Source organism: Pseudomonas macauensis (assembly GCF_047902425.1).
GTDB lineage: Bacteria > Pseudomonadota > Gammaproteobacteria > Pseudomonadales > Pseudomonadaceae > Pseudomonas.
The window spans coordinates 5,965,344-6,023,014 of record NZ_CP138377.1; the positions used below are offsets into that span (position 1 = coordinate 5,965,344).

Below are 57,671 nucleotides of genomic sequence, written 5' to 3' on the forward strand. Positions count from 1 at the left end.
AAGGGGCTTTCCTGCACGAATCAGTATCCTGGGCGATGGGAGCGAAGCGGCATTATGCCCGGGATACAGCGCGCGGGATCAGCTCGCCCGCGCGGGGAAGAACCAGCCGGTGCTCCACCGCGTCAGCGGCCAGAGCGCCGCCAGGCAGAGGATGGCGGGCACCAGCACGATCGGCGGCGGATTGAGATAGTTACCGCTGTCCAGCACCAGGAACGCCAGAACAATCGAACAGAGCAGCACGCAGGCGCCCCACATCGTCAGCAGTACCAGCGAAGCGCCCAGGACCCGGCCGGCGGCAAAGCGCTCCACCTGCGCAGGCAACCGTGCCCTTGCCGCCAGCATGACCACCGCGAACGGCACCGCGCAGCCGATGAACTGGAAGAATGGCTGCCAGTAATCGCCCTCCCGGTAGAGCATCATCACACTGACCGCCAGGGATGACGCTGCCTTGTAGAGCACTGCGCTGAAGCACAGCCCGATACCCAGCGCCACCTGCCAGCCGGCCACGGGCGTGCGCAAACCCTTGGCGATGCGCTCCGAGCCGGAGCGAGCCAGGCACAGCACCAGCCACAAGGGCAGCAGGCAGGTCAGCAGCAGGTTCAGCAGGCCGCTGCCCTGCGTATACAGGAGCACCCAGAACTGACGGTTTTCCTGCTCCAGCGCCCAGCCGTAGTACGACGAGCCAAGGAAGCCCAGGCCGGCGTTGAGCGCCAGGCTGCACAGCAGGTAAAGCAGGATGTAACCCGCCAGCAGTGCGCCCATCGGACGGAAGCGCAGGATGCCGTGGCGCTCGCGCTGGCCATGCACCAGCAGCAGGACGGCAGCGCTGTAGATGAGCAAGCTGCCCACCGTGCTGGAGATCAGCATCGGCATGACGCGCTCTATCTGCTCGCGGAACTGCGCCCCGCTGTTGAACCACTGCCACCCCATGCTGAGGCCGAACAGGCAGAGGGTCGCGACGATCTGCGCAACGATGAAGGGATAGGGCTGGCGGGAAGCGGGCACCGGCACGGACTCTGACGAGGTCAGCTCGGCGTGCGGCGTGGCGAAGGGGTTATCGGTGTTCATGGGCGGCATCCTTGTCGAACCGCGCCGATTCCACCAGAAGCCTGCCGCCGTTGCCAAGCGGTTGCGTGCAGACAAAAAAAAGCCGCTGATAGCAGCGGCCTTGAGATAGACGTCGATTCGGAGCAATCACATATCAACGTCGGGAAGCTTGCCGGCGGTGAGGCCGGGAACGGCGCTCCTCGAAAGCAGCGCTGTTGGGTCAAGTATATTGACCGATCAGACAAGAATACAGGCCGCTGGCAGCGAAAGACTGTTACAGCATCTGTAATAGTCGCCTTCCAGCCGCAGGAAACACAGGCAAAAAAACGCCGCATGTCTTATGCGGCGCAAGGTGTTGAGAAGCCCGGCTCACGCACCGGGCCTCCCGGGGGAAGTGGCCGATCAGGAATCGGCGCGGCTGTCGGCAGCGGCCTTGGCAGTCTGCTCGGCGGACTGGGCCTGCTGCTGGGCAATGGCGGCTTCGTTGGCCTTGACCATCTTGTCGGTCATCAGGCGCGACTCTTCGGCGAAGCTCAGTTGGGTGAAGGACAGCGTGCAAACGGACAGCAGGGCAGCAACATAAAGCGAACGGGACATGATGAAGATCCTTTCTGAACACCCGGTTGGTCGGGGTTGGAGAAAGGTTACGGCGCAACAGTCGAGCGAAAAATAGCTAGCTAACCAACAAAGCATTGCCTAAAAAGCAACAATCGTCGGCGATCGTTCGAGAAGCCCGATATAGAGCATCCGTGGCGATCTGTCGCAGCCTGGCGGCGGCTCAGGCCCAGTTGACGGGATCGTTGAGCGCTGCTTCGTCTTCCTCGAAGACCTTGGGCAGCTCCGCCTTGAGGAACTCCACCCAGGTGCGGATCTTCGCATCGAGGAATCGCCGCGACGGGTACAGCGCGTAGATCTGCCGCACATGCAGGCTGTGCCGGGGCAGCACGCGCACCAGCGAACGCTTGCGCAGCGCGGGCGCGGCGACGTAGCTGGGCAGCAGGCAGATGCCCATGCCGGCGGCGGCGGCGCCGGTGAGCGCCTCGGCGACGTTGACCATGAAGGTGTCGCGCGGGCGGATCACGCTCGCCTCATTGCCTTCCTCGAAGGCCCAGCCCTCGGGGAAGGTCGGGTCCTGCAGGCGCAGGCACTGGTGCTGATGCAGGTCGGCGACGCTGGTCGGGGTGCCGCGCCGCTTGAGGTACTCGGGGCTGGCGCAGAGCACGCTGTAGATGGTGCCCAGGGTCTGGGCGACGAACTCGGAGTCGGGCAGCTCGCGGTCGCGGGTGATCACCACGTCCTGGCCTTCCTCGAGGATGTCCGGCTGGCGCTGGGCCAGGGTCAGCTCGATGTAGACCTCGGGGAAGGATTCGCAGTAGCGCGAGATCAGCGGGATCAGGTGCTGCTGGCCGAGGCCGGTGAGCGAGTGCACGCGCAGGCGGCCGCGCGGGTTGAGGTGCGCGCCGCTGGCTTCGGCCTCGGCTTCGTCGACGTCGGCGAGGATTTCCCGACAGCGCTGCAGGTAGCGCTCGCCGGTTTCGGTCAGCGCCAGGCGGCGGGTGGTGCGGTGCAGCAGGCGGGCTTCGAGCTGGGATTCGAGATCGGAGACGACGCGCGAGACCTGGGCTGTGGATAACCCCAGGGCGTTGGCGGCGGCGGTGAAGCTGCCGGCATCCACCACCCGGACGAAGGCCCGCATCGCGTGAAGTACGTCCATGGATTCCCCTTGCTCATCCAGCTTGTAGGAAACGAAGACAATTGTTGTCTTCGCCGCAAAACTGAATCGCAGTATAGGGTCGTTTTTTACCGATTGTTACCACGTATAGTGCCGGCCAAGTCGCTGCAGCAACGTTGGGCATACCAGGCTCATCGTACGGCCGCCGATACACCAATCGACGGCCATCTCCCCCGCGCATACCTGGCTGCAGCGACTGACTTTTTCTCCTCGGGCGGCCATCTGCGGATGGCCGCCCTTTTTCGTTTCTGCCGGGTGAGTTCGGCGCGAGGGCGGTCCCCTCACCCCTGCCCTCTCCCCCAGGAGAGGGGGCAGTTCGTGCCGGCTGACACCACTGCTTCATCCTTCGCCGGTCAGTCCCCTCTCCCTCTGGGAGAGGGTTAGGGTGAGGGCAGCCCGAAACACCGAAGTACAGTAGGGTTCGCGAGCAAGCTCGCTCCTACAGAAAAGCGCTCAGCGCGGCAGCGGGTAGAGGCGCTCGTCGAACTGATCCAGGCGCACGAATTCCAGCGGCTTGTCCTCGTCCAGATGCTGCAGGCGCTCCTGGTACTGGCGCAGGAAGTCCACGCGCGCGTCGTTGCTGATGTAGGGCACGTGCCAAGCGACGAAGGGCGGCAGCACGGTCATGCCGGTGTAGGCCAGGGTGCCGCGCAGGATCGGCCGCAGCATGTCTTCCAGCGGGCCGTGGATGGCGCCTTCGCCGAACATGTGGTCGCGCCCGCCGAGAGTCACGGTGACCAGCACCTTCTTGCCGGCCAGGCCGCCCTGGTCGTAGAAGCGCTTGCCGCCGTAGCAGATGCCCGAGACCAGCACACGGTCGAACCAGCCCTTGAGGATGGCCGGCGCGGAGAACCAGTAGATCGGGAAGTTGAAGATCACCAGGTCCGCCCAGAGCAGCTTGTCCAGCTCGGCCTGGATGTCGGCGGCGATGGTCTGGCTCTTGGCGCCTTCGCGCTGCTCCAGCGCGTAGACCAGGTACTCCGGGTTGGCGCGGGCGCCGAAGTCGGCGGCGCTGGCCACCGGATTCCAGTTCATCGCGTAGAGGTCGGAGACCTGCACATCATGGCCCTGGCCGCGCAGGGTTTCTTCAGCGAGCTTGTACAGCGCGGTGCTGAAGGATTGCGGTTCGTTGTGGGCGTGGACGATCAGTACGTTCATGTGGATTCCTGGCCAGAAAGTCGGTACCTGTGGGATCGGTGCGCTGGCTCGGCACCCTCTCCCCAGCCCTCTCCCTGAAGGGAGAGGGAGTGTTCGTGTTCATTCTTCAGCGCGAGCCCTCGCCGGTAGCACCGAAGCGCTCGTGCCCCTCGAAGGGAGCTGCAACTAGGCGGCGGGGCGAAGGCTTCCCCGGTCACCGGCCAACTCCCATCCATTCGAAAACTCCGGACGGCCCCCTCTCCCTTCAGGGAGAGGGGGCCTTCAGCCACTCAGAGTTGGATAGCCTTGAGCTCGACAAACTCGTGCAGGCCCTGCTCGCCCCATTCGCGGCCGTTGCCGGATTGCTTGTAGCCACCGAACGGCGCCCGGTAGTTGAACGCGCCGCCGTTGACGAAGCATTGGCCGGCGCGCATCTGCCGGGCGAGGCGCAGGCCATCTTCGCGGTCTCCCGCCCAGACGGCGCTGGACAGGCCGAACGGCGAATCGTTGGCGATGGCGATGGCCTCGGCCTCGTCGGCGTAGGGAATCAGGCACAGCACCGGGCCGAAGATTTCCTCGCGGGCGATGCGCATCTGGTTGTTCACGCCGGCGAAAATCGTCGGCTGCACGTAGTGACCGCGCTCCAGATGGGCCGGCCGCTCAGCACCGCCGCACACCAGCTGTGCGCCTTCTTCCTGGCCGACGCGGATGTAATCCAGCACGGTGCGGCGCTGGCCACCCGAGCACATCGGGCCGAGGAAGCTGTCGGCGTCCAGCGGGTCACCCATCTTCAGCGCGAGGGTTTCGGCGCGGGCGATCTCGACGGCCTCGGCATAGCGATGGGCCGGCAGCAGCATGCGGGTGAGCGCGGTGCACGTCTGCCCGGAGTTGATCATCACGTCCTGCACGCCATGACGCACGGCGGCGGCCAGGTCGGCATCGGCGGTGATCAGGAACGGCGACTTGCCGCCCAGCTCCAGGCACACGCGCTTGACCGTCGGCGCGGCGGCTTCGGAGACCTTTACACCGGCACCGGTGGAGCCGGTGAAGGAGACCATGTCCACGTCCGGATGCCGCGCCAGGGCTTCGCCGACCTTGGAGCCAGGGCCGCTGACCAGGTTGAATACGCCGGCCGGCAGGCCGATGGCGTGGACCATGTCGGCCAGCAGGAAGGCATGCAGCGGGGTGTCCTGGCTGGGCTTGACCACCACGGTGCAGCCCGCGGCCAGTGCCGGGGCGAGCTTGCCGATCAGCTGGTGCAGCGGGTAGTTCCAGGGATTGATGAAGGCGCAGACGCCCACCGCTTCCTTGACGATCAGCGAGTTGCCAACCTCGCGCACCTCGTCCATGTGCGCGGCCATGTCGGCGTAGCTTTCCAGGCCCTCGATCGGCCCGTCCACCTGCACCATGCGGCACCACTGCACCGGCATGCCCAGCTCGGCGGTGATCAGCGCGGCCATTTCGTCGGCGCGGTTCTTCAGTTGTTCGGCGAGGGCGCGGATGTAGCCGGCACGCACGTGGGACGGCGTCTGCGACCAGGCCGGGAAGGCACGGCGCGCGGCGTCCACCGCGCGGTTCACGTCGCCTTCGCCGCCCAGCGGGACGCGGCCAACGCATTCCTCGGTGGCCGGGTTCTGCACCTCGGCCAGCCCCTCGCCTTGCGGCGCCACCCAGGCGCCATCGATGTAGAGCTGGGTACGATCATGCATAGCGTTTTTCCTTGAGCAGTTCGGCAGCGCACAGGGCGATGCGGCGGCAGGCTTCGCGCAGCGGTTCGGCGCCGAGCACCAGCCCCAGGCGGATGTGCCCGGCGGCGCTGGGACCGAAGGCTTCGCCGGCCAGCACGGAAACGCCGTGGCGGTCCAGCAGCAGATCGGAGAATTCCTGGGCGGACAGGCCGGTGGCGCGGATATCCACCATCACGAACATGCCGCCGTCCGGGCGCAGGGCGCGCACGCCGACGCAGTCGGCCAGGCAGTCGATCACCAGGTCGCGGCGCTGGCGGTAGGCCTCACGCATCGCGTCCAGTTCCGGCAGCTGGGCTTCCAGGGCGGTGCAGGCGGCGTCCTGGATGAAGTCCGGCGAGCCGTAGAGCATGCACAGGGCGAGGTTTTCCAGATGGGCGCAGAGTTCCTTCGGACCCACGACCCAGCCCACGCGCCAGCCGGTCATGGCGTGGGATTTCGACAGGCTGTTGAGGGTCGCGGTGCGCTCGGCCATGCCCGGCAGGCTGGCGGGGCTGATGTGCTCGCCGTCGAACAGCAGTTCGCTGTAGACCTCGTCGGAAATCATCCACAGGTCATTTTTTACGCACAGCTCGGCCAGCTTCTCCCAGGTGACGCGCGGCAGGCTGGCGCCGGAGGGGTTGTGCGGGCTGTTGATGGCCAGGGCGCGGGTGCGCGGAGTGATCAGCGCGGCGACGTCCTCGGCCTGCACGCGGAAGCCGTGCTCGGAACGTACCGACACCGGGATGACCTTGGCGCCGCAGGCGCCGAACACCGCTTCGTAGGTGACGTACATCGGCTCGGCGACTATGACTTCATCGCCCGGATTGAGCACGCACTGCGCCACGGCATAGAGCGCGCACTGCGCGCCGGCCAGCACCACGACCTCATCGGCGGAGACGGCCTGGCCGCTGCGCTGGGTGTGGCGGCGGGCGATGGCTTCGCGCAGCGAGCGCTTGCCGCGCACGTCGGCGTAGTGGGTGTTGCCGGCCAGCAGGCTGTCGATGGCCGACTGCACGATGGGCACCGGAGTGTCGAAGTCCGGGTCGCCCACCGACAGCAGGAGGATGTCGTCGCCCTGCTCCATGCGCGCCAGGGCGCGGTAGTGGATGTCCCAGGCGGCGGCGCCGTCGCCGGCGATGCGTTGGGTGAAGTTGGAATAGCGCATGGGAATCTCCTTGGAACCTGCCGGCACGGGTGGCAACAGGCTCGAATGCTCAGTGACCACGCCGGAGCCTGCACGGCCCCGGCGAGTACGACGGACCTACTTGGCGCAGGCGTGTTTCAGCTCGATCAGGGTCACGCCCGGATGGGCGAAGCCGGCGCGCAGGTCGCGCTCCAGTTCGTCCAGGCTCTGCGGCTGGCGCATCTGGCAGCCGTAGGCGCGGCCGAGCAGGGCGAAGTCCGGGTTGCGCGGCAGGACGCCGATGGGCTCGATGTCCAGGCCGATCATGTCGTCGCGGATCTGCCCCAGCGCATCGTTGTTCCACAGCAGCACCACCAGCGGGCTGTCCAGCTCCTCGGTGGCGGTGGCCAGTTCCTGGGCGGTGTAGAGGAAGCCGCCGTCGCCCACCAGCACCAGGCCCGAACGCTCCGGTGCGCCGAACTTGGCGCCGATGCCGGCGGGCACGCCGTAGCCGAGGGTGCCGTAGCCGGTGGGGTGCAGCCAGCCGCGCGGGGCCTTGCTCGGGTAGAGGTAGTTGCCGCTGTAGGCCAGCTGGGTCATGTCGCTGGCGATGAAGGCGTTGTCCGGCAGGACCTTGGCGATGCGCTCCAGGATCGACTTGTGAATCAGTTGCAGCGGCGCGTGGCCGGCATCGATCTGCGCGCGCAGCTCGGCGATCCGCGACTGCGCCTTGGCGGCGTCACGGGTGGCGCTGGGCAGCGCGGCGAGCAGCGCTTCGGCGGTGGCCTTGGAGTCGCCCAGCAGCGCCACGGCGCTCGGGTAGAAGTCGTTGAACTTGCGCGAGTCGACATCGACGCGGATCACCTCGCCGGTGACCGGCAGGCGGTCGCGCCAGAAGTCGGTGTCGGCCATTTCGGTGCCGATGGCCAGGACCACGTCGGCCTCGGCGATCATGTCCCAACCGGCCTGGGTGCACAGGGTGGCGCCGGCGGACAGCGGCGCTTCCGGCGCCAGCAGGCCCTTGCCGGCGACGCTGGTGAACAGCGGCGCGGCCAGGCGCTCGCTCAGCGCGGCCAGGGCGTCGGCGGCGTGCAGCGCACCGCCGCCGGCGATGATCATCGGACGCTGGGCGGCCTTGAGTTTATCCACAGCCTGCTGGAGCGCATCGGCGCCGGGCTGGCCACGACCGGCGCGGCGGACGACTTCATGGGTCCAGTCGCGGGCGATGGGCGCGGCGAGCACGTCCAGCGGCACGGAGATGTGCACCGGGCGCGGGCGCTCGCTGTCGAACACGGCGTAGGCGCGGGCGATCAGTTCGGGCAGGTCTTCCGGGGTCAGCGCCACGGCGGAGAACGCGGTGATCGGCGCGGTCATGGCGCGCTGGTCCTGGGTCTCGTGCAGGCAGCCCCAGCCCTTGCCCAGGCTGGCGGTGTGGTTGACGCTGGAGATCACCAGCATCGGGATGGAGTCGGCGTAGGCCTGGCCGATGGCGGTGGCAGCGTTGGTCACGCCGGGGCCGGTGATGATGAAGGCCACGCCCGGCTTGCCGCTGACGCGCGCGTAGCCGTCGGCCATGAAGCCGGCGCCCTGTTCGTGACGGGTCAGCACGTGGCGGATGCCGCTGCCGGGCAGGCCACGGTACAGCTCCAGGGTGTGCACACCGGGAATGCCGAACACGGTGTCGACGCCGTAGTTGGCCAGCAGGCGGACCAGGGCCTGGCCGCCGGTGAGGGTTTTGTCGTTTTGCATGAACGATCTCCCGAATGGTTCTTCGGCGGATAACTGCGAGCGGTTATTCGCGCTACTCGTTGGGGCTCACGCCGAGTCTCCGGCGTGCGCCGCTTTTGCTCCCTCTCCCTTCAGGGAGAGGGCTGGGGAGAGGGGCTCTTGTCGGTGGCACCGAGTTCCGGGCCCACCACCCTCTCCCCCAGCCCCTCTCCCGCAAGCGGGAGAGGGGAGCGTTCGTGTTCTTCCTTCAGGTCCTGCTGCCGATCACCCGGCGGTGCGGATCAGCGCATCCACCGCCACGGCGCCTTCGGCGTCCGCCAGCAGTGGGTTCACATCCAGTTCCAGCAGGTTGTCCACGTGCTCGCAGGCGTAGTCGGCCACCGCACGGATGGCTTCCACCAGCGCCTCCAGGTTCACCGCCGGGCGGCCGCGGAAGCCGGTGAGCAGCGGCGCGCTGCGCAGGCTCAGCAGGGCATCGCGGATCGCCGCATCGGTGGTCGGCAGCAGCAGGCTGCGGCTGTCCTTGAGCAGCTCGACGAGAATCCCGCCGGCGCCCAGCACCAGCGCCAGGCCGAAGCCGTTCTCGCGCTTGATGCCGACGATCAGCTCGGCCAGCGGCGGGTTGGCCATGCTCTCCAGCAGCACCTGGTCGAAGGGCACGCCCGGCGCATGACGGGCGATGTTTTCGCGCATGTCGAACAGCGCGGCTTCCAGCGCCGCCTCGTTGCGCAGGTTGAGGGCCACGCCGCCGGCTTCGGTCTTGTGCGGCAACTGCGCGCTGACCACTTTCAGCGCCAGCGGGAAACCCACGTCGGCGGCCGCTTCGCGGGCCTGGGCCGGGGTGCTCAGCGCGGCGCGCGGCAGCGGCAGGCCGAAGGGCTTCAGCGCCTGCTTGGAATTCCATTCGTCCAGCAGGCGGCCTTCGCCGTCGATGGCCTGTGGGCAGAGCGGCACCAGTGCTGCCTCGCCACGGGCCAGCAGTGTTTCGCGGCGCTGACGGTAATGGGCGATACGACCCCAGGCGGCAAGACCGTCTTCCACACCTTGCAGCGCGGCGACACCGTGGGCGTGCAGCAGTTCGCGGGCATGCTTGGGCAGCAGCTCCGGCAGCGCGGAGGCGATGAAGCCGACCTTGCCGTGGCGCTCCAGCGCGGCGCAGTACAGCTCCAGCAGCAGGTCGCACTGCGGGCGCTCGCCGGTCTCTTCACCGGGGTAATCCAGCACCAGCAGGGCGGCATCGGCATCGGTCTGCAGCGCGCTGTCGAGCATGCGCTCCAGTGCCGGGCCGTCGCCCCAGATGGCGGTGGTGAAGTCCAGCGGGTTGGCGATGTTGGCGTAGTCCGGCAGCACCTGGGCCAGCTCCGCGCGCTGCGCGTCGACCAGCTTGGGCAGGGTCAGGCCGTTACGCTCGGAGTAGTCGGCGATCAGCCCGGCGTCGCCGCCGGAGCAGGCCAGCGCGGCCAGGCTCGGGCCGGCCGGCAGGTTGCCGCAGGCGGCAGCCTTGAGGGTTTCGATGAAGCTCACCGGACCGCTGACGCGGATCACCCCGAGGCGGTCGAACAGTGCGTCGTACAGCGCGTCGGAACCGGCCAGGGAGCTGGTGTGGCTGAGCGCGAGCTCGGCGCCGATCTCGGAAACGCCGGTCTTCAGGGCAATCACCGGGATGCCTTTCTGCAGCGCCTTGTAGGCGGCGCGGGCAAAGCCGGGGACGTTCTTCAGGCCTTCCAAGTGCAGGCCGATGGCGGTGACGCGCGGCTCGTCGAGCAGCACGTCCATCAGTTCGGCCACGCCCAGCTGCGCCTGATTGCCCACCGAGGCCATGTAGGCGATAGGCAGCGAGCGGTCGCTCATGGACAGGTTGTAGGCGAAGTTGCCGCTCTGGGTGAGCACGGCCACGCCCTTCTCCACCAGGTGCCCGCCGTGGGCCACCGGCCACAGCGCTGCGCCGTGCAGGTAATCGAGCAGGCCGTAGCAGTTGGGGCCGAGCAGGGCCATGTCGCCGGCGCTGGCGAGCAGGCGGCGCTGCAGCGCTTCGCCGTCGGCGCCGGTCTCGGCGAAACCGGAGGCGTAGCAGATGGCGCCGCCGGCGTCTTTCGCGGCCAGTTCGGCCACGGCCTGTACGGTCAGGTCGCGGTTGGTGGCGATGAACACCGCATCCGGGCCTTCGGGCAGCTCGGCGATGCTGCGCACGCAGGGCACGCCTTCGAGTTCGTCATATTGCGGGTTGACCAGCCACATCTGGCCGTCGAATCCACCTTCGGCGCAGCGCTTGAGCGCACGCGCCATGCTGCGGCCGCCGATGAAGGCCAGGTGCCGGGGCGCCAGCAGGCGCTGGAGGTTTTCTCTTTTCATGTCGGGTCTCGTACGGGCCTGCGCCCTCTCCCCCAACCCCTCTCCCTGAAGGGAGAGGGGAGCTTTCAGGGTCATCCTTCAGCGTCTGGTGCCAGCCCACGCGCCGAATCGCTCTTGCCCCCTCTCCCTTCAGGGAGAGGGCTGGGGAGAGGGGGTTTCAGCACAAGCCCGTCTTCCCCGAATAGCACCGAGAGTCAGCGCAGCAATGGCCGCAGCAGTTCGCGGGAAATGATGTGGCGCTGGATTTCCGAGGTGCCTTCCCAGATGCGCTCGATGCGCGCGTTACGCCAGATGCGCTCCACCGGGCCTTCGTCCATCAGGCCCATGCCGCCGAAGATCTGCACGGTCTCGTCGGCGACCTTGCCCAGCACTTCGCTGGCGAACAGCTTGGCCATGCCGGCCTCGCCGTCGGTCATGGTCCCGCGGTCCATCTTCCAGGCGGTGTGCAGGGTCATCAGTTCGGCGGCGCGGATCTGCGTGGCCATGTCGGCGAGCTTGAAGGAGATACCCTGGTAGCTGCCGATGGCCTGGCCGAACTGCTTGCGGTCGGCCGACCACTGCAGCGCCAGGTCCAGCGCGCGCTGGGCCTGGCCGACGCAGTTGGCGGCGACCATCACGCGGCCGGCGGTGAGCCAGGCGTTGGCTACTTCCCAGCCCTTGTCGACTTCGCCGAGGACCTTGGAGGCCGGCACGCGGCAGTCGTCGAAGAAGATTTCGTAGGTGTGGTAGCCCTTGTTGCTCACGCATTTCGGGCCGCGGCGCACGGTCATGCCCGGAGTGCCCTTGTCCACCAGGAAAGCGGTCACGGCGTTGCGCTTCTTGCCGTTGCGCTCGAAGGTGTCGGTCACCGCGAAGACGATGGCGAAGTCGGCGTGGCCGGCGTGGCTGATGAAGTGCTTGGAGCCGTTGATCACGAAGTCCTCGCCGTCACGCACGGCGCGGGTCTTGATCGAGTTGGCGTCGGAACCGGCGCCCGGCTCGGTGAGGGCGAAGCAATCGATCTTCTCGCCCTGCACCACCGGCAGCAGGTAGTCCTGGATCTGCTGGCCCTTGCAGGCCATGAGGATCTTCGAGGGACGCGCGACGAACACGTGCAGCGCCCAGGAGACCTTGGACAGCTCGCGCTCGACCAGCGCCTGGGACAGGTAGTCCAGGCCGCCGCCACCTACTTCCTCGGGCATGTTGAAGGCATAGAAGCCGGCCGCCAGGGCCTTGCCGCGAATCTGCGCGGCCAGCTCCGGGGACACCGCGTCGGCGCGGTCCACTTCTTCTTCGTACGGCAGCAGTTCTTTCTCGACGAAAGCCTTGACCGCCTCGACGAGCATTTCCTGTTCCTGGGTCAGTTGGAAATCCATCACATCACCTGCAGCCGTTAGCGGCCTTTGAATTGGGGGGAGCGTTTTTCGGCCACGGCGCGCAGCGCCTCGGCGGCATCTTCACTGCGACCACAGAGCAGGCCGGCGGCCTGTTCGGCCTCCAGTTGCTGCGCCAGGGTACGGGCGGCGCCGTCACGCATCAGGCGCTTGGTCTGGGCGAAGGCGAAGGTCGGACCGGCGGCCAGGCGGGCGGCGAATTCGCCGACCTGTTCCAGCAGCTGTTCATCGGCGACCACTTCGCTGACCAGGCCGGCGTTCAAGGCGCGCTCGGCGTTCCACAGTTCGTCGAGGAACAGCAGGCGCTTGGCCGCTTCGCTGCCGATCAGGCGCGGCAGGTGCCAGCTGGCGCCGGCGTCCGGGCAGTAGGCCATGCCGGTGTAGCCGGCCTTGAAGCGGGCGGAAGCGCCGACGACGCGGAAGTCGCAGCACAGGGTCAGGTCCATCCCGGCGCCGACGGCGGTGCCGTTGACGGCGGCGATGGTCGGCTTGTCCAGGCTGTACAGGCGGCGCATCAGGGCGTGGGCAGTTTCGGTCCAGCCGTAGGTTTCCAGCTCGCCGCGCGCCTCGGCCTCGGCCCATTCGGCGAGGTCGGCGCCCGCGCAGAAACTGCGACCCTGGCCAGTGAGCACGATGACACGCACCGCCGGGTCCGCCTCATGGGCGTCGAGCAGGGCGTGCAGGTTCTTGAGCGTCGGGATGTCCAGCGCGTTGCGCTGCTCGGGACGGTTCAGGGTGATCCAGGCGATGCCGTCCTGGACCCGGCTGAGCGGGGATGCTTGAGTCATGCGGCCCTCATTCTTGTAGACGATTGTGTTGAGGCGTTGGAGCCAATACTAAACAAGTGTTCAGTAAGGCGGCAATCCACCCGAATGGGGGGCTTGTAACGCCCTCGGCAGCGGCGGGAAGGCCGCGTGGTGCGGGGGCCGAGGGGTTTTACGGGGACTTGGCGGGCGGGCTTGTTACAACTTTGAACAATTGTTCAGCAAGAGATGGGACGGGTGGAGTACCTGTAGGAGCGAGCTTGCTCGCGAACGGACGTCCCGGCGACTCCGGAGCTGGGTAGGTTCGCGAGCAAGAACTAGGCGTCCCCCTCGGTCCTACGAAGAGCCCAAGACCAAGAGCCAAAGAAAAAGCCCCGCAATGCGGGGCTTTTCCGGTGCAGTCAGACTCAACCGATGCTCGGCACAGCCTCGTCGGCCAGCACCTGGCCGCGCTTGCGCTTGAGCGCGTAGTAGGCCAGGTAGCAGGCCGCCATGAAGCCGAAGCCCCAGTACAGCGACGGACGCTGGGTCGGGTCCAGGGCGAGGAACACGAACAGCGAGCAGCAGATCGCGATGCACGCCAGCGGGATCAGCGGGAACAGCGGCGCGGCATACTTCAGGTCGGCCACGGTGCCGCCCTTGGCCATGTGCTCGCGACGGAAGCGGTACTGGGCGTAGGCGATGACGATCCAGGTGACGGTGCCGGACATCCCGCTCACCGCCATCAGCACCATGAACAGGGTGTCGGCGGCGACGATGCTGGTCAGCAGCGACAGCAGGGCGAAGGCCAGGCTGATCAGCAGCGCGTAGAGCGGCACGCCACGGGCGCTGAGCTGGGACAGCTTGCGCGGCGCCATGCCGGTCTTGGACATGGCCCAGAGGATGCGGGTGGAGGCGTAGAGGCCGGAGTTACCCACGGACAGGATGGCGGTGAGGATCACGAAGTTCATCAGGTCGGCGGCGTAGGGAATGCCGACCATGTCGAACACCTGCACGAAGGGGCTTTCCATCAGGCCGGCCTGCTTCCACGGCACGATGCAGGACAGCACGACAATCGCCAGCACGTAGAAGATCAGCACGCGGAACACCACGTTGCGCACAGCGCGCGGGATGCTCTTTTCCGGCTGGTCGGTCTCACCGGCGGCGACGCCCATGATCTCGCAGCCCTGGAAGGCATAGACCACCGTCATCATCACCGCGAACACGGCGGACAGGCCGTTGGGGAACAGGCCGTCGCTGACCAGGTTGTGCAGCCCCGGCGCGGCGGTGCCATCGCTCAGCGGGATGGCGCCGAAGATCACCAGCAGGCCGACCACGATGAAGGCCAGGATGGCGGCGACCTTGATGCCCGAGAACCAGTACTCGGCCTCACCGAAGGCGCGGGTGGCCAGGGCGTTGAGGGAGAACAGCACGACCACGAAGAAGCCCGACCAGATCCAGATCGGTACCTCGGGGAACCAGCGGGTCATCAGCATGCCGGCGGCGGTGAATTCCAGGCCGACGGTGGAGGCCCAGCTCATCCAGTACACCCAGCCGATCATGAAGCCGGTGGCCGGACCGATGAAGCGCGTGGCGTGGGCCTGGAAGGAGCCGGAGACCGGCATCTGCACGGACAGCTCGCCGAGGCAGACCATCACCAGGTACATCAAGAGGCCCGCGACCAGGTAGGCGAGGATGGCGCCCATGGGGCCGCCGGAACCGATGGTGACGCCGGAGCCCATGAACAGGCCGGTGCCGATCACGCCGCCCAGGGACAGCATGAAGATGTGGCGGCTCTTGAGCGCGCGGGTGAGCTGGATCTTCTCTTGCGACTCAGACATGGCGCACCTCCACGGAACGGCGGGCGCGACTGAGCGGAACTCTACGTTGGATCATTATTGTTATCTCCAATCAATCAGAGGCCGTGGCTCGGGCACGGATGCCACCGGATTATTGGAAGGCGATGTAAGACGCCGTTGTTCGGGCGGATCGAAGTTGTAGGAAGTTGTAAGGATTTTGTGCGGGGCGCGTGGGGCGGGGGTTTCAGGCTTTTGATTTTCGTAGGAGCGAGCTTGCTCGCGAACAGATTCAGCCGGCGATGACGAGGTTGGGCGGGTTCGCGAGCAAGAACTAGGCGTCCCCCTCGGTCCTACAGGTGAGTGGAGTTCTCCGGCGATATCGGCACAAGGGCTTTCCCCTCACCCCAGCCCTCTCCCAGAGGGAGAGGGCTGGGGTGAGGGAGAGCAGGCAACGCAGAAATTAAGCCTGGGCACCCTTCAAAAGCTCAAACGCCAGAGCCCTCTCCCGCTCCAACCGCTCAGCCCAGTCACCGAGAGAATCCCCCGCCAACGCCACCTGCTCCAATTCCCCCAGGCCATCCCCCAGCCCACGCAACCCCATCGACCGACAGCTTCCCGCCAGCCGGTGCGCCAGGCTGGCCACCTCCACGGCATCCTCCTGGCGCAGCGCATCCAGCAGCAGCGGCCACTGCTCGTCGAGGAGTTTCCACAGGCTGGCGAGCAACTCGTTGAGCTTGTGCTCGCCAAGCAGGCGGCGGTGGGTATCCAGTACCTGGCGGTCCAACGGACCGTTATCCACAGCTGCAGGCAGCGGCGCCGCAGCCACGCCGGACAGCGCGCGGCGCAGGTCATCCAGGCGCAGCGGCTTGCCCAGTACGCCCTGCATCCCCGCTTCGAAGTAACGGCGGACCATCCCCGGCTGCACGCTGGCGGTGAAGGCGTGGATCGGCGTGGTGGCGTTGAGCCCGTTGGGCTGCTTGCGGATCGCCCGGCACAGGTCGAGACCGGTCATGCCCGGCAGGTGCATGTCCAGCAGGATCAGGTCGAAGGCTCGCTGGGCGGTGAGCGCGAGCGCCGGCTCCGCGTCGTCGGCGAGATAGACATGATGGCCGTCGCGCTCCAGCAACCCCTGGGCGACCTCGCGGTTGAGCGCGACGTCCTCCACCAGCAGCACCTCCAGCGCCAGCTTCGGCTCGTCCACCTGCGCAGCGCGCGGGACATCTCCCGGCGCCAGCACGATCTCGAACCAGAAGGTGCTGCCCTCGCCCTCCAGGCTTTCCACGCCGATCTCGCCGCCCATGGCCTCCACCAGGCGCTTGCTGATCGCCAGCCCCAGCCCGGTGCCGCCGTAGCGCCGCGCCACTTCGTCGTTGGCCTGGGTGAAGCGCTGGAAGATTTTCTCCTGCTGCTCGGCGGAGATGCCGATGCCATCGTCGATCACCGCAAAACGCAGGCGCTGCCCGGCCTCGCCGCGTTCCAGCAGCGTCACCTCCAGCAGCACCTCGCCGTCCTCGGTGAACTTCACCGCGTTGGCCAGCAGGTTGCTCAGCACCTGGCGCAGGAACTGTTCGGCGCCCCGGCAGGCGTCCTGCACCTGAGGGTCGACGCGCAGGCGAAGGCAGATGCCGTTGCCCTCGGCACGCGGCTCCAGCAGGGTCACCACGTCGTCCAGCAGGCGACGCAGAGAGAAGTCCACCGGCTCCGGCTGGCTGGCGCCGTCCTCCAGCTTGGCGAAGTGCAGCACCTCGTTGAGGATCGCCAGCAGCCCCTCGCCGGCGGTGGACAGCGCCTGCAGCCGGCGCCGGTCCTGCTCGCCCAGGGGCGCGGCGCGCAGCAGTTCGGCCATGCCGAGGATACCGTTGAGCGGCGTGCGGATTTCGTGGCTCATGGTGGCGAGGAAGCGGCTCTTGGCGCGGTTGGCCTCCTCCGCGTCCTCCTTGGCCCGGCGCAGGCTGGCGGTGCGCCGCTCGACCCGGCGTTGCAGCTCGTCGCGCTTGCTCTGCAGGGCGGCGCGGTCGGCCTCGCGGCGCCGCAGCTCCGCGCGCAGGGCGCGGCGCAGGTCGTCGAGGGCATCGGCGACGGTGTCGATCTCGTCCTCATGGCGACGTTTGTGCAGCGCCAGCTCGGTCTGCAGGTCGCCGCCGGTAAGGCCCCGGACGAAGTCGGCCATGGCGCGCAGGTGGCGGGTGACCAGGCTGTGGAACAGCCAGCTCAGCGCTACTGCCAGGCCGCAGAGGAACACGCCCATCCACAGCAGGTTGGTCAGGCCGCCGTGCAGCAGGCGGCGGTAGACCGCGCCGAGGTCGATGCTGATTTCCAGCTCGCCCAGGGCGCGGCGCTCGCCATCCGGCGGCTGGAAGGCCAGGGCATAGTGCTCGACGCGGAACGGGCCGTGCTTCACCTCGGCGTCCTGGGCCAGGTTGAAGTCGGCGCTGCGCAGGCGCACCTTGGCGATGTCGGGGAAGTCCGCCAGGCCGTGCAGCTGCACGTTGAGCTGCTCCTGGTTGAGGTCCCACAGGCTGCGTTCGAAACTGGCCAGGTAGCCGACGCGGATCAGCTCCAGGCGCGCATCGATGTCACGCATCTCGCGGCGGTATTCGAAGTACAACTGCACGGCGCTGGCCAGCACGGTGAAGCACAGGCTGAACAGCAACACCCGCAGCAGCAGGCGCCGCGCCAGGCCGCCGGGCAGCTTCAACGCGGCACCCCATCGCCGGCAAGCATGGCCCGGTAGCCACGTTCGCTGTCGTCGAGCCAGCGCGCCACGCTGCCGTCGTCCACGCGTTTCTTCAATGCCGCGTCGATCTCGTCCATCCGCGCGGCCAGCGGCGAATGGCGCGACACGGCGATGCGCAGGTAATCCACAGTGAGCGGACGAGGCAGCGCGGTGATGTCCTCGCCGCCGGCCAACTGCTCGACGAACAGGGTGCCGGTACGCCGCTCATGGGCAATGAAGTCGATGCGCTGGCGGATCAGCTTGCCGAAGTTCTGTCGGCTGTCGGAGACCCATTCGACGTTGCCGTGCTCGGCAACGAGGCGGTCGAACGCCGGCCCGTAGCTTTCGCCGAACAGCAGCCCACCCCGGTAATGGGCGAGGTCGCCCAGCTGGTCGAAGCGCACCGGCTTGCGACGGTTGTAGAAGATCGCCACTTCCTCGCGCAGCACCGGCACGCGGGAGAACACCAGGCCGCCGTCGCGCTGCGGCGTCTGGTAGGCCAGCACCACATCGACGCGGCCTTCGGCGGCGTCCAGCAGGCAGCGCTTCCAGTTGCCCAGCACCACGGTCTGCACCTCGTAGCCCAGCTCACCAAGCACGCTGCGCACGGTCTGCGGCGCCAGGCCGCGCACCTCATGGCCGTCGCTCCAGGAGATGGGCGGGTAGACGGGGTAGTCGCAGTAGCGGACTGGCTGCGCGGCGCTCACGATACCGCCCGCTGCCAACAACGGCAGGGCCAGGCACAGCAGGACCAGCCAGCGCATGGCTCAGGCGTCGACGGGCGTGGCGGTGAACAGGTAGCCGGCGCCGTGGATGGTGATGATCAGCTCGGGCTCGGCCGGGTCGTCGCGCAGCTTGCGGCGCAGGCGGCCGACCAGCACGTCGATGGAGCGGTCGTTGGGCAGCCATTCGCGGTTGCGGATCTGATCCATCAACTGATCGCGGCTCAGGGTGTGGCCGGTGTTGCGCAGGAACACGCAGAGCAGCTGGAACTCGCCGTGGGTCAGCGGGGTTTCGCTGCCGTCACGATCGATCAGGCGACGGCGGTCGGGGTCGAGCGTCCAGTGGGCGAAACGCTTGTGGTTCTGCCGCACCGGCTGGGTAACCGGGCCCTGGCGGGCGTGGCGCACGCGGCGGATCAGGTTCTTCGCGCGCGACACCAGTTCGCGCGGGTTGAGCGGTTTGATCACGTAGTCGTCGGCGCCGCATTCCAGGCCGACGATACGATCGATGTCGTCGTTGCGACCGGTGATCAGGATGATGCCGACCTCCGAGCGCACGCGCAGCTCACGGGTCAGGGTCAGGCCGTCCTTGCCGGGCAGGCGGATGTCGAGCATCACCAGGTCGATGGGCTGTTCGGCCTGCTCGGCCTCGGCCAGGTTCGCCTCGGCCTGTTCGGCAGTGCCCGCGCAGAGCACGTCGTAGCCTTCCTCGCCGAGGTAAGCCTGGAGGAGCTCGCGAACCACCGGATCGTCGTCGACGATCAGTACACGGGAAGTCATCGCAATACCCTGCTGACGCCACCGCTGTTTGCGGGGCAATTCTTGTTATTAGTCTAGAGAGGTCTGCAGGACCGGTCCTGCGGAGGCAGCAGGTTACCGGCCACTGAACAATCGATCAACAGGCCGCCGCCGCACGGCTGAAGCGCTGCCGGCCGCCGTGTTGCAGGCCATCCACCCAGGCTTCGCAGATCTGCGCGCCCTGCTCCGGGGTGAAGGTGTTGGGGTTCAGCCCGGACTCCAGCCACAGGCCGTCGAGCAGGGCGCTCAGGGCGATGGCGGCGAGGTCGGCATCGAAGTCGGACCAGCCCTGCTCCTTCGCCAGCTCATTCAACGTCTGCGCCAGCAGCGAGCGGTACTCGCCGTAGGAATGGTCGTGCGCCTTGTTGATTTCCTCGGCGGTCTTCACCGCGCCCCAGAACGCCAGCCAGGCATCCAGCAGCTGCGGATCGAGCAGCTCTGCGGAAAACGAGGCGCGGAAGAACGCCGACAGCCGCGCGCGCGCGTCAGGCGCCGCCTCGGCAATGGCCTCACGCAGCAGCTGCATCACCCGCCCGGTGACGGTCAGGTAGGCCTCGGCCACCAGTTCGTCCTTGCCCGAATAGTGGTGGTTGATCAGCCCCACCGAGACCCCGGCCTCGGCGCAGATCTTGCGGATCGACGCGCCCTGGAAGCCGTGGCGCTTCAGGCAGGCGAGCGTCGCCTCGATCAGCAACGCCTTGCGCTGTTCGGGCTCCAGTCGGGAAAAGCGGACTTCCTGGTTCATTCCTGTGATTCCGAGTGGGGTATGGGGAGAATTTGAACGATTGTTCGACAAGATGCCAGCCCCGGGGCTGCCGTCGTTTCGACACGGGTGCTGAAACAGTAACAGACCCTACCTACCCGTTCGGGGAATGGTCCGCCAACCGGGGGTGGCCGAGAGTGGCCCCATCAGCGAACACAACAACAACAGGTGGACTGACATGCAGAAAACCCTCGCTGCAGTATTGAGCGCGGCGCTGGCGACCTTGCCGGCGCTGGGCCACGGGGAAGAAAGCAGTAGCGCCAATACGCTGCGGCTGTACAACTGGTCCGACTATATCGGCGAACACACTATCGCCGACTTCGAGAAGGCCACCGGCATCAAGGTGGTCTACGACACCTTCGACTCCTACGAAACCGTGCAGGGCAAGCTGCTGCCCGGCCGCTCCGGCTACGACCTGGTGGTGCTCAACGCCGCCCTGGTGCCGCCGCTGCTGAAAGCCGGCGTGTTCCAGCCGCTGGACAAGTCCAAGCTGCCGAGCTGGAACAATCTCGATCCCGAGGTACTCAAGCACCTGGATCACTACGATCCGGGCGTGAAGTACTCGGCGCCCTATACCTGGGGCAGCAACGGCATCACCTACAACATCGACAAGATCAAGCAGCGCATGCCCGACGCGCCCATCGGCTCGCTGGCGATGCTGTTCGATCCGAAGATCGTGTCGAAATTCGCCGATTGCGGGGTGACCATCATCGACTCGCCCACCGACGTGATCCCGCTGGCCCTGGCCTACCTCAAGCGCGACCCCAACAGCGCCCTGCCCGAAGACCTGAAGGCCGCTCAGGACCTGCTGCAGTCGATCCGTCCGTACATCCGCAAGTTCGACTCCACCAGCTACCTCAACGGCCTGGCCAACGGCGACCAGTGCATGGCCATGACCTGGTCCGGCGACTACGCCACCGCCCAGGCTCGCGCCGACGAGGCCGGCGCCAAGGTGAAGCTGGGCTACTTCGTGCCCAAGGAAGGCTCGCTGATCTGGTTCGATGACTTCTACATCCCGGCCGATGCGCCGCATGTGGCCAACGCCCACAAGTTCATCGAGTACATGCTCCAGCCCAAGGTGGCCGCCGACGTCAGCGACTACATCCGCTACGCCTCGAGCAACGCCGCCGCCAAACCGATGCTCACCGCCGAAGTGCGCAACGACCCGGCGATCTATCCCGACGCCGAGACCCGCGCCCGGCTGTTCACCCAGAAGGTGCAGAACCCCAAGGCCACTCGCCTGATCACCCGCACCTGGGCTGCGGTGAAAACCGGAACCTGATCAGTCAGTCCCAAAGCCCCCTCTCCCCAGCCCTCTCCCTGAAGGGAGAGGGGGCAGCCCGCAGCAGGGTTCATGGAAGTCATCTTCCTGATGCCCCGCTGGCAGCGGGCCCGCAATGACCTTCGTAGTCACCGAGTACTCCGAACGGTCCCCTCTCCCTTCAGGGAGAGGGTCAGGGAGAGGGCAAGGACTCGCACGACGAACCGTAATTTCGAGGTACAGACGATGACCACCCCAACCCCAGCCTTCTTCGCCCAGTTCAACGACGAGCAGCTGGTCGCCGCCGACAAAGCCCACTACGTGCACGGCTACCACGTGTTCGACGATCACCGCGTCAACGGTGCGCTGAACATCGCCGCAGGCTCGGGCGCCTATATCTACGACACCAAGGGCAATCGCTACCTGGATGCCGTGGGCGGCATGTGGTGCACCAACATCGGCCTGGGCCGCACGGAAATGGCCGACGCCATCGCCGAGCAGGTGCGCCAGCTGGCCTACTCCAACCCCTTCTGCGACATGGCCAACGTCACCGCCATCCAGCTCTGCGAGAAGCTCGCGCAACTGGCGCCGGGCGATCTCGACCATGTGTTCCTCACCACCGGCGGCTCCACCGCCGTGGACACCGCCTACCGGCTGATCCAGTACTACCAGAACTGCCGCGGCAAGCGTGAGAAGAAGCACATCATCAGCCGGGTCAACGCCTACCACGGCTCGACCTTCCTCACCATGTCCCTGGGCGGCAAGGTCGCCGACCACCCGGCCGAGTTCGACTTCCTCAAGGACGTCATCCACCACATTTCCTGCCCGAACCCCTACCGCGCGCCGGAAGGGATGACCGAAGGCGACTTCCTCGAATTCCTGGTGAAGGAATTCGAAGACAAGATCCTCGAACTGGGCGCGGACAAGGTGGCGGCCTTCTTCGCCGAGCCAATCATGGGCTCGGGTGGCGTGATCATCCCGCCCAAGGGCTACCACAAGCGCATGTGGGAGGTGTGCCAGCAGTACGACGTGCTCTACGTCGCCGACGAAGTGGTGACCTCCTTCGGCCGCCTCGGCGCCTTCTTCGCCTCCGAGGACGTGTTCGGCATGCAGCCGGACATCATCACCACCGCCAAGGGCCTGACCTCCGGCTACCTGCCGCTGGGCGCGTGTATCTTCTCCGACCGCATCTGGAAGGTGATCGCCGAGGCCGACCAGGGCCGCTGCTTCGCCCATGGCTTCACCTACAGCGGACACCCGGTGAGCTGCGTGTCGGCGCTGAAGAACATCGAAATCATCGAGCGCGAGAACCTGCTGGAGCACGTGAAGGACGTCGGCGCCTACCTGGAGCAGCGTCTGCAGGAACTGGCCGGGCTGCCGCTGGTGGGCAGCGTGCGCTGCCAGAAGCTGATGGCCTGCGTCGAGTTCGTCGCCGACAAGCGCAGCAAGACGCTGTTCCCCGAGGAGCTGAACATCGGCGAGAAGATCCACCTGCGCGCCCAGGCCCGCGGCCTGCTGGTACGGCCGATCGTGCACCTGAACGTGATGTCGCCACCGCTGACCATCACCCGCGAGCAGGTCGACGAGATCGTCGACACCCTGCGCGAAGCGATCCTCGAAGCGGCTGAAGACCTCAAGCGCAGCGGTGATTACGCGGGGCACTGATGATTTTGCCTACATCCAGGCAGCCCTTTAGACTGCCGGGTATGAGCAAATCCCAGGCACTGAGCGAATCGTCCGATGCACCGGCCCTGCATGCCTGGCATGCGGGGCTGGCGCGCGCCATGGGCAGCGTGGGCGACGTGGCCTTCGTCGAGCGACTGGCCGAGGCGCTGGACTGCCTGGTGCCGGTGGAGTCGATGATGCTCGGCCTGGAGCAGCGCGGCCAGCCGCCGCAGCCGCTGTACCAGCGCGGCATCGCCCCGGCGCACCACGAGGCGCTGATCGATCGCTACTACGCGCGCGGCTACCTGCTCGATCCCTTCTGCCTGGCCATGGAAGACGGCCTCACCGAAGGCTTCTACCCACTGGCGGACATCGCCCCGGACGACTTCTTCGCCAGCGAGTACTACAAGACCTACTACCTGCGCTGCGGCTGCACCGAGGACTGCCACTTCATCGTCGACCTGGGCGAGGCACGCAAGGTTTCCCTGTGCCTGTACCAGGGCAACAGCGGCGCGCGCTTCACCGAAACCCAACTGGACCTGCTGGCCGGCGCCCTGCCACTGGTGCGCGAGCTGATCCGCCAGTTCGAGCGCAACGGCGGCCTCGACCTGCTGCTCGCCGGGCACGGTGCAGCCAGTACACAAGCGGCGCAGGCACCGCTGAACCGGCACATCCGCACCGCCTTCATGAATTTCGGCGCGGACCTCCTGACCGAGCGCGAACGGGAAATCGCCCACCTGCTGCTGCGCGGCCATTCGGTGAAGTCCAGCGCACGGGTGCTCGACATCTCCCCGGAAACGGTGCGCATGCACCGCAAGCACCTCTACACAAAGCTTGAGATCAACTCCCAGGCGGAGCTGTTCTCGCTGTTCATCGACTGGCTCACCGGCGGCGTCAGCGCGGCCTGAGGCAGCGGCTGGCGTAGGGCGTACAACCGTTCGCGGTTGTACGCCGTTTCACCGGGCCATCATCCACTTCACGGTCATGCTCGAAGCGCCCTGGAACCGCACTTCGGGTTCGAACGCGGAGTGGTCGGATACCAAGGCCAAACGGCGTATAACGCGGAGCGTCATACGCCCTACACCAGGGTTGGCGGCGTGGACATCGAGAACACATCGAACTCAGCCGATGCGGCGTCCGGCTCCAAAATCTGCCAACCTATTGTCTTTCCCGCTGTCTGATCCGTGCCCAAACCACCCGGAGAGCTCCCGATGCGCCGCTGGCTACCCGCCCTGCTACTGGCCACCACCCTGCCGTTGCACGCCGCCGAAACCAAGCCCACCTACGGCCCGGAGCTGGAGCGCTTCCAGTACGCCTTCCCGGTCGGTCACTACAGCTTTGCCTCCCAGGGCCATCACATGCACATGGCCTACATCGACGTGAAGCCCAAGAAGCAGCCCAACGGCCGCACCGTGGTGCTGCTGCACGGCAAGAACTTCTGCGCCGGCACCTGGGAATCCACCATCGCCGCGCTGAGCGACGCCGGTTACCGGGTGGTGGCGCCGGACCAGATCGGCTTCTGCAAATCCACCAAGCCCGAGCGCTACCAGTACAGCTTCCAGCAGTTGGCGACCAATACCCACGCCCTGCTGGAGCACCTGAAGATCGGCAAGGTCACCCTGCTGGGCCACTCCACCGGCGGCATGCTCGCCACCCGCTATGCGCTGATGTACCCGCAGCAGGTGGAGCAACTGGCGATGGTCAACCCCATCGGCCTGGAAGACTGGAAGGCCCTCGGCGTGCCCTACCGCACCCCGGACCAGTGGTACGAGCGCGAGCTGAAGACCAGCGCCGAGGGCATCCGCCAGTACGAGCAGGCGACCTACTACGCCGGCCAGTGGAAGCCGGAGTACGACAAGTGGGTGAACATGCTCGCCGGCCTGTTCAACGGCGCCGGGCACGAACGCGTGGCGTGGAACTCGGCGCTGCTCTACGACATGATCTTCACCCAGCCGGTGGTCTACGAGTTCGGCCAGTTGAAGATGCCGACCCTGCTGCTGATCGGCACCCGGGACAACACCGCCATCGGCAAGGACCTCGCGCCGGCCGAGCTGAAAGCCAGGCTGGGCAACTACGCCGAGCTGGGCAAGCAGACCGCCAAGGCGATCCCCAACGCCACGCTGGTGGAGTTCGACGACCTCGGCCATGCGCCGCAGATCCAGGACCCGAAGCGCTTCCACGAAGCGCTGCTCAAGGGGCTGGCCGACCTCAAGCATTGAGGCCGGCCGTTCGCCGCACGAGGGCAGCTCGCGGTTCCTGGAAACATCGGCGCTGAGGGTTTCCCCTCAGCCCAGCCCTGGCTGCGCGCCCCGCTTCAAAGGGAGAGGGAGCTATCCCTGCCGGCTGACGCGTCGGTTTCAGCTGGCACTGAACCAGTCCCCTCTCCCTTCAGGGAGAGGGTTAGGGAGAGGGAAATCCCCGGTACCGAGTCACAGAAGAAGACAGTTGCTCCTACAAAAGCCCGCGACATTGGGCTCCGGCACAAGCGCACACCACCAATAAAAACGCCGGCTCCCCTCGCGGCGAGCCGGCGTCGAGTGCCCCGAGCCCCGTCAGCCCAGGTTCTTGCCCAGCAGCGCGTGGTACAGCTCGCTGTCGCCGAGCACGCCCACTACGCGGTTCTGTTCCTGCAGCACCAGCTTGTGGCCGGTCTGGTAGCGGATCTGCAGCGCGTCGCGCATGCGGATGTTGACGTCCACCAGGGTGGGCTCGTGCTTGAGCTTCTCCACCGCATCGCCCGGCTGCCAGCGCTGCAGGTCGATGATGTTGCTGCCCTGGCGAGCGGCCTTGACCTGGTTGGTCTCGGTCAGGCCGATCCAGCAGTCGCGGCCCTGATCGAAGCACACCTCGTCGGCCTGGCGGCGGCACTGGTCCAGGCCACGCATCAGGCTGGACCCGCACAGCACGTTGAGCGGGTTGGTGTGAGCGACGAAGGTGCGCACGTAGTCGTCCGCCGGGCTGAGCACGATTTCCTCGGGCTTGCCGTGCTGGATGATGCGGCCATCCTTCATGATGGCGATGCGCGTGCCGATCTTCAGCGCCTCGTCCAGGTCGTGGCTGACGAAGACGATGGTCTTGTGCAGCTGGCGTTGCAGCACCAGCAGTTCATCCTGCAGCTGCTGGCGGATCAGCGGGTCCAGCGCGGAGAAGGGTTCGTCCATCAGCAGGATGTCGCCATCCATCGCCAGCGCACGGGCCAGGCCCACGCGCTGCTGCATGCCGCCGGAGAGCGAGTCCGGACGCTTGTCGCGCCATTGCGACAGGCCGACCAGTTCCAGCTTCTCGTCGATCACCTTCTTCCGCTCGTTGGCCGGGCGGCCCTGCATCTCCAGGCCGAAGCCGATGTTCTCGGCCACGGTCAGCCAGGGCATCAGAGCGAACTTCTGGAACACCATGGCGATGCGCTTGGTGCGCATGGTCTTGAGCGTTGCCGGCGAGCAGTTGGCAATATCCACCTGCTGGCCTTCGTGCTCGATCAGCAGCTTGCCGCGGCTGACCCGGTTTAGGCCGTTGATGCAGCGCAACAGGCTGGACTTGCCCGAGCCGGAGAGGCCCATCATCACGCAGATTTCGCCGCGGTTGACGTCGAGGTTGGCGTCCTCCACCCCCAGGACCTGCCCGGTGCGCTTGAGGATTTCCTCGCGGCCCATGCCCTGGTCGAGCAGCTTGATGGCTTCCTTGGTGTGGGTGCCGAAAATCACATCCACATGTTCGAATCGAATCGCCGACATAGTGCTTACCTCCCCCGCAGCGAACGTTGCTTGCACACCCGGTCGAGCAGGATGGCGAGCAGGACGATGGCCAGACCGGCCTCGAAGCCGAGGGAAATGTCCGCCGTGTTGAGCGCGTTGACCACGGGTTTACCCAGGCCGTCGGCACCCACCAGCGCGGCGATAACCACCATCGACAGCGACAACATGATGCATTGCGTGATCCCGGCGCCGATGCTGGGCATGGCGTGGGGCAGTTCGATACGGGTCAGCAGCTGCCAGCGCGAGCAACCGAAGGCCTTGCCGGCGTCCATCAGCTCCGCCGGCACGTCCTGGATACCCAGGCAGGTCAGGCGGATGGGCGCAGCGATGGCGAAGATCACAGTGGAAATCAGGCCCGGCACCACACCCAGGCCGAACAGGGTCAGGGTCGGGATCAGGTACACGAACGTGGGTACCGTCTGCATCAGGTCCAGCAAGGGCCGCAGGGCGGTGTAGAACCAGGGCTTGTGCGCCGCCAGGATGCCCAGCGGCACCCCGATGGCGATACACACGACCGTGGCGAAGATCACCTGCGCCAGGGTCTCCATGGTCTCCTGCCAGTACCCCAGGTTGAGGATCAGCAGCAGCGAGGCCAGCGCGAACGCCGCCAGCCCCCAGCTGCGCTGGATGTAGAACACCAGGATGACCATTAGCGCGATCAGGGCCAGCGGGTTGAACCAGAGCAGGCTGTTGGTGACAGCGTGAATCAGGAACTCAAGGGTGTCGGAAATCTTGTCGAAAAACGCGGCGCCATGCTGGGTGAGCCAATCGACGAAGGCGGCGATGTGTTCGCCCAGCGGGAGCTTGTGGTCAGTCAGAAACATAATGCGGGCCCATCAGAAGCTTGAGGAATCGGCCAACGGCAATTACTTCGGCACTTACTTCGCGAATGCCACCTTGGCTGCCGCCAAGGCCGGTTTGCCGTCACGGGTGGTCACGCCGGCGAGCCAGGCGTCGAGCAGTTCCGGATGGTCCTTCAACCAGGCTTTTGCCGCCTCTTCGGGCTTCTTGCCCCCGTTGAGCACGGCGTCCATGAGTTTGTTTTCCATCTCCAGGGTGAAGGTCAGGTTGGTCAGCAGCTTGCCGACGTTCGGGCACTCCTGGACATAACCCTTGCGGACGTTGGTGTAGATGGTCGCGCCGCCGTAGTTGGGACCGAACACGTCATCGCCGCCTTCGAGGTACTTCATCTTGAAGCGGGTGTTCATCGGATGCGGTTCCCAGCCCAGGAACACGATCCACTGGTTGCGGCGGTCGGCGCGTCCGACCTGCGAGAGCATGCCGGCCTCGCTGGACTCCACCAGCTTGAATTTGCCCAGGTTGAACTGGTTCTTGTCGAGCATGCCCTGGACCAGACGGTTGCCGTCGTTGCCCGGCTCGATGCCGTAGATCTTGCTGTCCAGCTTGTCGGCGAACTTGGAAATGTCGGCGAAGGACTTCAGGCCGCCGTCATAGGCCGCCTGGGTGACCGCCAGGGTGTACTTGGCGCCTTCGAGGTTGGCCCGCACGGTTTCCACGCTGCCGTTGTCGGCGTAGGGCTTGATGTCGTTGGCCATGCTCGGCATCCAGTTGCCGAGGAACACGTCCATGTCCTTGTTCGCCAGCGACTTGTAGGTCACCGGCACGGACAGCATGGTCACCTTGGTGGTGTAGCCAAGCGATTCGAGCACCTGGCGGGTGGTAGCCGTGGTCACGGTGATGTCGGTCCAGCCGACGTCGGAGAAGCGAACCGTGCCGCACGACTCAGGTTCAGCGGCCTGAACCGCCAGCGGCGCGCAAATGGACACAGCCAGCAGCAAAGACTTGCAACCTTTCATGGACGTACTCCTCTGCGGGGTGGGGCGCCGGCGCTTCCCGCAGTGGGCGCGGCGGACTCTTGTTTTATTGGTAGGGCCAGCGATTCAGGCCCTTTTCTTGTCATTTCGTAATCGATCATGGAACAGGAAAAATTCGCCGCATACCGGGTGCGTCGCAACCAGTGCAGGCGAAGTCGCATTCAGCACCAGGCATGTCGCATCCAATTCAAAGGCCCGGTCCAGGCGACCTGCGAGGGTCGTGATCAGTCCTTCGCGAGGGACTTCGAACCCTCTGCCGTACTGCCCGAAGCACTCGGTGCGACACCCTGCAGCCACATGTCCTGCACCTGCGGATTGGCCTTCAGCCAGCTCTTGGCGGCCTGCCGCGGATTGCGCCGCTCGTTGAGCACCGCATCCATCAGCTGGTTCTCCATCGCCAGGTCGAATTTCAGGTTCTTCAGCAGCCGCGCGACATTCGGGCACTCCTGAAGATAGCCTGCCCTGACGTTGGTGAAGACCGTGGCGCCGCCATAATTCGGCCCGAAGTAGGCATCGCCGCCGTCCAGGTACTTCATTTGAAGACGCGTATTCATCGGGTGAGGTTCCCAGCCGAGGAACACGATCGGCTGTTTCAGCGCCCCGGCGCGCTTCACGTAGGCCAGCATGTCCGCCTCGCTGGACTCCACCAGCTTGAAGTCGCCCAGGCCGAAGGCCTTCTCGTTGATCATCTTCTGGATCAGCTGGTTGCCGTCGTTGCCCGGCTCGATGCCGTAGATGCGCCCGCCCAGCTGCTCCTTGAACTTCGCGATGTCGGCGAAGCTCTTCAGCCCCGCCTCATAGGCGTACTGCGGCACCGCCAGGGTGTACTTGGCACCTTCGAGGTTGGCCCGCACGGTTTCCACCGTGCCCTTGTCGGCGTAAGGCTTGATGTCGCCCGCCATGCTCGGCATCCAGTTGCCGAGGAACACGTCGATCTTCTTCTCCGCCAGCGCCTTGTAGGTCTCGGGCACCGACAGGCGCACCACCTGGGTGCGGTAGCCCTGGTGGGCGAGCACCAGGCGGGTAACCGCCGTGGTGACGGTGATATCGGTCCAGCCCACGTCGGCGAAACGCACGACGGCACAGGATTCCGGCTCGGCAGAGCGGGCAACGCCCGGCAGTACCACGGATAACGCCAACAGCGACGACACAAGACTCTTCATGAGACCAGCCTCTGACTGCGGAGAAGGGGGCGCGCACGGTCCGATACCGTTCGTCGGGATCGGATCATGGGGCAAGGTGGATTCCCGCGCCTATCGACCAATCGACGTCCGGCCCCAGGATGTCGCGTCCAGGCATGACCTCGTCGTCGGCGGAACACCAGCGCCGGCGTTACCGTCGCCGCGCCTTGCGGCGAAGCGCTCACGGCGCTTTTGGATATGGCCGGGTCGGTGCCGGAAGGGGCTGCGCCAGCGCTTGGGTCGATGATGGCGGCGCAACGCGGGTACAAGGACGTGCCCCCGCCCCCACCCTCGCAGGATGCGCAGCCCGCTCGGAGTTCGGCATGGCAATCAGTGTGTTCGACCTGTTCAAGATCGGTATCGGCCCTTCCAGCTCGCATACCGTCGGCCCCATGCGCGCCGCCGCGCTGTTCGTCGGCGCCCTGGGCGAACGCCAGCTGCTCGAACGCACCCGCCGCGTGGAAGTCCGCCTGTACGGCTCGCTGTCGGCCACCGGCGTCGGCCACGGCACCGACCGTGCGACGATCATGGGCCTGATGGGCGAATGGCCCGACCGCATCGACCCACAGCAGATCGAGCCGCGCATGGCCGCGCTTCGGGAGAGCGGCGAACTGCTGCTGGCCGGCACCCATGCCGTGCCCTTCGACTGGGTGCGCGACATGCGCCTGCTCGACGAGAACCTGCCCTACCACCCCAACGCCATGCGCCTGACCGCGTTCGACAACGACGGCGAGCTGCACAGCGATACCTATTACTCCATCGGCGGCGGCTTCGTCGTCGACGAAGAGCAGGCCGCCTCCGGCAGCCTCGACACCGACAACACCGTCCTGCCCTACGACTTCTCCAGCGCCGCCGAACTGCTCACCCTGTGCCGCCGGCACAACCTGCGCGTGTCCGAGCTGATGATGGCCAACGAGCGCATGTGGCGCAGCGAAACCGACATCCGCGAAGGCCTGAAGGTCATCTGGCAGGCCATGCGCGACTGCGTGCACAACGGCCTCAACCACGAAGGCATCCTCCCCGGCGGGCTCAACGTACAGCGCCGCGCCAAGCGCCTGCACCGCAACCTGCTGGAAATCGGCAAGCCCAACGTCATCGGCTCGACCTTGAGCGCCATGGAATGGGTCAACCTCTTCGCCCTGGCGGTGAACGAGGAAAACGCCGCCGGCGGACGCATGGTCACCGCGCCCACCAACGGCGCGGCGGGGATCATCCCGGCGGTGCTGCACTACTATATGCGCTTCAACCCCGACGCCAGCGACAACGACATCACCGACTACTTCCTGGCCGCCGCCGCCGTCGGCATCCTGTGCAAGAAGAACGCCTCCATCTCCGGCGCCGAGGTCGGCTGCCAGGGTGAAGTGGGCTCGGCCTGCGCCATGGCCGCGGCGGGCCTCGCCGAAGTCCTCGGCGCCAGCCCCGAGCAGGTCGAGAACGCCGCCGAGATCGGCCTGGAACACAACCTCGGCCTGACCTGCGACCCGGTCGGCGGCCTGGTCCAGGTGCCCTGCATCGAGCGCAACGCCATCGCCGCGGTGAAGGCCATCAACGCCGCGCAAATGGCCCTGCGCGGTGACGGCCAACACTTCATCAGCCTCGACCAGGTGATCCGCACCATGCGCGATACCGGCGCCGACATGCACGACAAGTACAAGGAAACCTCGCGCGGCGGCCTGGCCGTCAGCAGCATCGAGTGCTGAGCCCAAAATCGACCACCCGGTCGTAAAAACGCCACATTCTGGCGCACCGGTACGCTCGTCCCGACCCACCCACGAGCGTTACCGTTTGGCGCAACGCACCGCCGGCAGCGTGACCGGCGAGTGCTACCGAAATCCCCAGCCCCCGCCCCATGCGTATTTGCGACCTGCAGCGCGTCGCAATCCGACCTGTCAAAAACGGCATATCCATGCCGTTTTCTTTTTTTATTGAACGCTCAATCAATGTAGGCATGGCATTTGCCTTGCTATACACAGAGGAACAGCCACGGGACCGCCGCAGGGCCGATTTCCCGAGCAGAAAACAAGCATAAGAAACGCCTCCCAAGAGGCGACTGTGACTAGCGTGAGGTGACTGAATGAACGCGTTCAACCCCGGAGTTCCCCCGCAAAACCGAGCTCCGCAGTCCATCGGCTTCCTGCTGTTGGACAACTTCACCCTGATCTCCCTGGCCTCGGCGGTGGAACCGCTACGCATGGCCAACCAGCTCTCCGGTCGCGAACTCTACCGCTGGCACACCCTGAGCCTCGACGGCCGCCAGGTCTGGGCCAGCGATGGCCTGCAGATCACCCCCGACGCCTCCTGCGACAGCGCCCCGCAGATGGACACCCTGATCGTGGTCGGCGGCGTCGGCATCCAGCGCAGCGTCACCCGCGAACATGTCACCTTCCTCCAGGCCCAGGCTCGCCACGGCCGCAAGCTGGGCGCCGTGTGCACCGGCAGCTGGGCCCTGGCCCGCGCCGGCCTGCTCGACGGCTACGACTGCAGCGTGCACTGGGAATGCCTGGCCGCCATGCAGGAAGCCTTCCCCCGCGTGGCCATGAGCACCCGCCTGTTCTCCATCGACCGCAACCGCTTCACCTCCTCCGGCGGCACCGCGCCGATGGACATGGTGCTGCACCTGATTGGCCGCGAGCATGGCCGCGAACTCTCCGCCGCCATCTCCGAGATGTTCATCTACGAACGCATCCGCAACGAACAGGACCACCAGCGCGTGCCGCTCAAGCACATGCTCGGCACCAACCAGCCGAAGCTGCAGGAAATCGTCGCGCTGATGGAAGCCAACCTCGAAGAGCCCATCGACCTCGACGAACTGGCCGTCTACGTCAACGTCTCGCGCCGCCAGCTCGAGCGCCTGTTCCAGAAGTACCTGCACTGCTCGCCGTCGCGCTACTACCTGAAGCTGCGCCTGATCCGCGCACGCCAGCTGCTCAAGCAGACTTCCATGTCGATCATCGAAGTCGCCTCGGTCTGCGGCTTCGTCTCCACCCCGCACTTCTCCAAGTGCTACCGCGAATACTTCGGCATTCCCCCGCGCGACGAACGCCAGGGCCAGCCCATCGGCCAACCGGTCATGGTCATGCCCATCCCCCAGGACCTGGCCCTCATGCCCAACTCCTCGGCGATTTCGGCGCTCAGCCAGGCCCAGGGCGAATCCACCTTCGCCAGCGTGCGCGTGCTCTGACAGCCGGCGGTCCCCAAGGCCCAACCCCCTGAGCCGAACGCCCCCTCTCCCTTCAGGGAGAGGGCTGGGGAGTGGGCCGCCCGGCGCGGAATTACCCCTTCGTAGGAGCGGACTCCGTCCGAGATCACCTCAGCCGCACACCGGCCGCTGATCGCGGATAAACCCGCTCCTGCGAAAGGCGGCTACCGCCTCTCCAGCTCCATCAACCGCGCCGCATCGACAACCCGCATCCACAGCCGCCCCTGCCAATCCAGCACCGCCACCTGCTGCCCATGCATCTGCCGGAACTGATGGCGCGGCAACAACGCATTGTGCTGCTCCAACTCGCGCAACACCGGCACCACCTCGTTGCTCAACCACTGCCGCAAGCTGCGGTTCTCCGGGTGGTAGAAGTGCAGCATCAGCAGCGCATACACACCGCTCTCGCTCACCAGCAGCTCATCCTCCTCCGTGCCCGCCAGACGCTCCCAGCGCGACTGGTCCGGGTCCAGCTTCTGCGCCACGCGTGGGCCCAGGTGGCTGGCCGTGAGCTTCGCCAGATCGCGCAGGACGAACCACGCCTGCTGATCGAGCAGCAGGCCGCGCAGGCGTCGACTGTGACGATGGAAGTAGTGAGGTCTCAGGCCATCACCGGTCGGGAAGTACGTCGAAGTATGCATGCTGTAGCTCCTTGCTCATGACAGGAAGCCGCCGCCCGAAACATCCGAAAGGGAGGCGGACCGTGCAAGGGTGGAAAACCGGCAACCGAGAACAACCGTGAGAACCGGCCGGACCTAAGTCCGCCTCACACGGTCCGCCATAGATAGCCAGAGGCGACCTGCCCTATGGGCCGGTCGATCTCTGCTATGGCGCTTCTCGGTATATGCAGGTTTCCACACCTGACCACGCCGAAACGTGGTGCCAGGAACGCTACGCAGAGGGTTTGTAAGATCGCAACGCCGGGGCAGTGTAGGGCGTTTCCCGGATCATCCAAGGCAACGAACCGAGAGCGGGAAAGATTTACCGCGGCAGGAGAACCCCGTCTCAGGCATCCAGCGGCAGACTGAGCTGCCACGACACCCCGAACCTGTCGCTCACCCAGCCAAAGCGCCGACTGAAGCCGTAGTCCTCCAACGGCATATAGACCCGCCCACCTTCCGCCAGCACGTCGAAGATCCGATCCAGCACATCCTGCGAGTCGAACTCCACGAAAATCGAACTGGACGGCGTGAAGTCGAAGTCATGCTTCACTGGGCTGTCCGAGCACATGAATTCCTGCCCGCAGACCACGAAGCGCGCCACCTTGATCGTCCCCTCCGGCCCCGGATCACCGGCGGTGTAACGCTCCACGTGCAGCACGCGGGAATCGGGGAAGGTGGCAAGGTACAAATCCAGCGCCGGCTGCGCGGCACCGCCCTGGAACATGAGGAAGGGGGTGGCTTGGGTCATGACGGCTCTCCTTCGGTTGAAGAGGGCAGTCTAGGTCACCCGCGATTGGCGCAGAAAGACGTGATGAGCGGGGGTGGAAACAGCCAGGATGGGTACCCGGTAGGCCGTTTCCGAGACGATGCGTTTGCCATCGGTCCACTACTTCAGAGGCGCCTTCATGAGCTGCAGTCTCTCGACAATCCCCTGACTGGCGCCAGGTCCGGCCGCCAGATCGCATTCATCCCAAGGCACCACCCTGCCGTCCACTTCATCGACCATCATGGGACGCAGCGGCCTTCCTGAAGTCCTGTCCACAACCTGTACGGCGACCTCATCCGCGACGAAGTGCTGATTGCCCCAAGCGATCAGTGCATAAAGCACGACCTGCAGATCCCTCCCTTTCCCGGTCGGGATGTACTCGTGTCGGAGCGGTTTGACGCAGTAGGCGCGGCGCTCCAGCAGCCCAGCCTCCACGAGCGCGTTGAGCCTGCGGGTCAGCATGTTGGGGGCGATGTTCAGGCTTCTGGAGAACTCGTCGAACCGGGACACCCCCTGCAGCGCGTCGCGCATGATCAGCAGGCTCCACCATTCGCCAACCTGCTCCAGGCTGAGGGCGATCGGGCATAGGGAGTCGGAGAGGGTCTTACGCTGCATAGGCATCGCTCATGGTTGTCCGGAAAAAATCCGCTCCGGATGTGACTTTCATTATGATAGTAACTTCCTTTACCCAGGTATTTAACCGCAAAGGAGCGAAGCCTTCATGAGAAAGCGTGTCGTCGTTACCGGAATGGGGGCGGTTACACCGCTCGGTCGGGGTGTTGAGCTCGTATGGCAGCGGCTGCTGGCGGGTGCCTCGGGCATTCGTGCGCTGCCAGAGGAGCTGATTGGCGATCTGGCCGTGCGCATCGGCGGTCAGGTCCCTGGGCTTGAGACAGATCCTCTGGGCGGGTTTGACCCTGACAGCGTTCTTTCCCAGAAGGAGCAGCGCAAGGTCGATCGCTTCATCCTGTTTGCACTGGCCGCGGCAGAAGACGCCCTGACACAAGCCCAATGGGCGCCGACCTCCACCATCGAGCAGGAGCGCACCGCCACGATCATCGCCTCGGGCATCGGTGGCTTCCCGGCCATTGCGGATGCGGTGCGTACCACGGACAGCAAAGGCCCACGTCGTCTCTCGCCGTTCACCATACCGTCCTTCCTCTGCAACCTCGCCGCCGGCCAGGTCTCCATCCGCCACCACCTGAAAGGTCCGCTCGGGGCGCCGGTCACTGCCTGTGCCGCCGGCGTACAGGCCATTGGTGACGCGGCTCGCATGATCAGGTCCGGCGAAGTGGACATCGCACTGTGTGGGGGCGCAGAAGCCGCCATTCACAGAGTCAGCCTCGCGGGTTTTGCTGCCGCGCGAACCTTGGCGAGCACTTTCAATGATGCCCCCGAAAAAGCCTCTCGCCCCTTCGATAGCGCGCGGGACGGCTTCGTCATGAGCGAGGGCGCGGGCCTTCTGGTGATCGAAGAGCTCGAACACGCCCTGGCACGCGGAGCCAAGCCCATTGCAGAACTGATCGGCTATGGAACCAGCGCCGACGCCTACCACATCACCTCGGGGCCGGAAGATGGAGACGGGGCCCAACGGGCCATGCGCCAGGCACTGCAACAAGGCGGCGTCGCGCCGGACCAGGTCGGCCACCTGAACGCACATGCCACGTCGACGCCTGTTGGCGATAACGCCGAGCTGGCGGCGATAAAGGCCGTCTTCGGAGAGACGTCGCCCATCATCAGCGCCACCAAATCCTCGACGGGCCACCTGCTCGGCGCGGCGGGAGGGATCGAGGCCATCTTCACCGTGCTGGCCCTGCGGGACCAGGTAGCGCCACCGACACTGAATCTGGAGAACGCCGATCCCTCCTCCGCGGGCTTGAACATCGCCCGCACCAGCACAGCGCTGGCGACCGAATACGCACTGTCGAATGGATTTGGATTCGGCGGTGTAAACGCCAGCGTTCTGTTCAGGAAATGGCAGGGTGAGTAAAGGTCGTTAGCTGGCAGGTGGACGGTGGGGAAGGGAGTTTCGGCGGCTCGTCCGTGGGCACTTCCCCACCTCCGGCAGGGAAATTGATTGGGACGCTTGGATGGGACAAATCACTCATACTTAAAGTCAATACTTATCTTCATGCTGCGCAGACAAAGCTCAACAATACAGCCGCTCCATGGCTTGCCCTCTACATAAAGTCCATTTGCCTCGAAGAAATCTCTAAGCCTGACAAAAAGATCTAGTAAATCACTATCTACCTTGGCACTACCTGGCAACAACCACTGCTTACCACCATCAGGTCTAACATAATCAAAAAGCAACTTACAATGATCTCCCTCGGGCGAAAGCTCGGCGTCGACCAGTATAGCCTCAGCATCATCAGGTGAGATCGCAACCAAAATCTCACCAATGTTTCGATAAATCTCGTCATCTACACTCATATTCCACCCGGAGCATTAACAAAGGTCTCTCTTATCGGGCGTTCCGATCCAATCTGGTAGGTCACAGTAAATTTCTCTGGTGAAAAGGTGGTGCGCGAAAAAAGGGGACAGATCTATTTTCTTTACTCTAATCCTGACCCGCCAGACCGTTTTAGAGTAGAAAAATAAATCTGTCCCCTTTTCGCTGCGGCTGGCCGAGTGCTGGAAAATTCAGGAAATCGAGGGCTTTAGGCAGAAAATGTCGGTCGAAAAACCGACAGGCGGGAGATGGCGAAACAGGATTTCGGCGATCCGTCCACGAAAAACCTCCCCGCCAACTGGCGGGGAAATCGGTTTGGACGCTTGGACAGGACAGGACAGGACAGGACAGGACAGGACAGGACACACTTTATTCTTCATTCATAAGTTTTCGATAGCCCTCAAAAATCCTAATACAATCAGAATTCCCATCTACCAGATTCTCGTAAAATACTGGAGAAACAGCCCACTCCTCAAATACTAGAGATACATTCATTACCCCACCCTTAGCTTCGAAAGAGCTAGAAAACCTCCAGAACTCAGAAACCCGAGAATCTACAACATCAAAGAACTCAATGGCATATGGTTTGGGATATTCATCATGCTCCTCGGGACAGACATATAACCAAGGGCAGCCATCCCAAAAAACAACGCCATAAACAACATACTCTCTCCCAGTGACCAGATCCAACTCCCCGTCTGGAAGAAAAATATATCGGCCTATACGCTCCCTGGAGACAGCATTGGAGATATCCCCTAAATTATTTATTTTGCAAATTACTTTCATATGGTTCTCCTGGCGGCACTGAGGGATCATTGCCCCACGGTCGCACATTATCAATACTGTGCTTCTTAAACTTGAAATCCATCAACTCCCCAGTCTCAGGATTCCTCACATAATGCACCACCGAATCATTACCATTGGCTGATTTTATCTTCAGCTCTATTTTTTCCATCCCTTTGAATCTTCGAGAAAAAAGGGGACAGATTTATTTTCTGTACTCTAATCCTGACTCACCAGCCCGTTTTAGAGTAGAAAAATAAATCTGTCCCCTTTTTTGCTTTTTTGCTTTTTTGCTCCAGACATAGCCTTAAAAAAACCACCCCGCCAACTGGCGGGGAAATTGGTTTGGACACTTGGACGGGACACAATGGTTATATTTATTAACCACAGTAAACCAATAAACATTTTCCATTGGACTTCTTCACAAAACTAATGGGCTTTCTTATTTCTCCATCATCAACAGATATTTCCACAATCAGATCTTGATCTTCAAAGGACTGCAACTCCCTAATTAGCTGCCTAATACTTTTACCTCTTTCAATCCATTCCGATTTTTTTCAGAGCCTCTCATATCAATCCCCGATGCGATTCAAATTAGTGTCATATGTTCCTGAGCGCGTTTTCCTACTACCAAGCGCCTCAACAGACTCGGCCATCTTCCATGCCCCACCGTTATGACGGGAAAAAGGGGACGGGAAAAAGGGAAAAAGGGGAAAAGGGGAAAAGGGGAAAGATTTATTTTCTTTACTCTAATACTGACTCGCCAAACCGCTTTAGAGTAGAAAAAATAAATCTGTCCCCTTTCTCGTCCCCTTTCTCGCTTTTTCGGGTGACTGGCACGACACGGTCGTAGCCATGCAGGAGGAAACGGGTACGCGCGGTTCAGTCAGTCAGGTGGGCTGCATTACTCATCCCGCGAACGAAAAGCGGGACGAGTGGGCTTTGGATCTTGACAACAGGCCGGCTAATGGGTGTCCCCTTTTCGGCTAATACACAGGAAGAATACCGAATCTATTACTTATAACAAATGATTCCAATCCATCACCAGAAGAGAATATCTTTAAATCAGCAGATTCAAATTTTAGCAGCAAGTTATTTCCACCAAATGATCCTGCATCCTTTACAACCATGTTTAGGACTACAAAAAGCAAATTACAGGTATTCAGTTCTTCTCCGTGCCCCAGAGTCGCGACCTCTCCATTATCAACCTCAAATGGACACTGGATAGTGATACTGACTTCATTATCAAAAACCAAAACAAAGGACCCTACCCCAACAACAACCCCCGTTAACCGGGCGCCTATAAACTCAAAAATATCTCTTTCTTCTATCATTTACTTATCTATTTGGTGGAACTGTATCAGGCGGCAAAGGTATATGGAGCAAAAAGGGGACAGATTTATTTTCTGCACTCTAATCCTGACTCGCCAGGCCATTTTAGAGTAGGAAAAATAAATCCGCCCCCTTTCCCGCTTCTTTTTCCATTACTGATCTTGGCCCTTTTGCACCACCATATAACCTGCAGATCTCATCTGTGCAAGCACTGTCGCATCAAAATCCTGATCTGACATGCCTCTAATCGATTTAGCACTCTTCCAATGCCATATAACCGGAAGGATTCTGCTATCTAAGCGGCTATACTCCTCCAAAAACATATCAGCTAAAGCATACTTATCTAAATCATGATCAGCCTCCAGCATCATATTCAACACGATGCTTGGCGACTTCCCATCCAATATTTGCGCTAACAAATGTCTACTTCCCGAAGGTGACATAGGTAATCTCGCCAATAGTTTCAATTTTCTCGACCTTCGTGTATCCGTACTTTTGAGATATCTGACCAGTCCAAGTATTCAAGGCCGCACTTTCTTTTGACATTCCATTGGCAATATTTTGCAGATATTGAGCAGTGTTAACGCTGTCGGTACCTGCTACCCATGCCCCACGAATCTTATTGACCTGGATACCTTCATTGCCTAGGCGTTGCATTGCGCTGGCGAACATATCAGTGCCCGATGCATCGTACAAAGGGTGATTCTGTGCTGCACGGATATCAAAACCCAGCACTCCTGATTTATCCACGTTCACGACCAGTCCTGCTACGCCGTCAGGGTTTCCATATCTGAGAGTAATGCCCCCGTTGTTGGATGCGCTCACAATAAATTCATTTGTGACATCAACTTTTGGGATAGGTGGCTCAACTCTCCCCAATCCTCCCTTTGCAGTATCCTTTACAATCGTCCCAGCACCCGCCGCGACCTCTCTTGCTGCTGCACGCGACAACACCGCACCATACAGCTTAGCGACAATCGTTTCTGGCGCGACAACCAGTGATGCGAGGGTAATCCCGTCCCGAACGGCCTTCTCGTTCATGGCCGTTTCCCAGCGCATTGTCTCCGGATCGCTCCAGTCGATATTAGCGCCGCTGGCTGTGCACTCGGCGCTACCGCAAGGCAGGAAGCGAGGTTGGAAGGTTTGGCCTTCCAGTACGAGAGCCGTGCGATAGCCGCCCTGGGCGTCCAGTACATTCCCGGTCAAGCGATCGCGCTGCTCGCTGCCCGCGGCAGGTGATTTGCTCCAGTCTGGAGTCGGTGCGGCAGGGAAGGCAGCCCAGGTGTACTGGTCCGTGTTCGACTGGATATAAGCGACAATATCAAGGTCGAGCTTGCCGAACTGCTGCAGATACTGGCCGTTGTCCAGCTTCACCCAGTTACCCGCTGTATCGTAGATGCCGTCCTTGTTGGCGACGATGTCGGTTCCAGGACCGATATCGGTGCCAGCGACTCCAGAAAGTCGCAGTTGCTCCTCGATCTGCTCAACGGTGTATTTGCCACCGCTCCGTGCGGCCAACTCCTTGGCGCGCTCCTTGTCGGTTGGATGCAACTGCCGGTTATAGGCCATGCCACTCTTGGCAATGTCGCCACCCATCTGCACGTCGCCATTGACGCTGCCGGCAGCAATGATGCCGACGATCTGTGCGGCAGCCTGTTGCAAGCGCTTGGCCTGGTCATCGTTGCCAGCCAGGAGGCCACTCTGCAACTGGTTGACCATGGCTTCGCTGGCACCGGCGGCAATTGCTCCCGTCTTGAAGTCGCCGCCCATGGCTTCGGCCAACAACCCGCCAGCCAAGGCGTGCGCCGCTATGTTCTTGGCGCTGCCCCCTCCAAAGTCCATGCCACCAACATAATCGAACACGCCAGCCTGCATGATGCTGTACAGCGCACCCTGCATGGCATCGCCGAACGAGCCTTGGCCCAGCGCTTCATTGGCTGCGCCAGTCAGAGCACCCTGGGTGAGTTGCATACCCACGAAGCGCGACCAGTTCTCGGGATTGGTGATATCCGGGATGGCGCCCGCTGCCCCTTGGCCCGTTGTCGAGGTCGTGGTGTTGGTGGATGGATCGGTCTTGCCGCCAAACCACTCAGGGCCATAAGCCGCCATGAAGCCCGCTACGGCACTGGCGATCATGGCCTGCTTGAGGCTGTCACCGCTGAAGGTGTCACTCAGACCCTGGCCGATATTGCCCTTGTTGTTGATGGTGCTGGTGGCGCCAGTCGACGCCATGGAGGCAATACCTGTGGACAGGGCGACGTTGGCCCAGCCGGCCGAAGTGGCGCCGGCCGTGGCTGTGGCGGCGGTGCCCGCGCTCATGGCGGAACCGGTCGCTGCTCCCGCACCGAGCGCAGCACTGGCAGCGCCGTATGTCAGCACAGTGACGACAATGGCGACCGCCAACATGGTGCCCTGCCCCATGCCGGAATGGCTGTAGGAGTAGCTGTCATGCAGCTCCTTCACCGCCCGCCAATCCACATCCCCCCTCTGCTCAGCCTCCTTCAGCCACGCGAGGTTCGGATCGGCCTTGACCATCGCATCGATGGCTTCACCCACCGACTTCTGATCGATCTGCTTGTAGTCGATCTTCAGCCCGTCCACGGCCTTGATGGCGAGGTTGCCCTGGGCGATCAGTTCGCTCTGGCGCACGGTTTCATCGGTGCGGCCCTTGCCGCTGGAGCTGCTCCAGGAGAGGTCGCTGTCTTCCTTGCTGTGGGCTTCCTGGTGCAGGTCCTTGACCGCTTCGAAGCTCACTTCGCCACCGCTGACGATGGCGATGTCGTTGCCGGCGTCGAGCTTGGCGGCCTGGTATTTCTGGTCGCCGCCGCTGAGCAGGGTGATGTCGGAGCCAGCACTGATTTCGCTGCTGACCGCTTTGACGTCGGTGACTTCGTCGTGGCGGGTCTTCTTCTGGCCGAAGCTGCCTTTGCTCTTCTTGTCGTAGAGGCTGTAGTCGCTGTCGTTGGCGGCTAGGACTTCGATCTTGTCGCCGGCCACCAGGTAGGCCTCGTTGCCGGCGCCGATCTTGCTGCTGACCAGGGTGAGGTCCTGGCCGGCGCTGATCAGTACGTCGCGACCTGCGCTCAGTTCGGTGCCGCGCTGGGTGACGTGGTCTTCCTGGCGGGTGACTTTCTTGCTCTTGTCGTAGCTGTGCTGCTCGTCGGCGGCGGAGGCCAGGATGACGTCGCGGCCGGCGCTGATGCCGGCGTCGCGGCCGACGTCGATGCGGCTGCTGACGACGCTGATGTCGCGACCGGCTTCGAGGGTGAAGTCGCGGCCGACGCTGATGTCACTGCCCAGCTGGGTGGTGGTCTGGTTGTAGTTGCGGCCGCGCGTGGTGCCGTTTTCCAGTTCGACGCTGTGCAGGTTGATGTCGCGCCCGGCCTGCATCGACAGGTCGCTGCCGCTGCTGAGGGCGCCGCCCAGGTTGTTGATGTCGCGACCGGCGCTGATGTCCAGCTTGCCGGCGGCTTCGATGCGCGCGGTGCTGTCGGCGAAGCTTTCGGTCCAGGTGCGATTGCCGATGCCGCCTTCGTGCACGGTGACGCTGCGCTGGTTGATGACATCGCCGGTGAGAGCGCTGAGGCTGACGTCGCGGCCTTTGAGGATGCCGCCCTGGCTGTTGCTGAGGTTGTTCAGGGCGAGCAGGTCGAGGCGCCCGCTGGCTTCGATCAGGCCCGTGTTGTCGAGGTTGGCGGCGCTGGCGGCGAGGTCGCCGCTGGCGCGCAGGGTGCCCTGGTTGACCAGGTTGCCGCCGGCGATCAGGGAAACGTCATTGCCCATGATCAGCGCGCCGTTGGGCGCCAGGCGGTTGTTGGCCTGGGCCAGGTAGACCACCGGCACCAGGACCTTTTCGCCGTTGACCATGGCTTCTTCGAGCCAGACGAGGTCGTGGGTCAGGGCGGCGACCTGTTCGGCCGTCAGGCCGACGCCCAGGCTCAGGTGCAGGCTGTCCTTGTAGGCGATGGCGTTGTCCATCAGGTACTTGAACAGCGCTTCGTCGCTGGCCATGCCGTCGATGTAGCGCTGGCCGGTGCGGGCGACCACGGCGTCGCGGATCAGGCGTTGTTCGTAGAGGCCGTCGCCGAGGCGCTTCTGGGATTTGTCCGGATCGTAGCCAAGCAGGCCCAGCAGGTAATCGGAGCCGAGGAAGCTCTTGAGGCTGGTGAGCTCGGGGTTGGTTTCGATGAGGTATTTGTGGCTGTTGTCCGGACGCGCCGCGCTCGGTACGCCCTGCACCTGGGCAACGTTCAGGGAGGCGCTGCCGGCTGCGCTCTGGGCGGTGGCGCCACCGCTCAATTGAACGGTATCGGCCGTGCCGGTGGCACCCGTGATCCGCTGGACGTCGCCGGTCATGCCGGTAGCACCGTTGTTGCGCTGGACGTCGCCTGTCGAGCCTGCTGCGCCGTTGCTGCGCTGAACGTGGCCCGTCATGCCCGTGGCACCGCGCCGGATATCGCCCGCCATGCCGAGGGCGTCGCTGCTGCGCTGGATATCGCCGGTCATGCCGGCGGCGCCGTCGAGCGCGCGCTCGCGCTGGGACAGGCTGATGCTCTGGCCGGCGAAGCTGTAGCTGCCACCTCCCGCGACGGCCTGAGCGCTGCTCTGGGTGCCTTCCTGGCCACTCAGGCGGAACAGGCCGTTGCTGCCGCTGGGCAGGGTGAAGCCTGGGAGCGTGATGGGGTTGACCTGCTGCTGGGCGAGATCCGGAGGCAGTTGGGCGTTGAGGGCGACGACGGTGGCGGTGTTGCCGGTAACCCCCGTATCACCCACGCGCGAGGCGCCGGAGGACTGCGGGACGCCTTCGCGGATGACGCTGTTGGTGAGGTCCTTGGTAGCGTTGATGGTGACGTTGCCGCCGGCCTGGACGACGGCGTTGACGAATGAGCTGCCGGGGCTCTGGACGATCAGTTCGTCGAAGACGGGGGCGTTCTTGACCACCGCTGGCGCATCGACCAGGGCGCCCGGCTGGTAGTGCGGCAGCGGGAAATCGGCGAAGGGCGAGGCGCCAGGGAAATCAACACGAATGGAAGCGAACTGGGCAAAACGATCAACTTCCCGGCCACCAGCCCGGATCATGACCGACTCCAGCGACTCATCCCAATCGCGGTTCCAGAAGTGGAGGTTCGGCATTGCCATTTCGCCGGTCGGGAAGCGTCGACCGGAGTCGTAATCCGGATCATTCGCGGCGTTGTACGCCATGACCTGATCCCAGAAGTTCACTGCGTCCGGACCGCCGTACACCTTCGAAGTATTGTATGGAATCTCGAAGGAGCGCCGCACAGAGTAGTCGCCGATGGCGACGCCGCTGTTAGCGAAGTTATCCAGCATCATGGCGATGTTGCCGCTGGCGGCGATCGTCGATGCCTGATTGAGCAGGCTCTGGCCTTCGACATTCAGATTGCCGCCCGCGCTGATGGCGGCGGAGGGAGAGCTTTCGCCCAGTTCGCCCCGATAATTCTCGACCCAGACCAGATGGCTGCTGGGCAGCGGGCCATCCCCGAATTGCGGGGCTGAGGCACAGTTGTAACAACGCACGCCGATGGCGGCGGAAATCAGCTCGCCAGCGGTCGTCTGGAGCACGTCCGCGCGGTTCTCCACCGCGCGAACCCGCAGGCTCATATCGCCCAGGCTTTCCAGGGTCGCCGAGATATTTTTCAGGGCTCCGGCCAGGGCATCCGGGGTGGCTCCGCTGATGTCCAGGTTACCTAGGCTGTAGATGTCGGCGTAGCGGTTGGTCAGGGTGCCGCCGACGCGCAGGGCCATGTTGTCGCCACTGAAGATCAGCGCGCCTTGGGTTTGCCCATCGTTGAGCAGGTCACCAACGTTGAGGAGCAGGCGCCCGGCGCTGCCGAGGGTGCCGAAGTTGTTCAGGCTGCCGACGTTGGCAGTGAGGCCTCCGGCGGCGGTGATGCGGCCGCGGTTGTCGAGTTGGCTGGCGCCGAGAGTGACGCCCTGCCCGCCGGCAACGCTGCCGTTGGCGCCGAGGTCGATGCGGTTGGCGGAAAGGTTGAGCGTGCCCAAGCTGGTGACGCGGCCGGCACCGCTGTAGGTGCCGGACAACTGGATGTCGAGGGTGCCGTCGCTGGCCAGCAGACCTTCGTTGTTCCAGTTGCCGCCGCGCCCGGTCAGGCCCTGGCTGGCGAGCAGCCGGCCGCTGGCGGTCTGGGTGAACTGGCCGACGTTGAGGTTGAGCCAGCCGGCCTGCAGGACGCTGCTGTTGCTCCAGCTGTCGGCGGTGATGTCGAGGTGGCCGGTCGTGACAAAGGTACCGCCGGCCTGGACGATTTGCCCAGCGTTGACGCCGAACTGGCCGCTGCCGACGTGGAGGAAGGCGCCATTGTCGTTGGCGAGGCCGCCGAGGCTCAGCGCCAGGTCAGTGTTGGCGGTCTCCAGACGGCCGCCACGGTTGTCGAGGTAGCCGGCGCTCAGGCGGGTGGTGCCACCCTGACCCAGGGCACGCAGGCGGCCACCCTGGTTGTCAATGGCGCCAGCGCTGAGACTGAGACTGCCGGTGCTTTCGATCAGACCATTCTGGTTAATCAGGCTGTTGCCCAGGCTGAAGTCGAGGGTAGTGGCACCGATTTGGCCGCCCTGGTTGAGCAAGGTGCCGCCGGCAAGGCTCAGCAGGTTGCCGGCATAGAGGCCGCCGCCCTGGTTGTCGAGCATGGTGGTGCTAATGCGGCTGTCACCGCTGACAGCGGAGAGATGGCCGCCACGGTTGTCGAGGCCGCCATTGGCGGTGATGTCGAGTTGCTGGGCCTGGGTGGTGCCGAAGTGGTTGTTGAACGAGCCGGTGAGCAGGCGCAGCAACGAGCTGGCGCTGTAGAGGATGCCGCCTGTGCTGTTGTTGAGGCTGGCGCTTTGCAGCAGGAGCTGGCCGGCGCCGCTCTGGATGCGGCCTTGCTGGCTGTTGTCGAGCAGGCCGGTGAGTTGCAGCCGTGCATCGCCACGGCTGTTGAGCGTGCCGCTCTGGTTGTTCAGGTTGCCGGCGGTGACGCTGATGGCGCCGCTGGCGCTGTGCAGGAGGCCGTCGGCGTGGTTGTCGAGGGTGCCTTGGCCCAGGTTCAGGGTCAGGTCCTGCTGGCTGGCGAGGGTGCCGCGCTGGCTGTTGTCCAGGGCACCGGCGTTGAGTTCCAGGCGTTGCTGGCTGGCCAGTTGGCCACCCCGGTTGTCGAGGCTGGCAGCCTGCAGCAGCAGTTCGCCGCCGCTGGCCAGGCGGGCGTTGTTGGCGTTGATCAGGGCACCGCTCAGGGTGCCGTGCAGGGCGCCCTGGCTGAGCAGCAGGCCGCCGCTGTTGTCGAGGCCGCGGGCGTTGAGGTCGAGACTGCCAGCGCTGATCTGTCCGCCCTGGTTGAGGATGTCGGTCTGCGCGGGGTTCAGCCCAAGGTGCTGCTGGGCGTTGATCAGGCCGCCTGCGCTGTTGTCCAGGGTGCCGGCGACGGTGAGGTCGAGGTTGCGCTGGCCGGAGAGGATGCCGCCCCGGTTATCCAGGCGGGCCGCGTTGATGCGTTGGTCGCCCAGGCTGACCAGGGCGCCTTCGCCGTGGTTGTCGAGGCTGCCGCTCAAGGCGACGTCGAGGGTGCCCTGTTTGCTGGAGAGGGTGCCGCCGGTGCTGTTGTCCAGGTCGGCGGCGTTGATGACCAGCCCCTGCCAGCCGGAGAGCAGGCCCTGGTTGGCGTTGCGCAGGGTGCCGGTGGTCAGTTGCAGGGTGCCGGCGCTGATGATGCGGCCGGCATCGCCGTTGTCGAGGCTGGCGGCGCTCAGCTGGAAGCTGTTCTGGCTGGAGATTTCGCCGCCGCGGTTGTCGAGGTGGCGCAGGTGGTCGAGACGCAGCAGGCCGCCGACGCTGAGCACGGCGTTGCGGTTGTCGAAATCGCCGCCGGCCAGGTCGAGCGTCAGGTCGCCGTCGGTAATCAACCGGCCCTGCTGCTGGATCAGTTGCTGTACGCGCAGTTGCAGTGCACCGCCGGCGGAAATCTCGCCGCCCTGGCTGTTGTCCACACGGCTACCGCTCAGTTCCAGCAGGCCCTGGGTGGTAATGAGTCCGGCGCGGTTGTCGATGGCCTGGGCTTGCAGGCGCTGGCGTTGCTTGCCGCTGAGGATGCCGCCCCGGTTATCGAGGTCGGCAGTACGCGCGTCGAGCGTGGCCTGGGCAGTGATGCGGCCCTGCTGGTTATCGGTGGTGCCGGTAACGAGGGTCAGGTCCTCGCCCCCGGAGAGGCTGCCGCCCTGGTTGTTCAGGCTGGCGCTGGTGACGCTGAGGTTGCGGCCGGCTGCGAGGGCGCCGTCGGCATGGTTGTCGAGATTGCCCTGGAGACGGGCTTGGATCGCGCCCTGGCTGGCAACGGTGCCACCCTGGCTGTTGTTCAGGTCGACGGCGTCCAGTTGCAATTGGTTGCGCCCGAAGAGCACGCCGGCCTGGCTGTTGTCCGCCGTGCCCTGGACCTGCAGGGCGAGGCTGTCGCTGGAGAGGATGCGGCCGCCCTGGTTGTTCAGACCGGCCACGGCGAGGACGTAGCTGCGCTGGCTGGATATCTCGCCGCCGTTGCTGTTGTTGAGTTGCGCGAGGTTGCGCAGCAGCAGTTGGCCGGGGGTGGCGAGCAGGCCGCCAGCGCTGTTGTCGAGGCTGCCGCCGGCGAAGTCGAGGTCGATGCCACCGTTGCTGACCAGTTGCCCGGCGCCGTGCTGGTCGAGCGTCCGGACCTGCCCGGCCACGCGACCGACTGCTTCGATGCGGCCGCGATCGCTGTTATCCACAAGGGTGTGGGTGAGCAGCAGGTCGGCACCGCCGAGGATACGCCCAGATTGGCTATTGAGCAGGCTCGCGCCGCGCAGGGTGAGGGCGCCCTTGGTGCTGATCACGCCGCTCTGGCGGTTGTCGAGGGTTTGCGCATCCACGCTCAGCGCGGCGTCGGTCAGCAGCTTGCCGCCCTGGTTGTTCAGGGTGGTGCCGGTCACGTTCAGGGTGCCACCGCTGGAGAGCACACCGGCGCGGTTGTCGACCTGGGCGGCACTGAGATTCAAGGCGCCTTCGCTGATCAACTGGCCGCCGGCCTGGTTGTCCAGCCGCTCCGCCAGGTTCAGGGTTAAATCCCCCAGGCTGCTCAGCTTGCCGCCCTGGCTGTTGTCCAGGGTACGGCCGTCGAGGTTCAAACCACCCTGCCCCACCAGGCTGCCCGCGCGGTTGACCAGGCTGTCGCCACGCAGTGTCAGCCGGCCATCGCTGGCGATCAGGCCGGTGCTGTTGTCGAGTTGGCCGACGGTAAGGTTCACGGTGGCGCGACTGCTGATCTCGCCGCCCTGGTTAAGCAGTTCGCTGGCCTGCAATTCGATGCCGCGCATCGCACCGATCCAGCCGTCCTGGCGGTTGTCGAGGCTCTGCACGGTCAGGTTGAGGACGCCTTCGCTGAGCAACTTGCCGCCCTGGTTGTTCAGGGCAGCCAGTTGCAGGGTGAGATTGCCTTGGCTGGACACCTCGCCGCCGGCGCTGTTGTTCAGTTGCGTGAGGTTGCGCAGGAGCATCGCACCGGAGGTGGCGAGCAGGCCGCCAGCGCTGTTGTCGAGGCTGCCGTTGGCAAAGTCGAGGTCGATGCCGCCGTTGCTGACCAGTTGCCCGGCGCCATGCTGGTCCAGGGTCCGGACCTGCCCGGCCACGCGACCGACGGCTTCGATGCGGCCACGATCGCTGTTATCCACAAGGGACTGGGCGAGCAGCAGGTCGGCGCCGCCGAGGATGCGTCCGGCTTGGCTGTTGAGCAGCGTCGCGCCACGCAGGGTGAGGGCGCCTTTGGCGCTGATCACGCCGCTCCGGCGGTTGTCGATACTTTGTGCGTCGACGGTCAGCGCGTCATCGGTCAGCAGCTTGCCGCCCTGGTTGTTCAGGGCGGTCGTCTGCAAGGCGAAGCTGCCTTGGCTGGATACCTCGCCGCCGGCGCTGTTGTTCAGTTGCGCCAGGTTACGCAGTTGCAATGCGCCCGAGGTGGCGAGCAGGCCGTCGACGCTGTTGTCGAGGCTACCGCCGGCGAAATCGAGGTCTATGCCGCCGTTGCTGACCAGTTGGCCGGCGCCGTGCTGGTCCAGGGTCTGGACCTGGCCGCTTACGCGCCCCGCCGCTTCAATGCGGCCGTGGTCGCTGTTGTCCACGCGGGACTGGGCGAGCAGCAGGTCGGCGCCACCGAGGATGCGCCCGGATTGGCTGTTGAGCAGCGTCTCGCCACGCAGGGTGAGCGCACCCTTGGCGCTGATCACGCCGCCCTGGCGGTTGTCGAGACTTTGCGTGGTCAGGCTCAGGGCGCGGTCACTGAGCAGTTTGCCGCCCTGGTTGTTCAGGGTCGTCAGTTGCAGGGCGAAGCCCTGTTGGCTGGATACCTCGCCACCGTTGCTGTTGTTCAGTTGCGCGAGGTTACGCAGCAGCAGTTGGCCGGGGGTGGCGAGCAGGCCGCCGCCGCTGTTGTCCAGGCTGCCACCGGCAAAGTCGAGGTCGATACCGCCGTTGCTGACCAGTTGCCCGGCGTTGTGCTGGTCCAGCGTCTGGACCTGCCCGCTCACGCGACCGACTGCTTCGATGCGGCCGTGGTCGCTGTTGTCCACGCGGGATTGGGCGAGCAGCAGGTCGGCACCGCCGAGGATGCGCCCGGACTGGCTGTTGAGCAGGGTCGCGCCGCGCAGGTCGAGGGCGCCCTTGGCACTGATCACTCCCCCCTGGCGGTTGTCGAGGGTATCCGCGGTCAGGCTCAGGGAACCGTCGCTGAGCAGCTTGCCGCCCTGGTTGTTCAGGGTCGTCAGTTGCAGGACGAAGCCCTGTTGGCTGGATACTTCACCACCATTGCTGTTGTTCAGTTGCGCGAGGTTACGCAGCAGCAGTTGGCCGGGGGTGGCGAGCAGGCCGCCGCCGCTGTTGTCGAGGCTTCCGCCAGCGAAGTCGAGGTCGATGCCTCCGTTGCTGACCAGTTGCCCGGCGTTGTGCTGGTCCAGCGTCCGGACCTGCCCGCTCACACGACCGACGGCTTCGATGTGGCCGTGGTCGCTGTTATCCACAAGGGACTGGGCGAGCAGCAGGTCGGCGCCGCCGAGGATGCGCCCGGCCTGGCTGTTGAGCAGCGTCGTACCGCGCAGGTTCAGGGCGTCCTTGGCGCTGATGACGCCGCCCTGGCGGTTGTCGAGGCTCGGCGCGACGACGTTCAGGGTGCTGTCGGTGACCAGCTTGCCGCCCTGGTTGTTCAGGGTGGTGCTGGTCAGGTTCATGGCACCGGCGCTGGAAAGCGTGCCGGTCCGGTTGTCGAGTTGGGCGGCGTTGAGGTTCAAGGCGCCGTCGCTGAGCAGTTGGCCGCCGGCCTGGTTGTCCAGTCGCTCCGCCAGGTTCAGGTTGAGGTCACGCTGGCTGCTCAACTTGCCGCCCTGGCTGTTGTCCAGGCTGCGGCCGGTGACGTTCACGCCGCCCTGCCCCACCAGGCTGCCCGCGCGGTTGACCAGGCTGTCACCCTGCCACTGCAGTTGGCCGTCGCTGGCGATACGGCCGGCGCTGTTGTCGACGCTGGCGGCACGCAGGTTCAGAGCGCCGCGACTGGAGATGTCGCCGCCCTGGTTGAGCAGCGTGTCGGCTTGCAGGTCGATACCCTGCATGGCACCGATCCAGCCACCCAGGTGGTTGTCGATCTGCTGGGCCGATACCTGCAGGTACGCTTCGCTGAGCAACTCGCCGCCGTTCTGGGTCAGGCTGCCGACCTGGGCGTTGAGATTGCCCTTGGCGGCGATCTGCCCGCCCGCCGCGTTGGCGACGGTGCGCGCTTGCAGCTGCAGGGCGCCGTCGCTCTGGATCGCCCCGGCGTTGTTCAGGCCGTCGAGCGTGAGCTGCGCACCCTGGCCCGCGCTGACCAGCCCCTGGTCGCGGTTGTCCAGGCTGCCGCCGGTGAGGTTCAGGTGGGTTGCACTGACGACGCTGCCGGCGCGATTGTCGAGCTGGCCTGCATTCAGGCTCAGCGCGCCCTGGCTGGAGACCCGGCCCCCCGCCCGGTTGCTCATCTGCCCGGCGTTCAGGCGTTGATCGCCGGTACTAACGAGGGTGCCGTTCTGGCTGTTGTCCAGCGTGCCGCTGACGTCCGCCACCAGGGCGCCACGGCTACTGAGCGTGCCGCCCTGGTTATTGAGGCTGCCCAGTTGCAGGCTCAGGGCCTGTTCGGCGCTGAACAGGCCGAAGCGGTTGTCCAGCGGGCCACCGCGCACCTGGATGAACTGCGCGCCGACCTGGCCATTGACGTTGCTCAGTTGTTGGGTGGAAAGGCTCAGGGCGTTACCGGCCAGCACGCGGCCCTGGTTGTTCAGGGTGGTGGCGTTGAGCGTGGTGTTGGCGCCGCGCAGGCTACCTCCCTGGTTGTCGAGGGTGCCGCTGGCATTGATATCGAGGCTGCGGCTGGCAACCACGCTGCCGCTGTTGCGCACGCTCTGCGCGTTGATCGCCACGTCGCCCTGGGCATTGCGGCTGTTGTCCGGATTGATACCGGCCTCGACGATGCCGCTGTTGCTGACCTGGACGCCCTGCAACTGCACGCGCGAACCCGCTGCGAGTTGGCCGCTGTTGCTCAATTGCCCGTTGGCCGCCAGTTCGACGTTGCCCGCCGCATAGGCCGGGCCGCTAACGGCGACATCCTGCGCCTTGGCCCGCAGGCTACCGGCCGCGCTGGTCTGCGCCAGGCTCAGCTGGCCGTTGGCGTCGATCTGGATATCGCCGGCACTGGCCGCCATGTTGCCGGCCAGCTTAACGCCCACGCCCTGCTCGGTGCCCACCAGGCGGATGGCGCCCGCGTACATGCCGCCCAGGGCCGAGCTGTCGATGGCCAGTTGCGGCTTGGCGCTGCCGTTGTCGGGCTTGGCGGTGGCGGCCAGAGTCTCGGCATCTACCTGGTTACGGCCGGTCGCCACGGTGAGCTGGTTGGCGTACAGGTCGGCGTTGAGCTTGGCGCTGCGGGTGATCAGCTCGAAGCGGTCGATGTTGCCGGCATTGAGCCCGGCCCCCTCGATGGCGATGTCGCCGCCGTCGACGTCATAGCCTTGCAGGCGCTCCCCGTTGAGGATCGGTTTGCCGGTGGTGAGGGTGGCGCGCGGGGTATTGATGAAGCCACAGCCGTTGCAGGTGATGCCGTTGGGGTTGGCAACTATGACGTGGGCGCCCTGTCCCGCCACTTCGGTGTAACCCTGCAGCTGCGAGCGATTGGTCCCGGTGACTTCGTTGAGGATCTTCTGCGCAGCCTGCCCCTGGAGATTGGGGTTGCCGATGATGATGCCGCCCAGTTGGGTACCCTGGGTCTTGCCGGTGGCGTTGTTGAGGATCAGGCCGTTCTGGCCGACGTTGTAGTCGGTGAACTTGTTGTGGGAGAGGCCCGCGCCGTTAGGCGTGGCGATGTTGACGATGGGCACGCCATTGCCCGCCACGCCGAGGTGCGTGTTGCCGCCCGCCGCCGCATCCACCGCCAGCTCGGCCGCCGCCGCGACGATCGGGTTGAGGATCAGGATGCCGGCCAGAACACTGGCGATGGCTTGATACAGCGGATGGCGTACGTCCATGTGGGAATCTCCCAGGTACTAGCTAAAGAGCGAATCGGTTCAGAAGAAGAGGTCGACGCGGAAATACACCGGGTGCTCACGGCGCTCGACGATGTCGGGGCGCTCCAGCGAGCGCGCCAGGGTCACGGAGGCGGCGGCGTACTGGCCGCGCGCGCTGAATTCCACGCCGTGGCCACTCATGCGCCCGGAGAGCTCCGGGTTGTAGCGGCCATGTTCGATGGCACCGAAGTCGTAGGCGTAGGCCACGCCGTACTCCTGCAGCCAGGGCAGCAGCGGTTCCCAGGTCACGGCGCGGCGCCAGCGCAACTGGTTGCGCCAGTAGTAGCCGGAGTCGCCGGAAAGGGTCTGGTCCTTGAAGCCGCGAATCGAGGTGAGGCCGCCCAGGCTGATGCGCTGCGAGCTGTAGAGCACGTCTTCGCTGTGCTGGCCGGTGGCGAGGCTTTCGAAGCTGAAGGCTTCGTCCCACAGTTTGAAGGGCTGCAGGTAGCTCAGGGTGAGGCTGTATTTGTTGTAGCGAGCCTTGGGCGTGCCGGCCGGTGCGTCGTGGTCGTCATCCTGCGCGCCGAAGGCACCGATGCCGCGCTGCCAGCCTGCGTCGAGGTTGGCGAAGGCGCTGCCAATGCGCCGGCCATGGTTGAGGCCCAGGCGGAATTCACTGAGGTGGGTACTGGAGACGTCCAGCAGGGTGTCATCGATGTAGTTGCGAGTGCGCTGGTGGCTGAGGCCGAAGTTGAGCGCAGTCTTGCTCACGTCGTCGCGATGAATGACCCGCTCGGCACCCAGTTGGTGGGTTTCGTTGTCGCCGTCGTACTTGAAGGCGAAGCCGGCATCCTCGTTGCGGGTGCGGTAGTAGTTGCGACTGTAGCTGTAGTTGAAGGTCCACCAGCCGTAGGGAACGCTGTACCACAGGCTCTGGTTGTCGGAGTGCTTCCAGTGGTCGCTGACCACGTCCTCGCCATAACGCAGGCCGAACTGGTCGGCCAGGCCCAGCGGGCTGTCCCAATCCAGGCCGACGCCGGCTTGCTGTTCGCCTGACGTGGAATCGCCATTGTTGTCGCGGCTGGCCGATACACGCCAGGGTTTGCTGCGCTCGCCCTTGAGCTGCACACGGCTGCCGCCCACGTCCTTGCCCGGCACCAGTTCCATCTGTGCCTGGCGCGAGGGCAGGCGGTTGATCTGGTCCACCAGTTGTTCCAGGTCGCGCAGATTCAGCACATCCCCGGTGCGCCCGGGAAAGGTCATTGCCAGCTCGCGGGGGCTGGCCAGCACGGATTCGTCGAAGCCTTCGAAACGGCCCTCGACCACGATGATCTTCAGCTCGCCGCCGGAGAGATCCTGTTGCGGCAGGTAGGCGCGGGTGGTGACGAAACCGCGGCCCAGGTAGAGATCGGTGATGGCCTTGAGCAGTTCGTTGAGCTGGTTAACCCCCAGGCAACGATTGCGGTAGGGCGCGAGCAGGGCTTCGCGGGCGCGCTCGTCGAGGTGCTCGGCGCCTTCGAGGGTGATGGTGCGGATGGTGAAGCAACGCGTATCCGGTGCGGCGGGGATCGGCGCCTCGGAGGGTGCCTTGCCGGGGAGCTGCTGGAGTTCCTCCAGGCGCTGGCGCTGTTCGCGCAGGAGTTGTTCCTGGCGTTGGCGCTGAAGGTCGTTGTCACCCGGAGAGGGGAGTGGCGCAGCGAAAGCGGCCGAGGCAAAGCAGAACGCCAGAAGGGGCATCCAGCCACGGTGAAGAACATGCATCCTTTCGATCCCTGTCATCTGGCCAGCCGGCCAGCTCACCCAAAAAGGTCGATAGGATCATAAATGAAACATGATATCCACAGGCCATCATCCTTTCGGGATGTAAGCCATTTCCCATTCTGAGGAGTTGGCGCACAGAAGCAGCCTCCCGTGCGCCCAAACATCAGGGCCTGGGCACCAGCGCCGGCAACAACTGACGGGAGATCGCCTCGCGCACGGCGGGCAGCAGGGTGGCGTTGCCGACCAGCAGTTCCTCCACCAGGCGGCGCAGGGCCATGGAGCGTTCCGGGGTCAGGGCGCGCACGGCGTATTCGCAGGCCTGCTCGGCGGTGACATCCGGCGGCACGGCGAAGCCCAGTGCCTGCAGGCGTTCACGGAAATCGTCCTGGTCGATCAGGTCGGCGTGCATCATGGCAGTTCTCCTGGAGCGGCTTGGGTTTTCCCCGATTCTGGTAAGCCCGGCGAGGGGCGGCAAGCACTCGGCCGATGGAATGTCCTCAACGGGCACGCGCAGGTCGTTTTCGGCTAATCGAACCGGCAACCCGACAGGCAGACTGAAATCCATGCAGAACTCGCGCGCCTTGCCGGCCCGGGCTTTGAACACACTGAGAGCCCAATCCCGGCTCGCTTTGTCCCCTGTCACGCGTCGGGCGTCCCAGGGGATTTTTTTTGCCCTCACGTTTTCGCTAGACACCCGCGCGGCAGTGCTGCCAGAAACACTCCAGGCCCGGAGAGAGGAACTTGTCGCGCTGGCGCAGCATGTAGAAGCGCCGCCGCAAGGGTGGCAGGCTGCTGCGCAGTTCCACCAGCGCCCCGCAGGCCAGTTGCTCCTCGACTACCCAGCGCGACAGGCAACTGATTCCCAGCCCGGCGGCGACGCTGTGCTTGATCGCCTCGGAGCTGCCCAGGTCCCGGCTATCTTCCAGATAATGCAGATGGCGCAACAGCGCATGACCGACCTGCTCGCGTGTACCCGAGCCCGGTTCGCGCAACAACCAGCGGGCGCGCCGCAGCGCCTCGCGGGAGACCTGCGGCAGCGCGGCCAGCGGATGGTCCGGCGCCGCCACCACGATCAGGCTGTCTTCGAGCCAGGGCTCCACCAGCAGCCCCGGTTCGTGGCAGGGGCCTTCGATCAGGCCGATGTCCGCGGCGAAGGCCGCTACCTCGCCCACCGCTGAGCCGGTATTGCCGATGTTCGCGTTCACCCTGACGCCCGGCTGCACCTGCTCGAAGGACGCCAGCAGGCGCGGCAGCACGTAGTTGCCAATGGTGCTGCTGGCCGTCACCGTCAGGCTCGCCTGGGGCGAGTCCGAGGCCATGAATTGCTGTTCCAGTTGCGCCATGCCGTCCAGCAGGCGTTGCGCCTGGGGCAGGAAACGGCGCCCGACCTCGCTCAATTGCAGGCGCTTGCCGACACGGTCGAACAGGCGCGTGGACAGTTGGGATTCCAGTTCGTTAAGGGCCGCGCTGGTGGCCGATTGCGACAGCGAAATGGATTCCGCCGCCGCCGTGGTGCTGCCGGTACGGGCCACCGCGCAGAAGATCTGGAGCTGGCGAAAGCTGAGGGCCATGGGAGTATCTACCTGTTTTCCAGGTATTTAATACAGGAACTATTCGTTTAACAAATTAATACCCGGCTCTTACCGTGCACCTCGTGACCTCACCAGAGGAACAAAGGATGCACACCCTCCCTGTCATGAACGCTACCCGGCCACTGGCCCGGAAACTCTTGCCCGGCCTGTTCCTGGGCACCGCTCTGGCCAGCGCGTCGCTTCTCCTGGGATGTACGCATTGGCCGCATTACAACGGCATGTGCGTGCCGATCCGACTGATCCTGGCGTGAAGGAGCCGACCGCATGAGCGATTCCCAGCAGCGCGGCGGCCTCGATCGTCGCCATTTCCTCCAGGCTGCCCTGTTCGCAGGCGCGGGTCTGGCCACCCAGCCGCTTCAGGCACTGGCCGCGAACGTCGCCCGCCAGCCCTTCGCCAATGGCGACCGGGATCTGGTCAGCTACCCGCAGAAGCGCCCGCTGATGCTGATCACCACGCGCCCCCCGCACTTGGAAACGCCCTTCGAGGTGTTCAACGAGAGCCTGTTGACGCCTAACGATGCGTTCTTCGTGCGCTATCACCTGGCCAACCTGCCCACCCGCATCGACCCGGCCACCTATCGCCTGCGCGTGCATGGCCAGGTGCGCCAGGCGCTGGACCTCGACCTGGCGGCGCTGAAGGCCCTGGGCGAGCCCGTGGAGGTGATCGCGGTGAACCAGTGTTCCGGCAATAGCCGGGGCTATTTCGAGCCACGTGTCTTCGGCGCGCAGCTGGGCCATGGATCGATGGGCAATGCCCGCTGGGTCGGCCTGCCGCTACGCACCTTGCTGAACCACGCCGGCGTGCTGGATAGCGCCCGCCAGGTCACCTTCCGGGGCCTCGACCAACCGGTGTTGCCGGCCACGCCGAGCATGACCAAGGCCATCGATGTCGAGCACGCCCTCAGTGCCGAGCCGCTGATCGCCTGGAGCATGAACGGCGAGGACCTGCCCTTCCTCAATGGCTACCCGTTGCGCCTGGTGTTGCCGGGCTACTTCGGCACCTACTGGATCAAGCACCTGAGCGAGATCGAGGTCATCGACCATGAGTTCGACGGCTTCTTCATGCAGAAGGCCTACCGCGTCCCCGACAACGATTGCCAGTGCCTGCCCGCCGGCAGCGCGCTGGGCGCCAGCCGCCCCATCGGGCGCCTTCCGGTGCGCTCCTTCGTGACCAGCCTGCGCGAGGGGCAGACCCTGCAGCAGGGACAGAACCAGGCCCTGCGCGGGATCGCCTTCGACGGTGGTAGCGGCATCCGCAGCGTGGAGATCTCCGATGACGGCGGGCGCAACTGGCAACCCACGCAACTCGGCGAGGCCCTGGGCAACTACTCGTTCCGCGAATGGCGCACCGATTGGCGGCCGCGTCAGCGCGGGGTCATTCATTTGCTGGTGCGGGCCCATAACGCACGGGGCGAGACGCAACCTGCGGAGCCGACCTGGAACCCCGGAGGCTATGCCCGTCACTCGATCGAAGCACTGCCGCTGCACATCATCTAGAACAGGAACGCCCGCCATGCCTGCAATCAGATTCCTGCTCGCACTCGCCTGCTCCGGCCTGCTGGCGGCCGCTGTCCGGGCCGAGCCCATGAGCATCGAGTTGCCCAAGGAAACCGCGCGTCTGACGCCATCGGAACTGCCCGGCTACACCATCGCCAACCAGAAATGCACCATTTGCCATTCGGCGGACTACATCCAGTTGCAGCCTCCCGGCATGAACGAAAGCCAATGGCGCGGAGAAGTCGCGAAGATGCAGCACGCCTACGGTGCACCGGTCGACGATCGCCAGGCCGATGCGATCGCCGCTTACCTGGCCGATGCCTATTCCGGCAAGCCCCGCGCCCAGGCCGTCGCCACAGCACCGGCATCGGCGCCAGCCAGCCCGGCGAAGCAGGATGCCCGCAGCCTGCTCGACGCCAACGGCTGCCTGGGCTGCCACGCCCTCGACCGCACGGTGGTCGGGCCGGCCTACCAGGCGGTGGCCGAGCGCTACCGGGGCGATCCGCAGGCGCTACGGAGCGTGACCGAGCACATTCGCCAGGGCGGCTTCGGACGCTGGGGGCAGATTCCGATGCCACCCTTCCCCGCGCTGGACGACGTGCAAGTGAAAACGCTCGCCGAATTCATCCTC

The 57,671-nt window shown here is 64.8% G+C and carries 41 protein-coding genes (2 of these 41 cut by a window edge); 9 read left to right on the plus strand and 32 right to left on the minus strand.

Annotated features, from left to right (window positions below; translation table 11 throughout):
- The 16 genes from SD196_RS27220 to SD196_RS27295 form a co-directional block, all read right to left on the minus strand.
- Positions 1 to 17, minus strand: partial view of a hypothetical protein gene (locus SD196_RS27220; protein WP_416310892.1) — the 5' portion only. It extends 988 nt beyond the left edge of the window; the window shows 17 of its 1,005 coding nt (coding positions 1-17); the start codon lies at positions 15 to 17; the stop codon falls past the left edge of the window.
- A gap of 61 nt (positions 18 to 78) precedes the next feature.
- A complete protein-coding gene (locus tag SD196_RS27225) occupies positions 79 to 1,068 on the minus strand; it encodes a hypothetical protein (RefSeq protein WP_416310893.1) in 990 nt (329 codons plus the stop codon).
- Between the two features lie 381 nt (positions 1,069 to 1,449).
- Positions 1,450 to 1,644 carry a hypothetical protein gene (locus SD196_RS27230; RefSeq protein WP_331315027.1) on the minus strand — a complete coding sequence of 65 codons (195 nt, stop codon included), beginning with the start codon at positions 1,642 to 1,644 and terminating at the stop codon, positions 1,450 to 1,452.
- 181 nt (positions 1,645 to 1,825) lie between these two features.
- The gene (locus SD196_RS27235) at positions 1,826 to 2,761 is read right to left on the minus strand and encodes a LysR family transcriptional regulator (protein ID WP_275609377.1); all 936 of its coding nucleotides are present in this window, start codon (positions 2,759 to 2,761) and stop codon (positions 1,826 to 1,828) included.
- 471 nt (positions 2,762 to 3,232) lie between these two features.
- Positions 3,233 to 3,937, minus strand: a complete 705-nt coding sequence (locus SD196_RS27240) for an NAD(P)H-dependent oxidoreductase (RefSeq protein WP_416310894.1) — start codon at positions 3,935 to 3,937, stop codon at positions 3,233 to 3,235.
- 269 nt (positions 3,938 to 4,206) lie between these two features.
- Positions 4,207 to 5,625, minus strand: coding sequence for an aldehyde dehydrogenase family protein (locus SD196_RS27245; RefSeq protein WP_331315033.1), 1,419 nt, complete (start codon positions 5,623 to 5,625; stop codon positions 4,207 to 4,209).
- Entirely contained in the window at positions 5,618 to 6,808 is a 1,191-nt protein-coding gene (locus tag SD196_RS27250) for a pyridoxal phosphate-dependent aminotransferase (RefSeq protein ID WP_416310895.1), read from the minus strand. The genes SD196_RS27245 and SD196_RS27250 overlap by 8 nt, the downstream gene beginning before the upstream one ends.
- Before the next feature lie 96 nt (positions 6,809 to 6,904).
- Complete coding sequence (locus SD196_RS27255; protein ID WP_416310896.1) at positions 6,905 to 8,515, minus strand: 5-guanidino-2-oxopentanoate decarboxylase; 1,611 nt, start codon at positions 8,513 to 8,515, stop codon at positions 6,905 to 6,907.
- Between the two features lie 243 nt (positions 8,516 to 8,758).
- Positions 8,759 to 10,846: an acetate--CoA ligase family protein gene (locus tag SD196_RS27260; RefSeq protein ID WP_416310897.1), complete on the minus strand. Its 2,088-nt coding sequence runs from the start codon at positions 10,844 to 10,846 to the stop codon at positions 8,759 to 8,761.
- Between the two features lie 194 nt (positions 10,847 to 11,040).
- Positions 11,041 to 12,201, minus strand: coding sequence for an acyl-CoA dehydrogenase family protein (locus tag SD196_RS27265; RefSeq protein ID WP_370600351.1), 1,161 nt, complete (start codon positions 12,199 to 12,201; stop codon positions 11,041 to 11,043).
- Between the two features lie 17 nt (positions 12,202 to 12,218).
- On the minus strand, positions 12,219 to 13,007 hold the full coding sequence (locus SD196_RS27270; RefSeq protein ID WP_275609384.1) for an enoyl-CoA hydratase/isomerase family protein: 789 nt from the start codon (positions 13,005 to 13,007) through the stop codon (positions 12,219 to 12,221).
- A 383-nt stretch (positions 13,008 to 13,390) separates the two neighbouring features.
- Positions 13,391 to 14,803: an amino acid permease gene (locus tag SD196_RS27275; protein ID WP_416310898.1), complete on the minus strand. Its 1,413-nt coding sequence runs from the start codon at positions 14,801 to 14,803 to the stop codon at positions 13,391 to 13,393.
- A gap of 418 nt (positions 14,804 to 15,221) precedes the next feature.
- Complete coding sequence (locus SD196_RS27280; RefSeq protein ID WP_416310899.1) at positions 15,222 to 17,459, minus strand: ATP-binding protein; 2,238 nt, start codon at positions 17,457 to 17,459, stop codon at positions 15,222 to 15,224.
- Complete coding sequence (locus tag SD196_RS27285; RefSeq protein WP_343575793.1) at positions 17,456 to 18,241, minus strand: transporter substrate-binding domain-containing protein; 786 nt, start codon at positions 18,239 to 18,241, stop codon at positions 17,456 to 17,458. Before SD196_RS27285 ends, SD196_RS27280 begins: the two co-directional genes overlap by 4 nt.
- 3 nt (positions 18,242 to 18,244) lie before the next feature.
- Positions 18,245 to 18,985 (minus strand): response regulator, encoded by a 741-nt coding sequence (locus SD196_RS27290; RefSeq protein WP_343576514.1) that lies wholly within the window; start codon positions 18,983 to 18,985, stop codon positions 18,245 to 18,247.
- 109 nt (positions 18,986 to 19,094) lie between these two features.
- On the minus strand, positions 19,095 to 19,742 hold the full coding sequence (locus SD196_RS27295; protein WP_275609388.1) for a TetR family transcriptional regulator C-terminal domain-containing protein: 648 nt from the start codon (positions 19,740 to 19,742) through the stop codon (positions 19,095 to 19,097).
- Positions 19,743 to 19,938: 196 nt separating this feature from the next.
- Here SD196_RS27295 and SD196_RS27300 point away from each other — a divergent pair, with 196 nt between their 5' ends.
- From SD196_RS27300 to SD196_RS27315, 4 genes are all read left to right on the plus strand, one after another.
- A complete protein-coding gene (locus SD196_RS27300) occupies positions 19,939 to 21,042 on the plus strand; it encodes a polyamine ABC transporter substrate-binding protein (protein ID WP_275609389.1) in 1,104 nt (367 codons plus the stop codon).
- 225 nt (positions 21,043 to 21,267) lie between these two features.
- Positions 21,268 to 22,686 carry an aminotransferase gene (locus tag SD196_RS27305; RefSeq protein ID WP_416310900.1) on the plus strand — a complete coding sequence of 473 codons (1,419 nt, stop codon included), beginning with the start codon at positions 21,268 to 21,270 and terminating at the stop codon, positions 22,684 to 22,686.
- Between the two features lie 41 nt (positions 22,687 to 22,727).
- Positions 22,728 to 23,594, plus strand: coding sequence for a response regulator transcription factor (locus tag SD196_RS27310; RefSeq protein WP_416310901.1), 867 nt, complete (start codon positions 22,728 to 22,730; stop codon positions 23,592 to 23,594).
- Between the two features lie 303 nt (positions 23,595 to 23,897).
- On the plus strand, positions 23,898 to 24,905 hold the full coding sequence (locus SD196_RS27315) for an alpha/beta fold hydrolase (RefSeq protein ID WP_275609392.1): 1,008 nt from the start codon (positions 23,898 to 23,900) through the stop codon (positions 24,903 to 24,905).
- A 333-nt stretch (positions 24,906 to 25,238) separates the two neighbouring features.
- On the opposite strand, the gene choV is transcribed toward SD196_RS27315, so the two are convergent.
- The 4 genes from choV to SD196_RS27335 all read right to left on the minus strand — a co-directional run bounded on the left by choV (position 25,239) and on the right by SD196_RS27335 (position 29,436).
- Positions 25,239 to 26,417, minus strand: a complete 1,179-nt coding sequence (choV, locus tag SD196_RS27320) for a choline ABC transporter ATP-binding protein (RefSeq protein ID WP_275609393.1) — start codon at positions 26,415 to 26,417, stop codon at positions 25,239 to 25,241.
- 5 nt (positions 26,418 to 26,422) lie between these two features.
- The gene (gene choW, locus SD196_RS27325) at positions 26,423 to 27,262 is read right to left on the minus strand and encodes a choline ABC transporter permease subunit (protein ID WP_275609394.1); all 840 of its coding nucleotides are present in this window, start codon (positions 27,260 to 27,262) and stop codon (positions 26,423 to 26,425) included.
- A 54-nt stretch (positions 27,263 to 27,316) separates the two neighbouring features.
- Positions 27,317 to 28,255 carry a choline ABC transporter substrate-binding protein gene (locus SD196_RS27330; protein WP_275609395.1) on the minus strand — a complete coding sequence of 313 codons (939 nt, stop codon included), beginning with the start codon at positions 28,253 to 28,255 and terminating at the stop codon, positions 27,317 to 27,319.
- 242 nt (positions 28,256 to 28,497) lie between these two features.
- Positions 28,498 to 29,436 (minus strand): choline ABC transporter substrate-binding protein, encoded by a 939-nt coding sequence (locus SD196_RS27335; protein WP_275609396.1) that lies wholly within the window; start codon positions 29,434 to 29,436, stop codon positions 28,498 to 28,500.
- A gap of 341 nt (positions 29,437 to 29,777) precedes the next feature.
- Here SD196_RS27335 and SD196_RS27340 point away from each other — a divergent pair, with 341 nt between their 5' ends.
- Both SD196_RS27340 and SD196_RS27345 read left to right on the plus strand, forming a co-directional pair.
- The gene (locus SD196_RS27340) at positions 29,778 to 31,154 is read left to right on the plus strand and encodes an L-serine ammonia-lyase (RefSeq protein ID WP_370600359.1); all 1,377 of its coding nucleotides are present in this window, start codon (positions 29,778 to 29,780) and stop codon (positions 31,152 to 31,154) included.
- A gap of 374 nt (positions 31,155 to 31,528) precedes the next feature.
- A complete protein-coding gene (locus SD196_RS27345) occupies positions 31,529 to 32,635 on the plus strand; it encodes a GlxA family transcriptional regulator (protein ID WP_152227726.1) in 1,107 nt (368 codons plus the stop codon).
- A gap of 182 nt (positions 32,636 to 32,817) precedes the next feature.
- Here SD196_RS27345 and SD196_RS27350 read toward each other — a convergent pair whose 3' ends face one another.
- The 3 genes from SD196_RS27350 to SD196_RS27360 all read right to left on the minus strand — a co-directional run bounded on the left by SD196_RS27350 (position 32,818) and on the right by SD196_RS27360 (position 34,696).
- Complete coding sequence (locus SD196_RS27350; RefSeq protein WP_275609398.1) at positions 32,818 to 33,294, minus strand: Bro-N domain-containing protein; 477 nt, start codon at positions 33,292 to 33,294, stop codon at positions 32,818 to 32,820.
- A 364-nt stretch (positions 33,295 to 33,658) separates the two neighbouring features.
- Positions 33,659 to 34,063 carry a VOC family protein gene (locus tag SD196_RS27355; protein WP_416310902.1) on the minus strand — a complete coding sequence of 135 codons (405 nt, stop codon included), beginning with the start codon at positions 34,061 to 34,063 and terminating at the stop codon, positions 33,659 to 33,661.
- A 138-nt stretch (positions 34,064 to 34,201) separates the two neighbouring features.
- A complete protein-coding gene (locus SD196_RS27360; RefSeq protein WP_416310903.1) occupies positions 34,202 to 34,696 on the minus strand; it encodes a winged helix-turn-helix transcriptional regulator in 495 nt (164 codons plus the stop codon).
- A gap of 106 nt (positions 34,697 to 34,802) precedes the next feature.
- Between SD196_RS27360 and fabF the strand changes: the two genes are divergently transcribed.
- Positions 34,803 to 36,071, plus strand: coding sequence for a beta-ketoacyl-ACP synthase II (gene fabF / locus SD196_RS27365; RefSeq protein WP_416310904.1), 1,269 nt, complete (start codon positions 34,803 to 34,805; stop codon positions 36,069 to 36,071).
- A gap of 110 nt (positions 36,072 to 36,181) precedes the next feature.
- On the opposite strand, the gene SD196_RS27370 is transcribed toward fabF, so the two are convergent.
- The 9 genes from SD196_RS27370 to SD196_RS27410 all read right to left on the minus strand — a co-directional run bounded on the left by SD196_RS27370 (position 36,182) and on the right by SD196_RS27410 (position 55,522).
- Positions 36,182 to 36,514, minus strand: coding sequence for a hypothetical protein (locus SD196_RS27370; protein ID WP_416310905.1), 333 nt, complete (start codon positions 36,512 to 36,514; stop codon positions 36,182 to 36,184).
- 388 nt (positions 36,515 to 36,902) lie between these two features.
- A complete protein-coding gene (locus tag SD196_RS27375; RefSeq protein ID WP_370600361.1) occupies positions 36,903 to 37,319 on the minus strand; it encodes a hypothetical protein in 417 nt (138 codons plus the stop codon).
- Positions 37,320 to 37,888: 569 nt separating this feature from the next.
- On the minus strand, positions 37,889 to 37,972 hold the full coding sequence (locus tag SD196_RS27380; RefSeq protein ID WP_416311782.1) for a toxin C-terminal domain-containing protein: 84 nt from the start codon (positions 37,970 to 37,972) through the stop codon (positions 37,889 to 37,891).
- A gap of 330 nt (positions 37,973 to 38,302) precedes the next feature.
- Positions 38,303 to 38,650: a hypothetical protein gene (locus SD196_RS27385; protein ID WP_416310906.1), complete on the minus strand. Its 348-nt coding sequence runs from the start codon at positions 38,648 to 38,650 to the stop codon at positions 38,303 to 38,305.
- Positions 38,651 to 38,800: 150 nt separating this feature from the next.
- Positions 38,801 to 39,025 carry a hypothetical protein gene (locus tag SD196_RS27390; protein ID WP_416310907.1) on the minus strand — a complete coding sequence of 75 codons (225 nt, stop codon included), beginning with the start codon at positions 39,023 to 39,025 and terminating at the stop codon, positions 38,801 to 38,803.
- 46 nt (positions 39,026 to 39,071) lie between these two features.
- Positions 39,072 to 52,211, minus strand: a complete 13,140-nt coding sequence (locus tag SD196_RS27395) for a filamentous hemagglutinin N-terminal domain-containing protein (protein WP_416310908.1) — start codon at positions 52,209 to 52,211, stop codon at positions 39,072 to 39,074.
- Positions 52,212 to 52,250: 39 nt separating this feature from the next.
- Positions 52,251 to 53,951, minus strand: coding sequence for a ShlB/FhaC/HecB family hemolysin secretion/activation protein (locus SD196_RS27400; RefSeq protein ID WP_416310909.1), 1,701 nt, complete (start codon positions 53,949 to 53,951; stop codon positions 52,251 to 52,253).
- A 163-nt stretch (positions 53,952 to 54,114) separates the two neighbouring features.
- Positions 54,115 to 54,363 (minus strand): hypothetical protein, encoded by a 249-nt coding sequence (locus SD196_RS27405; protein WP_207884921.1) that lies wholly within the window; start codon positions 54,361 to 54,363, stop codon positions 54,115 to 54,117.
- A gap of 274 nt (positions 54,364 to 54,637) precedes the next feature.
- Positions 54,638 to 55,522 carry a LysR family transcriptional regulator gene (locus SD196_RS27410; protein WP_275609404.1) on the minus strand — a complete coding sequence of 295 codons (885 nt, stop codon included), beginning with the start codon at positions 55,520 to 55,522 and terminating at the stop codon, positions 54,638 to 54,640.
- Between the two features lie 285 nt (positions 55,523 to 55,807).
- Here SD196_RS27410 and SD196_RS27415 point away from each other — a divergent pair, with 285 nt between their 5' ends.
- Both SD196_RS27415 and SD196_RS27420 read left to right on the plus strand, forming a co-directional pair.
- Positions 55,808 to 57,040, plus strand: a complete 1,233-nt coding sequence (locus tag SD196_RS27415; protein ID WP_416310910.1) for a molybdopterin-dependent oxidoreductase — start codon at positions 55,808 to 55,810, stop codon at positions 57,038 to 57,040.
- 16 nt (positions 57,041 to 57,056) lie between these two features.
- Positions 57,057 to 57,671, plus strand: partial view of a c-type cytochrome gene (locus tag SD196_RS27420; RefSeq protein ID WP_416310911.1) — the 5' portion only. It continues 18 nt past the right edge of the window; only the first 615 of its 633 coding nucleotides appear in the window; its start codon is at positions 57,057 to 57,059; the stop codon falls past the right edge of the window.

Bases quoted from the DNA above. Each gene is read 5' to 3' on its own strand.
- SD196_RS27225 (WP_416310893.1), bottom strand. From the start codon at position 1,068: ATGAACACCGATAACCCCTTCGCCACGCCGCACGCCGAGCTGACCTCG.
- SD196_RS27230 (WP_331315027.1), bottom strand. From the start codon at position 1,644: ATGTCCCGTTCGCTTTATGTTGCTGCCCTGCTGTCCGTTTGCACGCTG.
- SD196_RS27235 (WP_275609377.1), bottom strand. From the start codon at position 2,761: ATGGACGTACTTCACGCGATGCGGGCCTTCGTCCGGGTGGTGGATGCC.
- SD196_RS27240 (WP_416310894.1), bottom strand. From the start codon at position 3,937: ATGAACGTACTGATCGTCCACGCCCACAACGAACCGCAATCCTTCAGC.
- SD196_RS27245 (WP_331315033.1), bottom strand. From the start codon at position 5,625: ATGCATGATCGTACCCAGCTCTACATCGATGGCGCCTGGGTGGCGCCG.
- SD196_RS27250 (WP_416310895.1), bottom strand. From the start codon at position 6,808: ATGCGCTATTCCAACTTCACCCAACGCATCGCCGGCGACGGCGCCGCC.
- SD196_RS27255 (WP_416310896.1), bottom strand. From the start codon at position 8,515: ATGCAAAACGACAAAACCCTCACCGGCGGCCAGGCCCTGGTCCGCCTG.
- SD196_RS27260 (WP_416310897.1), bottom strand. From the start codon at position 10,846: ATGAAAAGAGAAAACCTCCAGCGCCTGCTGGCGCCCCGGCACCTGGCC.
- SD196_RS27265 (WP_370600351.1), bottom strand. From the start codon at position 12,201: ATGGATTTCCAACTGACCCAGGAACAGGAAATGCTCGTCGAGGCGGTC.
- SD196_RS27270 (WP_275609384.1), bottom strand. From the start codon at position 13,007: ATGACTCAAGCATCCCCGCTCAGCCGGGTCCAGGACGGCATCGCCTGG.
- SD196_RS27275 (WP_416310898.1), bottom strand. From the start codon at position 14,803: ATGTCTGAGTCGCAAGAGAAGATCCAGCTCACCCGCGCGCTCAAGAGC.
- SD196_RS27285 (WP_343575793.1), bottom strand. From the start codon at position 18,241: ATGCGCTGGCTGGTCCTGCTGTGCCTGGCCCTGCCGTTGTTGGCAGCG.
- SD196_RS27295 (WP_275609388.1), bottom strand. From the start codon at position 19,742: ATGAACCAGGAAGTCCGCTTTTCCCGACTGGAGCCCGAACAGCGCAAG.
- SD196_RS27300 (WP_275609389.1), top strand. From the start codon at position 19,939: ATGCAGAAAACCCTCGCTGCAGTATTGAGCGCGGCGCTGGCGACCTTG.
- SD196_RS27305 (WP_416310900.1), top strand. From the start codon at position 21,268: ATGACCACCCCAACCCCAGCCTTCTTCGCCCAGTTCAACGACGAGCAG.
- SD196_RS27310 (WP_416310901.1), top strand. From the start codon at position 22,728: ATGAGCAAATCCCAGGCACTGAGCGAATCGTCCGATGCACCGGCCCTG.
- SD196_RS27315 (WP_275609392.1), top strand. From the start codon at position 23,898: ATGCGCCGCTGGCTACCCGCCCTGCTACTGGCCACCACCCTGCCGTTG.
- choV (WP_275609393.1), bottom strand. From the start codon at position 26,417: ATGTCGGCGATTCGATTCGAACATGTGGATGTGATTTTCGGCACCCAC.
- choW (WP_275609394.1), bottom strand. From the start codon at position 27,262: ATGTTTCTGACTGACCACAAGCTCCCGCTGGGCGAACACATCGCCGCC.
- SD196_RS27330 (WP_275609395.1), bottom strand. From the start codon at position 28,255: ATGAAAGGTTGCAAGTCTTTGCTGCTGGCTGTGTCCATTTGCGCGCCG.
- SD196_RS27335 (WP_275609396.1), bottom strand. From the start codon at position 29,436: ATGAAGAGTCTTGTGTCGTCGCTGTTGGCGTTATCCGTGGTACTGCCG.
- SD196_RS27340 (WP_370600359.1), top strand. From the start codon at position 29,778: ATGGCAATCAGTGTGTTCGACCTGTTCAAGATCGGTATCGGCCCTTCC.
- SD196_RS27345 (WP_152227726.1), top strand. From the start codon at position 31,529: ATGAACGCGTTCAACCCCGGAGTTCCCCCGCAAAACCGAGCTCCGCAG.
- SD196_RS27350 (WP_275609398.1), bottom strand. From the start codon at position 33,294: ATGCATACTTCGACGTACTTCCCGACCGGTGATGGCCTGAGACCTCAC.
- SD196_RS27355 (WP_416310902.1), bottom strand. From the start codon at position 34,063: ATGACCCAAGCCACCCCCTTCCTCATGTTCCAGGGCGGTGCCGCGCAG.
- SD196_RS27360 (WP_416310903.1), bottom strand. From the start codon at position 34,696: ATGCAGCGTAAGACCCTCTCCGACTCCCTATGCCCGATCGCCCTCAGC.
- fabF (WP_416310904.1), top strand. From the start codon at position 34,803: ATGAGAAAGCGTGTCGTCGTTACCGGAATGGGGGCGGTTACACCGCTC.
- SD196_RS27370 (WP_416310905.1), bottom strand. From the start codon at position 36,514: ATGAGTGTAGATGACGAGATTTATCGAAACATTGGTGAGATTTTGGTT.
- SD196_RS27375 (WP_370600361.1), bottom strand. From the start codon at position 37,319: ATGAAAGTAATTTGCAAAATAAATAATTTAGGGGATATCTCCAATGCT.
- SD196_RS27380 (WP_416311782.1), bottom strand. From the start codon at position 37,972: ATGGCCGAGTCTGTTGAGGCGCTTGGTAGTAGGAAAACGCGCTCAGGA.
- SD196_RS27385 (WP_416310906.1), bottom strand. From the start codon at position 38,650: ATGATAGAAGAAAGAGATATTTTTGAGTTTATAGGCGCCCGGTTAACG.
- SD196_RS27395 (WP_416310908.1), bottom strand. From the start codon at position 52,211: ATGGACGTACGCCATCCGCTGTATCAAGCCATCGCCAGTGTTCTGGCC.
- SD196_RS27400 (WP_416310909.1), bottom strand. From the start codon at position 53,951: ATGCATGTTCTTCACCGTGGCTGGATGCCCCTTCTGGCGTTCTGCTTT.
- SD196_RS27405 (WP_207884921.1), bottom strand. From the start codon at position 54,363: ATGATGCACGCCGACCTGATCGACCAGGACGATTTCCGTGAACGCCTG.
- SD196_RS27410 (WP_275609404.1), bottom strand. From the start codon at position 55,522: ATGGCCCTCAGCTTTCGCCAGCTCCAGATCTTCTGCGCGGTGGCCCGT.
- SD196_RS27415 (WP_416310910.1), top strand. From the start codon at position 55,808: ATGAGCGATTCCCAGCAGCGCGGCGGCCTCGATCGTCGCCATTTCCTC.